This window comes from Pseudomonas sp. KCJK9058, assembly GCF_046230975.1.
In the GTDB taxonomy this organism is placed as follows: Bacteria; Pseudomonadota; Gammaproteobacteria; order Pseudomonadales; family Pseudomonadaceae; genus Aquipseudomonas; species Aquipseudomonas alloputida.
In genome coordinates, this window is sequence record NZ_JBJJLR010000032.1 from 1 (window position 1) to 56,715 (window position 56,715).

49 protein-coding genes and 3 pseudogenes (1 of these 52 only partly in view) are annotated in these 56,715 nt (G+C 63.2%); 20 read left to right on the forward strand and 32 right to left on the reverse strand.

Features of this window, described 5'->3' with window-relative positions; all coding sequences use genetic code 11:
• From ACK59Z_RS17130 to rpsB, 9 genes and pseudogenes are all read right to left on the reverse strand, one after another.
• Positions 1–261 (reverse strand): annotated as a pseudogene (locus ACK59Z_RS17130) (outer membrane assembly protein); the annotation flags it as partial.
• Positions 262–334: 73 nt separating this feature from the next.
• Positions 335–1,687: an RIP metalloprotease RseP gene (gene rseP / locus ACK59Z_RS17135; RefSeq protein ID WP_029380714.1), complete on the reverse strand. Its 1,353-nt coding sequence runs from the start codon at positions 1,685–1,687 to the stop codon at positions 335–337.
• A gap of 72 nt (positions 1,688–1,759) precedes the next feature.
• Positions 1,760–2,950, reverse strand: a complete 1,191-nt coding sequence (gene ispC, locus ACK59Z_RS17140; RefSeq protein WP_108190587.1) for a 1-deoxy-D-xylulose-5-phosphate reductoisomerase — start codon at positions 2,948–2,950, stop codon at positions 1,760–1,762.
• On the reverse strand, positions 2,947–3,762 hold the full coding sequence (locus ACK59Z_RS17145) for a phosphatidate cytidylyltransferase (protein ID WP_003252301.1): 816 nt from the start codon (positions 3,760–3,762) through the stop codon (positions 2,947–2,949). Before ACK59Z_RS17145 ends, ispC begins: the two co-directional genes overlap by 4 nt.
• Complete coding sequence (uppS, locus tag ACK59Z_RS17150; protein ID WP_010952675.1) at positions 3,762–4,517, reverse strand: polyprenyl diphosphate synthase; 756 nt, start codon at positions 4,515–4,517, stop codon at positions 3,762–3,764. Before uppS ends, ACK59Z_RS17145 begins: the two co-directional genes overlap by 1 nt.
• Before the next feature lie 15 nt (positions 4,518–4,532).
• A complete protein-coding gene (frr, locus tag ACK59Z_RS17155) occupies positions 4,533–5,090 on the reverse strand; it encodes a ribosome recycling factor (protein ID WP_003252296.1) in 558 nt (185 codons plus the stop codon).
• A complete protein-coding gene (pyrH, locus tag ACK59Z_RS17160) occupies positions 5,087–5,830 on the reverse strand; it encodes a UMP kinase (RefSeq protein ID WP_003252294.1) in 744 nt (247 codons plus the stop codon). Before pyrH ends, frr begins: the two co-directional genes overlap by 4 nt.
• A gap of 181 nt (positions 5,831–6,011) precedes the next feature.
• Positions 6,012–6,875 carry a translation elongation factor Ts gene (tsf, locus tag ACK59Z_RS17165; protein WP_003252290.1) on the reverse strand — a complete coding sequence of 288 codons (864 nt, stop codon included), beginning with the start codon at positions 6,873–6,875 and terminating at the stop codon, positions 6,012–6,014.
• Between the two features lie 185 nt (positions 6,876–7,060).
• A complete protein-coding gene (gene rpsB / locus ACK59Z_RS17170) occupies positions 7,061–7,798 on the reverse strand; it encodes a 30S ribosomal protein S2 (RefSeq protein ID WP_003252287.1) in 738 nt (245 codons plus the stop codon).
• 345 nt (positions 7,799–8,143) lie between these two features.
• Between rpsB and map the strand changes: the two genes are divergently transcribed.
• Genes map through dapC form a run of 3 tightly spaced genes read left to right on the forward strand, consistent with a single transcriptional unit; the run spans position 8,144 to position 12,897 of the window.
• Complete coding sequence (map, locus tag ACK59Z_RS17175; RefSeq protein WP_003252286.1) at positions 8,144–8,926, forward strand: type I methionyl aminopeptidase; 783 nt, start codon at positions 8,144–8,146, stop codon at positions 8,924–8,926.
• Positions 8,927–8,967: 41 nt separating this feature from the next.
• Complete coding sequence (locus tag ACK59Z_RS17180) at positions 8,968–11,670, forward strand: [protein-PII] uridylyltransferase (protein ID WP_003252283.1); 2,703 nt, start codon at positions 8,968–8,970, stop codon at positions 11,668–11,670.
• A gap of 30 nt (positions 11,671–11,700) precedes the next feature.
• Positions 11,701–12,897 carry a succinyldiaminopimelate transaminase gene (gene dapC / locus ACK59Z_RS17185; protein ID WP_004574730.1) on the forward strand — a complete coding sequence of 399 codons (1,197 nt, stop codon included), beginning with the start codon at positions 11,701–11,703 and terminating at the stop codon, positions 12,895–12,897.
• A 105-nt stretch (positions 12,898–13,002) separates the two neighbouring features.
• On the opposite strand, the gene ACK59Z_RS17190 is transcribed toward dapC, so the two are convergent.
• The gene (locus ACK59Z_RS17190) at positions 13,003–14,649 is read right to left on the reverse strand and encodes a Na+/H+ antiporter (RefSeq protein ID WP_012053546.1); all 1,647 of its coding nucleotides are present in this window, start codon (positions 14,647–14,649) and stop codon (positions 13,003–13,005) included.
• 744 nt (positions 14,650–15,393) lie between these two features.
• On the opposite strand from ACK59Z_RS17190, the gene ACK59Z_RS17195 reads away from it, so the two are divergent.
• The 4 genes from ACK59Z_RS17195 to ACK59Z_RS17210 all read left to right on the forward strand — a co-directional run bounded on the left by ACK59Z_RS17195 (position 15,394) and on the right by ACK59Z_RS17210 (position 18,501).
• Positions 15,394–15,741, forward strand: a complete 348-nt coding sequence (locus ACK59Z_RS17195) for an ArsC family reductase (RefSeq protein WP_003252272.1) — start codon at positions 15,394–15,396, stop codon at positions 15,739–15,741.
• 31 nt (positions 15,742–15,772) lie between these two features.
• The gene (gene dapD / locus ACK59Z_RS17200) at positions 15,773–16,807 is read left to right on the forward strand and encodes a 2,3,4,5-tetrahydropyridine-2,6-dicarboxylate N-succinyltransferase (protein WP_004574732.1); all 1,035 of its coding nucleotides are present in this window, start codon (positions 15,773–15,775) and stop codon (positions 16,805–16,807) included.
• 81 nt (positions 16,808–16,888) lie between these two features.
• On the forward strand, positions 16,889–18,094 hold the full coding sequence (locus tag ACK59Z_RS17205) for a cysteine desulfurase (protein WP_409293508.1): 1,206 nt from the start codon (positions 16,889–16,891) through the stop codon (positions 18,092–18,094).
• Positions 18,091–18,501, forward strand: coding sequence for a SufE family protein (locus tag ACK59Z_RS17210; RefSeq protein WP_003252266.1), 411 nt, complete (start codon positions 18,091–18,093; stop codon positions 18,499–18,501). The genes ACK59Z_RS17205 and ACK59Z_RS17210 overlap by 4 nt, the downstream gene beginning before the upstream one ends.
• A 108-nt stretch (positions 18,502–18,609) precedes the next feature.
• Here the strand turns inward: ACK59Z_RS17210 and tcdA are convergent, their stop codons facing one another.
• Positions 18,610–19,419 carry a tRNA cyclic N6-threonylcarbamoyladenosine(37) synthase TcdA gene (gene tcdA / locus ACK59Z_RS17215; RefSeq protein ID WP_003252264.1) on the reverse strand — a complete coding sequence of 270 codons (810 nt, stop codon included), beginning with the start codon at positions 19,417–19,419 and terminating at the stop codon, positions 18,610–18,612.
• A 119-nt stretch (positions 19,420–19,538) separates the two neighbouring features.
• Here tcdA and ACK59Z_RS17220 point away from each other — a divergent pair, with 119 nt between their 5' ends.
• From ACK59Z_RS17220 to ACK59Z_RS17235, 4 genes are all read left to right on the forward strand, one after another.
• Positions 19,539–22,130, forward strand: a complete 2,592-nt coding sequence (locus tag ACK59Z_RS17220; protein WP_409293509.1) for a glycosyltransferase — start codon at positions 19,539–19,541, stop codon at positions 22,128–22,130.
• A gap of 190 nt (positions 22,131–22,320) precedes the next feature.
• Complete coding sequence (gene dapE / locus ACK59Z_RS17225) at positions 22,321–23,472, forward strand: succinyl-diaminopimelate desuccinylase (protein WP_004574734.1); 1,152 nt, start codon at positions 22,321–22,323, stop codon at positions 23,470–23,472.
• On the forward strand, positions 23,472–24,284 hold the full coding sequence (locus tag ACK59Z_RS17230; RefSeq protein ID WP_014754288.1) for a putative RNA methyltransferase: 813 nt from the start codon (positions 23,472–23,474) through the stop codon (positions 24,282–24,284). Before dapE ends, ACK59Z_RS17230 begins: the two co-directional genes overlap by 1 nt.
• Positions 24,285–24,301: 17 nt before the next feature.
• Positions 24,302–24,679 (forward strand): hypothetical protein, encoded by a 378-nt coding sequence (locus ACK59Z_RS17235; RefSeq protein ID WP_010952612.1) that lies wholly within the window; start codon positions 24,302–24,304, stop codon positions 24,677–24,679.
• A 122-nt stretch (positions 24,680–24,801) separates the two neighbouring features.
• On the opposite strand, the gene ACK59Z_RS17240 is transcribed toward ACK59Z_RS17235, so the two are convergent.
• Complete coding sequence (locus ACK59Z_RS17240) at positions 24,802–25,011, reverse strand: cold-shock protein (protein ID WP_003252255.1); 210 nt, start codon at positions 25,009–25,011, stop codon at positions 24,802–24,804.
• A 233-nt stretch (positions 25,012–25,244) separates the two neighbouring features.
• Between ACK59Z_RS17240 and plsB the strand changes: the two genes are divergently transcribed.
• The 3 genes from plsB to ACK59Z_RS17255 all read left to right on the forward strand — a co-directional run bounded on the left by plsB (position 25,245) and on the right by ACK59Z_RS17255 (position 28,926).
• A complete protein-coding gene (gene plsB / locus ACK59Z_RS17245) occupies positions 25,245–27,731 on the forward strand; it encodes a glycerol-3-phosphate 1-O-acyltransferase PlsB (protein WP_108190583.1) in 2,487 nt (828 codons plus the stop codon).
• A gap of 76 nt (positions 27,732–27,807) precedes the next feature.
• The gene (locus ACK59Z_RS17250) at positions 27,808–28,206 is read left to right on the forward strand and encodes a YbaY family lipoprotein (RefSeq protein ID WP_108190582.1); all 399 of its coding nucleotides are present in this window, start codon (positions 27,808–27,810) and stop codon (positions 28,204–28,206) included.
• 33 nt (positions 28,207–28,239) lie between these two features.
• Entirely contained in the window at positions 28,240–28,926 is a 687-nt protein-coding gene (locus tag ACK59Z_RS17255) for a DUF4197 domain-containing protein (protein ID WP_003252248.1), read from the forward strand.
• A gap of 312 nt (positions 28,927–29,238) precedes the next feature.
• Here the strand turns inward: ACK59Z_RS17255 and ACK59Z_RS17260 are convergent, their stop codons facing one another.
• The gene (locus ACK59Z_RS17260) at positions 29,239–32,304 is read right to left on the reverse strand and encodes an efflux RND transporter permease subunit (RefSeq protein WP_047604490.1); all 3,066 of its coding nucleotides are present in this window, start codon (positions 32,302–32,304) and stop codon (positions 29,239–29,241) included.
• 6 nt (positions 32,305–32,310) lie between these two features.
• A complete protein-coding gene (locus ACK59Z_RS17265) occupies positions 32,311–33,411 on the reverse strand; it encodes an efflux RND transporter periplasmic adaptor subunit (RefSeq protein WP_003252243.1) in 1,101 nt (366 codons plus the stop codon).
• 277 nt (positions 33,412–33,688) lie between these two features.
• Between ACK59Z_RS17265 and ACK59Z_RS17270 the strand changes: the two genes are divergently transcribed.
• On the forward strand, positions 33,689–34,330 hold the full coding sequence (locus tag ACK59Z_RS17270; protein ID WP_102885964.1) for a TetR/AcrR family transcriptional regulator: 642 nt from the start codon (positions 33,689–33,691) through the stop codon (positions 34,328–34,330).
• A gap of 66 nt (positions 34,331–34,396) precedes the next feature.
• On the opposite strand, the gene ACK59Z_RS17275 is transcribed toward ACK59Z_RS17270, so the two are convergent.
• On the reverse strand, positions 34,397–35,173 hold the full coding sequence (locus tag ACK59Z_RS17275) for a class I SAM-dependent methyltransferase (protein WP_014592156.1): 777 nt from the start codon (positions 35,171–35,173) through the stop codon (positions 34,397–34,399).
• A gap of 104 nt (positions 35,174–35,277) precedes the next feature.
• Between ACK59Z_RS17275 and ACK59Z_RS17280 the strand changes: the two genes are divergently transcribed.
• Positions 35,278–35,898, forward strand: a complete 621-nt coding sequence (locus tag ACK59Z_RS17280; protein WP_033725782.1) for a hypothetical protein — start codon at positions 35,278–35,280, stop codon at positions 35,896–35,898.
• A 2-nt stretch (positions 35,899–35,900) separates the two neighbouring features.
• On the opposite strand, the gene ACK59Z_RS17285 is transcribed toward ACK59Z_RS17280, so the two are convergent.
• The 7 genes from ACK59Z_RS17285 to ppc all read right to left on the reverse strand — a co-directional run bounded on the left by ACK59Z_RS17285 (position 35,901) and on the right by ppc (position 43,225).
• Positions 35,901–36,590 (reverse strand): extensin family protein, encoded by a 690-nt coding sequence (locus ACK59Z_RS17285; protein ID WP_185280025.1) that lies wholly within the window; start codon positions 36,588–36,590, stop codon positions 35,901–35,903.
• A complete protein-coding gene (locus tag ACK59Z_RS17290) occupies positions 36,590–37,420 on the reverse strand; it encodes an oxaloacetate decarboxylase (protein ID WP_019752424.1) in 831 nt (276 codons plus the stop codon). The genes ACK59Z_RS17285 and ACK59Z_RS17290 overlap by 1 nt, the downstream gene beginning before the upstream one ends.
• Positions 37,421–37,448: 28 nt before the next feature.
• Positions 37,449–38,318, reverse strand: a complete 870-nt coding sequence (locus tag ACK59Z_RS17295) for a DUF72 domain-containing protein (RefSeq protein WP_003252235.1) — start codon at positions 38,316–38,318, stop codon at positions 37,449–37,451.
• Between the two features lie 3 nt (positions 38,319–38,321).
• Positions 38,322–38,612 (reverse strand): hypothetical protein, encoded by a 291-nt coding sequence (locus ACK59Z_RS17300; RefSeq protein WP_003252232.1) that lies wholly within the window; start codon positions 38,610–38,612, stop codon positions 38,322–38,324.
• A gap of 131 nt (positions 38,613–38,743) precedes the next feature.
• Positions 38,744–39,418, reverse strand: a complete 675-nt coding sequence (gene tsaB / locus ACK59Z_RS17305; RefSeq protein ID WP_003252230.1) for a tRNA (adenosine(37)-N6)-threonylcarbamoyltransferase complex dimerization subunit type 1 TsaB — start codon at positions 39,416–39,418, stop codon at positions 38,744–38,746.
• Positions 39,419–39,689: 271 nt separating this feature from the next.
• A complete protein-coding gene (gene adk, locus ACK59Z_RS17310; protein ID WP_004575467.1) occupies positions 39,690–40,340 on the reverse strand; it encodes an adenylate kinase in 651 nt (216 codons plus the stop codon).
• Positions 40,341–40,597: 257 nt separating this feature from the next.
• Positions 40,598–43,225: a phosphoenolpyruvate carboxylase gene (gene ppc / locus ACK59Z_RS17315; RefSeq protein WP_108190577.1), complete on the reverse strand. Its 2,628-nt coding sequence runs from the start codon at positions 43,223–43,225 to the stop codon at positions 40,598–40,600.
• Between the two features lie 260 nt (positions 43,226–43,485).
• On the opposite strand from ppc, the gene ACK59Z_RS17320 reads away from it, so the two are divergent.
• The 3 genes from ACK59Z_RS17320 to ACK59Z_RS17330 all read left to right on the forward strand — a co-directional run bounded on the left by ACK59Z_RS17320 (position 43,486) and on the right by ACK59Z_RS17330 (position 45,362).
• Positions 43,486–43,830 (forward strand): hypothetical protein, encoded by a 345-nt coding sequence (locus ACK59Z_RS17320; RefSeq protein ID WP_003252225.1) that lies wholly within the window; start codon positions 43,486–43,488, stop codon positions 43,828–43,830.
• A 276-nt stretch (positions 43,831–44,106) separates the two neighbouring features.
• Positions 44,107–44,520, forward strand: a complete 414-nt coding sequence (locus tag ACK59Z_RS17325; RefSeq protein WP_003252223.1) for a DUF4398 domain-containing protein — start codon at positions 44,107–44,109, stop codon at positions 44,518–44,520.
• A gap of 50 nt (positions 44,521–44,570) precedes the next feature.
• Positions 44,571–45,362, forward strand: a complete 792-nt coding sequence (locus ACK59Z_RS17330; RefSeq protein WP_003252221.1) for an OmpA family protein — start codon at positions 44,571–44,573, stop codon at positions 45,360–45,362.
• Between the two features lie 63 nt (positions 45,363–45,425).
• On the opposite strand, the pseudogene ACK59Z_RS17335 reads toward ACK59Z_RS17330, so the two are convergent.
• From ACK59Z_RS17335 to prfB, 7 genes and pseudogenes are all read right to left on the reverse strand, one after another.
• A pseudogene (locus tag ACK59Z_RS17335) lies at positions 45,426–45,731 on the reverse strand (hypothetical protein); the annotation flags it as partial.
• The gene (locus ACK59Z_RS17340; protein WP_409293510.1) at positions 45,728–46,651 is read right to left on the reverse strand and encodes an alpha/beta hydrolase; all 924 of its coding nucleotides are present in this window, start codon (positions 46,649–46,651) and stop codon (positions 45,728–45,730) included. The gene ACK59Z_RS17340 and the pseudogene ACK59Z_RS17335, both read right to left, overlap by 4 nt.
• Positions 46,623–47,900, reverse strand: coding sequence for a flavohemoglobin expression-modulating QEGLA motif protein (locus tag ACK59Z_RS17345; protein ID WP_003252215.1), 1,278 nt, complete (start codon positions 47,898–47,900; stop codon positions 46,623–46,625). The genes ACK59Z_RS17340 and ACK59Z_RS17345 overlap by 29 nt, the downstream gene beginning before the upstream one ends.
• A gap of 139 nt (positions 47,901–48,039) precedes the next feature.
• Positions 48,040–48,588, reverse strand: a complete 549-nt coding sequence (locus ACK59Z_RS17350; protein ID WP_014754305.1) for a hypothetical protein — start codon at positions 48,586–48,588, stop codon at positions 48,040–48,042.
• Positions 48,589–48,618: 30 nt separating this feature from the next.
• Positions 48,619–49,323, reverse strand: coding sequence for a TetR/AcrR family transcriptional regulator (locus ACK59Z_RS17355; protein WP_003252210.1), 705 nt, complete (start codon positions 49,321–49,323; stop codon positions 48,619–48,621).
• Positions 49,324–49,502: 179 nt separating this feature from the next.
• Positions 49,503–51,005 (reverse strand): lysine--tRNA ligase, encoded by a 1,503-nt coding sequence (lysS, locus tag ACK59Z_RS17360; RefSeq protein ID WP_003252208.1) that lies wholly within the window; start codon positions 51,003–51,005, stop codon positions 49,503–49,505.
• Between the two features lie 93 nt (positions 51,006–51,098).
• Positions 51,099–52,194, reverse strand: a protein-coding gene (gene prfB, locus ACK59Z_RS17365) for a peptide chain release factor 2 (protein ID WP_061405587.1) whose coding sequence is annotated in 2 segments (ribosomal slippage) — positions 51,099–52,121 and positions 52,123–52,194 — 1,095 coding nt in all. Because the reading frame shifts where the segments join, the coding sequence is not laid out codon by codon here.
• A 305-nt stretch (positions 52,195–52,499) separates the two neighbouring features.
• Here prfB and ACK59Z_RS17370 point away from each other — a divergent pair.
• Positions 52,500–52,931: a hypothetical protein gene (locus ACK59Z_RS17370; RefSeq protein WP_014860543.1), complete on the forward strand. Its 432-nt coding sequence runs from the start codon at positions 52,500–52,502 to the stop codon at positions 52,929–52,931.
• Between the two features lie 62 nt (positions 52,932–52,993).
• On the opposite strand, the pseudogene ACK59Z_RS17375 reads toward ACK59Z_RS17370, so the two are convergent.
• The 3 genes and pseudogenes from ACK59Z_RS17375 to ACK59Z_RS17385 form a co-directional block, all read right to left on the reverse strand.
• Positions 52,994–54,020, reverse strand: a pseudogene (locus tag ACK59Z_RS17375) (diguanylate cyclase); the annotation flags it as partial.
• 48 nt (positions 54,021–54,068) lie between these two features.
• Positions 54,069–55,082 (reverse strand): Wsp signal transduction system protein-glutamate methylesterase WspF, encoded by a 1,014-nt coding sequence (wspF, locus tag ACK59Z_RS17380; protein WP_012053572.1) that lies wholly within the window; start codon positions 55,080–55,082, stop codon positions 54,069–54,071.
• Positions 55,079–56,715: the 3' portion of a hybrid sensor histidine kinase/response regulator gene (locus ACK59Z_RS17385; protein ID WP_014860540.1), read on the reverse strand. The gene runs 661 nt beyond the window's last position; only the last 1,637 of its 2,298 coding nucleotides appear in the window; its start codon lies beyond the right edge, outside the window; its stop codon occupies positions 55,079–55,081. The genes wspF and ACK59Z_RS17385 overlap by 4 nt, the downstream gene beginning before the upstream one ends.

Here is a 56,715-nt window from a genome sequence, read left to right on the forward strand (position 1 = left end):
TACGTTGATGATGAGCACATTGCCATCGCGGCTCAACTGGATGTCCTGGAAGAACCCGGTCTTGAACAAGGAACGAGTCGAGTCCACCAGGCGGCGGTCGTCGGCCTGGTCGCCAACGTTCAGCGGCAAGGCACCGAACACACTGCCAGCGGAAACCCGCTGCAGGCCGTTGACGCGAATATCGGAGATGGTGAAGGACTCGGCGTGAACTTCAGCGATCATCAGTGCGGACATGACCGCAGTTAGCAGCAGACGTTTCATGAAGTCCTTTTATTCCAACTGGCAATAAACAACCTGCCGTCACAAAACGGCAGGTTCGCAATTGAGCGAAGCTTTATAGTCGACCCAGATCGTTGATCAGGGCGAGCAACATCACCCCTATGACCAAACTGATACCGATCTGAACCCCCCAACCTTGCACCCGATCCGACAGCGGACGACCGCGCGCCCACTCGACCAGGTAAAACAGCAAATGCCCCCCGTCCAGTACTGGAATGGGCAGCAGGTTAAGAACCCCCAGGCTTATGCTCAGGTAGGCCAGGAAATTCAGGAAATCCCCCACGCCGGACTGGGCTGAAGCGCCCGCCACTTTAGCAATGGTTATCGGTCCACTCAAGTTTTTTACCGAGAGCTCCCCGAACAGCATTTTCTTCAGCGATTCAAGGGTCAGGACGCTCATGTTCCAGGTACGCGACAAGCTCTCACCCACCGCATCCAGCGGGCCGTAGCTGATTTCGCGGAGCATGTTGGCAGGCCATTCGCCACCTTTGACGCCAGCGCCAAGATAGCCACCGACGGCCTTGCCCTCCCCCTTGCGGGCCAAGGTCACCGGCAACTCCAGGGCAGCGCCATCGCGCTCCACTCGCACCACGACCTTGGCATCCGGGCGGGCGCGCACGCGGTCGACAACCTGCTGCCATTCAGTCACTGCCACATCGTCCAGAGCCAGCAGCTTGTCACCGGTTTTCAGGCCCGCAGCGGCAGCCGGCCCCTTCGGATCGATCTCGGCCAGCACAGGTGTGATCGCCGGTCGCCAAGGGCGCAGCCCCAGGGATTGAATCGGGTCCGGCTCGTCGGCGCCCTTGAGCCAATTGTCCAGCTTGACCTGCAGCTGACGCTCGGCGCTGGCGCCCTCATCGCGCACACCAATCTGCAAGGTACCGCTCTCGCCCAGACGACGAACCAGCTGCAAATTGACCGCCGACCAACCGTTGGTCGGCTTGCCATCTACAGAAACGATTTCCTGACCTGCGGTCAGCCCTGCAGATGCTGCCAGGCTGCCACTGTCGACCGCGCCGATAACCGGGCGGACTTGCTGGGTACCCAGCATCGCCAGCACCCAGAAAAACAGGATAGCCAGCAGAAAATTGGCGATCGGGCCTGCCGCGACAATCGCAATACGCTGGCGCACCGACTTGCGGTTGAACGACTGCCCGGCCAGCGCCGGCGGCACATCGCCTTCGCGCTCGTCGAGCATCTTGACGTAGCCACCCAGAGGAATGGCCGCAACAACGAACTCGGTGCCGTGGCGGTCATGCCACCGCAGCAGCGGCGTGCCGAAACCCACTGAGAAACGCAGCACCTTGACGCCGCAGCGGCGCGCCACCCAGAAGTGCCCGAATTCGTGGAAAGTGACCAGCACACCCAACGCCACGAGGGTGCCGATAATCATGTAGAGCGCTGTCATGTCCATCTCCGAATGATGTTCAGCGGGCGGGCATTCCTGCCCAGCCCCCTCACGAACCTTGGCGGGGCTGCATCAGCGGCCGTGACGCCTCAGCCACTCACGGGAAAGCTCCCGGGCACGCTGATCGGCGGCAAATACCGCATCCAGCGACGGCAGCGGCACGACCGGTTCCTGGTCGAGTACCTGTTCGATCATACCCGCGATCTCCGGGAAGCGGATGCGCCGTTCAAGAAATGCCTCGACCGCAACCTCGTTGGCCGCATTGAGCACGGCAGGCGCGCTGTTGCCGGCCTCGGCAGCCTGCCGCGCAAGGCGCAGGCAAGGGAAGCGTTGTTCGTCGGGCGCCTGGAAATCCAGACGGGCGATGGCGAACAGGTCCAGAGGGGCAACCCCGGAATCGATCCGTTCCGGCCAGGCCAACGCGCTGGCGATCGGCGTACGCATGTCCGGGTTGCCCAACTGCGCGAGTACCGAACCGTCCACGTAGTCGACCAGCGAGTGGATTACGCTCTGCGGGTGCACCACCACCTCAACCTTGGATGGCACGGCATCGAACAACCAGCAGGCTTCGATCAACTCGAGGCCTTTGTTCATCATGCTGGCCGAATCCACGGAAATCTTGCGCCCCATGGTCCAGTTAGGGTGCGCACAGGCTTGCTCCGGGGTCACGTCCAGCAGCGCCTCGACCGGCGTTTCGCGGAACGGCCCGCCGGACGCGGTAAGCAGGATCCGGCGCACACCGACGGCATTCAGACCACGGGCGTAGTCGCCTGGCATGCACTGGAAGATAGCGTTGTGTTCGCTGTCGATCGGCAGCAGCACGGCCCCTTTTTGCCGCACCGCCTCCATGAACAGTGCGCCCGACATCACCAGTGCTTCCTTGTTGGCCAGCAACACCTTCTTGCCGGCCTCGACCGCTGCCAGCGTGGGCCGCAGGCCGGCAGCACCGACAATGGCTGCCATCACTGCATCCACTTCAGCGGCCGACGCCACCTGGCAAAGCCCGGCCTCACCTTCCAGCACCTCGGTGGTGCAGCCGGCCGCAGCCAGACCCGCACGCAACCTCACCGCCGCCTCAGTGCTCGGCACCACAGCGAATGCCGGGCGATGACGCACACATAAGGCCAACAACTCGTCGATGCGCGAATAGCCAGTGAGGGCAAACGCTTGATAACGGTCAGGATGACGCGCAATCACATCCAGCGTGCTCAGGCCAATGGAGCCGGTGGCCCCGAGTACGGTAATACGCTGCGGGCGACTCACATCACACCCCATTCGGCAGCCCACAACAGGACGGCGAAGATCGGGATTGCCGCCGTCAGGCTGTCAATGCGATCGAGCACACCCCCATGCCCGGGCAACAGATTGCTGCTGTCCTTGATACCGGAGCGACGCTTGAACATGCTCTCGGTCAGGTCACCGACCACCGAGGACATCACCAGCAACGCAGCGCCCAACAGGCCCAGCAGGATTTGACCAAAGCCCCAGTCGCGGCTGATGCCGACACCCAGGGTAATCAACAGGCTGACCGCCAGGCCACCGTACACGCCTTCCCAGCTCTTGCCCGGACTGACCTGCGGAGCCAGCTTGCGCTTGCCGAATGCCCGGCCAGAGAAGTACGCACCGATGTCGGCGGCCCACACCAGCACCATGACGGACAGGATCAGCCAGTTGCCCAGGGGCCAGTGCTTGAGCAGCACCAACCCTTGCCAGGCCGGCAGCAACACCAGCAGGCCGATCAGCAACCGACAGGCAGCACTGGCCCACAGGTCGCTGCTGCGCGGGTAGGTAAGCACCAGCCAGGTGGCCAGCCCCCACCAGATCACCGCAGCGCCCAGTACCCAGGGCGCCAGTTCCGGAAGGATGTACAGCAGCATCAGCGCCCCCGCGACCACCGCTGCATAGGCAATGCGCAGCGGCTGGGCCATCAGCCCGGCCAGGCGCGCCCACTCCCAGGCACCGAGGGTCACTACGAAGCCGATGAACAGGGCGAAATCCCCGCCATTGAGCAGGAAGAAACCGCCCAGCGCGACCGGCAGCAGGATCAGCGCAGTAATGATGCGTTGTTTAAGCATTAAGCACGAGCTCCAGCCTCGACCTGCTCGCTGGTCTTACCGAAGCGGCGCTGGCGCGAAGCGAAATCGGCCAGGGCATTGCGCATGGCCTCGTGTTTGAAGTCCGGCCAGTAGAGGTCGGAGAAATACAACTCGGCATAGGCCAGCTGCCACAACAGGAAATTGCTGATGCGGTGCTCGCCACCGGTGCGAATGCACAGGTCCGGTAACGGCAGGTCGCCGGTTGCCAGACAGGTCTGCAGCAGGCCCGGCGTGATGTCTTCCGGACGCAGGTGCCCGGCTTGCACTTCCCGCGCCAGCCGCTGGGCAGCCTGGGCGATGTCCCACTGACCACCGTAGTTGGCTGCTATCTGCAGAATGAAGCGGTTGTTGCCAGCGGTCACTGCCTCGGCCTCGCGCATGGCGGCCTGCAGCTCAGGATGGAAACGCGAACGGTCGCCGATGATGCGCAGGCTGATATTGTTCTCGTCAAGGCGCTTGGCCTCACGGCGCAGCGCCGAGAAGAACAGCTCCATCAGCGCACCGACCTCTTCGGCAGGGCGCTGCCAGTTCTCGCTGGAGAAGGCGAACAGGGTCAGTACCTCGACCCCGGACTTGGCACAGACTTCGATGACCGCGCGAACGGCGTCCACACCCGCCTTGTGCCCGGCCACGCCGGGCAGCAGGCGCTTTTTCGCCCAGCGGTTGTTGCCATCCATGATGATCGCGACATGACGCGGCACCGAGGACGGCGCCGCTGGCTTGGTCTTTTCCATTAAAAAACCCCGGCCTTAGACGGCCATCAGGTCCTTTTCCTTGGCTTTGAAGGCAGCATCGACTTCGGCGACGAACTTGTCAGTCAGCTTCTGGATCTCGTCCGCGGCGCGACGCTCTTCGTCTTCGCTGATTTCCTTGTCCTTGGTCAGCTTTTTCAGGTCAGCCAGGGCGTCGCGGCGCACGTTGCGCACGGCTACCTTGGCATCCTCGGCAACACCGCTGGCCTGCTTGGTGTAGCCCTTGCGGGTTTCCTCGGTCAGGGCTGGCATCGGGACACGGATGGTGGTACCGGCGCTGGACGGGTTAAGGCCCAGATCGGAGGTGAGGATGGCCTTTTCGATGGCAGCGCTGAGGTTCTTGTCGTGGGCGACGATCTTCAGGGTGCGGGCATCTTCGACGGTGATCGCGGCGACCTGGTTCAACGGCATTTCGCTGCCCCAGGCGGTAACCTTGACGCTGTCCAGGATGCTTGGGTGAGCGCGACCGGTGCGGATTGCAGCCAGGTTGCGGGACAGGGCTTCGATGGACTTGCCCATGCGCTCCTGCGCGTCTTTCTTGATGTCGTTGATCATGCTTGGCCTTCCTCGATCAGTGTGCCTTCAGCGCCACCCACCACGATGTTCAGCAGGGCGCCAGGCTTGTTCATGTTGAATACCCGCAATGGCATCTTGTGGTCACGGCACAGGCAGATTGCGGTCAGGTCCATCACACCCAGCTTGCGATCCAGAACCTCATCGTAGGTCAGGTGATCGAATTTCTCGGCATGCGGGTCCTTGAATGGATCGGCAGTGTACACGCCATCGACCTTGGTCGCCTTCAGCACCACGTCAGCATCGATTTCGATGGCGCGCAGGCAGGCCGCGGAGTCGGTGGTGAAGAACGGGTTGCCGGTACCGGCGGAGAAAATTACCACATCCCCGGAGTTGAGGTGACGAATAGCTTTGCGGCGATCGTAATGATCGGTGACACCCACCATGGAAATGGCCGACATGACCAGGGCCGGGATGTTCGAGCGCTCCAGCGCATCGCGCATGGCCAGGCCGTTCATCACGGTAGCCAGCATCCCCATGTGGTCACCCGTGACGCGGTCCATGCCGGCTGCGCTGAGCGCGGCGCCGCGGAACAGGTTGCCACCACCGATCACCAGGCCGACCTGGACGCCGATCCCTACCAACTGGCCAACTTCAAGCGCCATGCGATCCAGCACTTTCGGGTCGATCCCGAAGTCTTCCGAGCCCATCAGGGCCTCGCCGCTAAGTTTGAGCAAAATGCGTTTATAGCGAGGTTGGCGACCACTCACCTGCTGAGCCATTGCGAGTCTCTCCTGCGGCGTACTTTTAGAAAATTCGTGCGGGCTGTTTGCAGCCTGCTAACTGTAGCGTGGCACCGCTTCGGTGCCAGCGAAGAGGGAGTCGTATAAACCCCTCTCCGTTTTGACAAAGAGGCTGCGCGCGTGAGCGGGCAGCCTCTTTGGGGCGACAGACGGGGCTGTCTTACTGCTTGGCAGCAGCTACCTGAGCGGCAACTTCAGCAGCGAAGTCGTCGACTGGCTTCTCGATGCCTTCGCCTACTTTGAAGTAGGTGAAGGAAACGATTTCAGCACCGGCTTTCTTGGCCAGCTCGCCAACCTTGACTTCCGGGTTCATGACGAAGGCTTGCTCTTTCAGCGAGGCTTCGGCTTTGAACTTGGTGATACGACCGTTGATCATGTTCTCAACGATGTTTTCCGGCTTGCCGGCGATCTTGTCGGCGTTCAGCTGCAGGAAGACATTCTTCTCGCGCTCGATGGCCTCGGCGGAGATTTCCGACGAATCCAGGAACTCAGGGTTCGAAGCCGCAACGTGCATGGCGATGTTCTTCGCCAGCTCCACGTCACCGCCTTTCAGAACGACGACAGCGCCGATCTTGTTGCCGTGCAGGTAGGCACCGACAACGTCACCCTCAACGCGCACCAGGCGACGGATGTTGACGTTCTCGCCGCACTTGGCAACCAGGGCTTCACGAGCAGCTTCACGCGAGGCGATCAGCGGAGCGGCGTCGGTCAGCTTCTGGGCGAAGGCTTCTTCGAGGCTTTCGGCCACGAAGTTCTTGAAGTCGTCTTGCAGGGCCAGGAAGTCGGTCTGCGAGTTCACTTCCAGCAGGACGGCGGATGTACCGTCGGTCTTGACGGCGATAGCGCCTTCAGCAGCGACGTTGCCAGCCTTTTTGGCGGCCTTGATGGCGCCCGAGGCACGCATGTCGTCAATGGCTTTCTCGATGTCGCCGCCGGCCTTTTCCAGGGCCTTTTTGCAATCCATCATGCCTTCGCCGGTACGCTCGCGCAGTTCTTTTACCAGCGCTGCAGTAATTGCTGCCATTTCAAAATCCTCTTGGAAAGTTTTTCAACCATTCCACCCGTCAATCACGGGCGTTCAATTCTGCAAATCCGCTGTTTTCATTTCAGCAGGCCCATGATGCGGGGCCGATGCTGACAGCAGGATTTCAAGGTGGCAAAAAGGGGGCAAAGCCCCCTTTTTGCGTGCCAAGTAGACGCTAGCGCCTATTACTCAGCAGCAGGTGCAGCCGCTTCTTCAGCGTAAACTTCGGTGCCGCCGGCAACGTTGTTGCGGCCGCGGATGACTGCGTCAGCCATCGAAGTCATGTACAGCTCGATAGCGCGAATGGCGTCATCGTTACCTGGGATGATGTAGTCAACACCTTCCGGGCTGCTGTTGGTATCGACAACGCCGATGACCGGGATACCCAGTTTGTTGGCTTCGGTGATCGCGATGCGCTCGTGATCAACGTCGATAACGAACAGAGCGTCTGGCAGACCGCCCATGTCCTTGATGCCACCCAGGCTGCGATCCAGTTTTTCCAGGTCGCGGGAGCGCATCAGGGCTTCTTTCTTGGTCAGCTTGGCGAAAGTGCCGTCTTCGGCCTGGGTTTCCAGGTCGCGCAGACGCTTGATCGAAGCGCGGATGGTCTTGTAGTTGGTCAGCATGCCGCCCAACCAACGGTGGTCAACGTACGGCGAACCGCAACGAGCTGCTTGCTCGGCGACGATCTTGCCGGCGGAACGCTTGGTGCCGACGAACAGGATCTTGTTCTTGCCCTGGGCCAGGCGTTCTACGAACGACAGAGCGTCGTTGAACATTGGCAGGGTTTTTTCCAGGTTGACGATGTGGATCTTGTTACGCGCGCCGAAAATGTACTTGCCCATTTTCGGGTTCCAGTAACGGGTCTGGTGGCCGAAGTGCACACCGGCCTTCAGCATATCGCGCATGTTGACTTGGGACATGATAGTTCCTTGATAAGTCGGGTTGGGCCTCCACGTATCCCAATGACCAACCCGCGAATTCTGCAACTCGGGGCACCCAGGTCATCGTGTCGACACGTGTGTGGGTTAAGGCTGACGGGGTCGTCCCCGAAAGCGGCGCATTTTATACCACAGACCGCGAGCGAACGGAACCCGGATACTGTTGCGTCTGTCAGCACTTTTTGCAGCACCTCGGCTTTCGCGCCAGAATGCCAGCTATAGACAACAGCATGGCCGCCTTTATCCCGACCGATCGGCGCCCTGCTCTGCTAGAATCCGGCCTTTCCCGTTTGTTCGCGCCGTGCACGGCGCCGTAGAGAGCCTGTAATGACCGTCACCATCAAGACCGCAGAAGACATCGAGAAGATGCGCATCGCTGGCCGCCTGGCCGCCGAAGTGCTGGAAATGATCGAAGAACACGTCAAGCCCGGTGTCACCACCGAAGAGCTCGACCGCCTGTGCCACGATTATATCGTCAACGTTCAGCAGGCCATCCCGGCACCGCTCAACTACAAGGGCTACCCGAAGTCGATCTGCACCTCGATCAACCATGTGGTCTGCCACGGCATCCCCAACGACAAGCCGCTCAAGGACGGTGACACGCTCAATATCGACGTCACCGTGATCAAGGACGGCTACCACGGCGACACCAGCCGCATGTTCCACGTCGGTAACGTGCCGGTCTGGGCCGAGCGCCTGTCCAAGGTCACCCAGGAATGCATGTACAAGGCCATCGAGCTGGTCAAGCCGGGCTGCCGCCTGGGCGACATCGGTGAAGTGATCCAGAAGCACGCGGAAAAGAACGGTTTCTCGGTGGTACGCGAGTTCTGCGGTCATGGCATCGGCAAGGTGTTCCACGAAGAGCCGCAGATCCTCCACTATGGCCGCGCTGGCACGGGCATGGAGCTGAAGGAAGGCATGACCTTCACCATCGAGCCGATGATCAACCAGGGCAAGGCCGACACCAAGGTGCTGGGCGACGGCTGGACCGCCATCACCAAGGACCGCAAGCTCTCGGCCCAGTGGGAACACACTTTGGTGGTGACCGCGACTGGCTACGAGATTTTCACCCTGCGCAAGGACGACACCATCCCGCGCACTTCGGCCTGACCGCACCCCGACAGGCCACCCCACGACAGGAACGTGACGCGATGCCCCAGGTGGACCCCGAGCTGTTCGACCGTGGCCAGTTCCAGGCGGAACTGGCCCTCAAGGCGAGCCCCATCGCCGCCTTCAAGAAAGCCATCCGCCTGGCCGGCGAGGTGCTCGACAAACGTTTTAGCGCCGGCAGCGACATCCGCCCGCTGATCGAGGCCCGCGCCTGGCTCGTCGACAATATCCTGCAACAGGCGTGGAACCAGTTCGACTGGGGCGACCAGAGCGGCATCGCCCTGGTTGCGGTGGGCGGCTACGGGCGCGGTGAACTGCACCCGCACTCGGACATCGACCTGCTGATTCTGCTGGGCGCTGCCGAGCACGAGCAGTACCGCGACGCCATCGAGCGCTTTCTGACCTTGTTGTGGGACATTGGCCTGGAAGTCGGCCAGAGCGTGCGCACCGTCGACGAGTGCGCCGAACAGGCCCGTGCCGACCTGACGGTAATCACCAACCTGATGGAAAGCCGCACCATCGCCGGCCCCGAGGCCTTGCGTCAGCGCATGCTGGAAGTCACCAGCACCGCGCACATGTGGCCGAGCAAGGAGTTCTTCCTGGCCAAGCGCGCCGAACTCAAGGCCCGCCACCACAAGTACAACGACACGGAGTACAACCTCGAACCCAACGTCAAGGGTTCGCCAGGTGGCCTGCGTGACATCCAGACGGTCCTTTGGGTGGCCCGCCGCCAGTACGGGACGCTCAACCTGCATGCACTGGCCGGCGAAGGCTTCTTGCTGGAAAGCGAGAATGAACTGCTGGCTTCGTCCCAGGACTTCCTCTGGAAAGTCCGTTATGCCCTGCACATGCTGGCCGGACGCGCCGAAGACCGCCTGCTGTTCGACCACCAGCGCAGCATCGCCACGCTGCTGGGCTACAGCGATGAAAACCCCAAGCGGGCGATCGAACAGTTCATGCAGCAGTACTACCGGGTGGTGATGAGCATCAGCCAGCTGTGCGACCTGATCATCCAGCACTTCGAAGAGGTTATCCTTGCCGACGAGGAAAGTGGCAGCACCCAGCCGCTGAATGCGCGGTTCCGCCTGCATGACGGCTATATCGAGGCCGCCCATCCGAACGTGTTCAAGCGCACGCCATTCGCCATGCTGGAAATCTTCGTGCTGATGGCCCAACACCCCGAGATCAAGGGCGTGCGTGCCGATACCGTGCGCCTGCTGCGCGAACACCGCCACCTGATCGACGACACGTTCCGCACCGACATCCGCAATACCAGCCTGTTCATCGAGCTGTTCAAGTGCGAAATCGGCATCCACCGCAACCTGCGCCGGATGAACCGCTACGGCATTCTTGGCCGTTACCTGCCAGAGTTCGGCCTGATCGTCGGGCAGATGCAGCATGACCTGTTCCACATCTATACGGTCGACGCGCATACCCTCAACCTCATCAAGCACCTGCGCAAGCTGCAATACACGCCGGTGTCCGAAAAATTCCCGCTGGCCAGCAAGCTCATGGGGCGCCTGCCCAAACCCGAGCTGATCTACCTGGCCGGCCTGTACCACGACATCGGCAAGGGTCGCCAGGGCGACCACTCGGAAATCGGTGCAGTGGACGCGCAGAAGTTCTGCGAACGGCACCAGTTGCCGGCCTGGGACAGCCGCCTGATCGTCTGGCTGGTGCAGAACCACCTGGTGATGTCGACCACCGCTCAGCGCAAGGACTTGTCCGACCCGCAGGTGATCAACGACTTTGCCCTGCACGTGGGCGACGAGACGCGCCTTGACTACCTGTACGTACTGACCGTGGCCGACATCAACGCCACCAACCCCAGCCTGTGGAACTCGTGGCGGGCCAGCCTGCTGCGCCAGCTGTACACCGAAACCAAGCGCGCCCTGCGCCGCGGCCTGGAAAACCCGCTGGACCGTGAAGAGCAGATTCGCCAGACCCAGTCTTCAGCGCTGGATATCCTGGTGCGCGAGGGCACCGACCCGGATGACGTCGAGCAGCTATGGGCGCAACTGGGCGATGACTATTTCCTCAAGCACACGGCCGCCGACGTGGCTTGGCACACGGATGCGATCCTGCAGCAACCGGCCGATGGCGGGCCGCTGGTGCTGATCAAGGAAACCACCCAGCGCGAGTTCGAAGGCGGCACGCAGATCTTCATCTATGCCCCCGACCAGCACGATTTCTTCGCCGTGACGGTGGCGGCCATGTCGCAGTTGAACCTGAACATCCACGACGCACGAATCATCACGTCGAGCAGCCAGTTCACCCTCGACACCTATATTGTGCTGGACAACGACGGCGGCTCGATCGGCGACAACCCGCAGCGGGTCAAGCAGATTCGCGACGGCCTGACAGAAGCGCTGCGCAACCCCGAGGACTACCCGACCATCATCCAGCGCCGGGTGCCGCGGCAGCTCAAGCACTTCGACTTCCCGCCGCAAGTGACCATCCTCAACGATGCCCAGCGGCCGGTGACCATCCTCGAAATCACCGCGCCAGACCGCCCAGGCCTGCTGGCCCGGCTGGGGCGGATCTTCCTGGAGTTCGACCTTTCACTGCAAAACGCCAAGATCGCCACCCTCGGCGAACGGGTAGAAGACGTGTTCTTCATTACCGATGCCGACAACCAGCCGCTGTCAGACCCGCAGCTGTGCAGCCGCCTGCAGGAAGCCATCGTGCAGCAACTGCAGGCCGGCCAAGGTAGCGACACCAGCCAGACCCGCGTGACCTTTTAACGATTAGACGATTGACGAGACCTTGCGCCGATGAACCATGCCTTGACCCAGCTTCAGCCCTATCCGTTCGAAAAGCTTCGCGCCCTGCTGGGCAGCGTGAAGCCTGCGGCGGACAAACGCGCCATCGCCCTGTCGATCGGTGAGCCGAAGCACGAATCGCCGGCGTTCGTTGCCCAGGCCATGGCCGACAACCTCGACAAGCTGGCGGTTTACCCCAGCACCCTTGGTTTGCCAGCCCTGCGCCAGGCCATCGGCCAGTGGTGCGAACGACGCTTTGGCGTGCCCGCCGGCTGGCTGGACGCCGACCGCCACATCCTCCCGGTCAACGGCACCCGTGAAGCGCTGTTCGCCTTCACCCAGGCCGTGGTCAACCGCGCCGATGACGGCCTGGTGATCAGCCCCAACCCGTTCTACCAGATCTACGAAGGCGCAGCGCTGCTGGCCGGCGCCACCCCGCACTATCTACCGTGCCTGGAAAACAACGGTTTCAACCCGGACTTCGACGCCGTACCGGCCGAGGTGTGGAAGCGTTGCCAGATCCTGTTCCTGTGCTCGCCGGGCAACCCTACCGGTGCGCTGGTGCCAATGAACACCCTGAAGAAGCTGATTGCCCTGGCTGACGAACACGACTTCGTGATCGCCGCCGACGAGTGCTACAGCGAGCTGTACTTCGACGAGGACGCGCCACCGCCAGGCCTGCTGTCGGCATGCGCCGAGCTTGGCCGCAGCGATTTTGCGCGCTGCGTGGTGTTCCACAGCCTGTCCAAGCGCTCCAACCTGCCTGGGCTGCGCTCGGGCTTCGTCGCGGGCGATGCCCAGATCATCAAGCCGTTTTTGCTGTACCGCACCTACCACGGCTGCGCGATGCCGGTGCAAACCCAGCTGGCCAGCATCGCCGCCTGGCAGGACGAGGCGCATGTGCGCGCGAACCGCGACCAATACCGAGCCAAGTACGATGCCGTGCTGGATATTCTGCAGCCGGTACTGGACGTGCAACGCCCGGACGGCAGTTTCTACCTGTGGGCCAAGGTACCGGGCGACGATGCCGAGTTCACCCGTGACCTGTTCGAAGCCCAGCATGTGACCGTGGTACCGGGGTCGTACCTGTCGCGTGAAGTGAATGGCGTGAACCCGGGTGCCGGGCGCGTGCGCATGGCACTGGTTGCACCGCTGGCCGAATGCATCGAGGCCGCCGAGCGGATTCGCACCTTCCTGCAAAACCGCTGATCAACCCCTTCGCGGGCACGCCCGCTCCCACAGGTAATGCGCTGATTTCAAGCGCAGCGCAGTACCTGTGGGAGCGGGCGTGCCCGCGAAGGGCCTTGATAGGGTCTACTTGACCTGCCCCAGGTTCGCCTCACTCATATCCAGCTCACCCAGTACTTGCCGCACCACCTCATCCCCCACCAGGTGCTGACGATGCAGGTTGTACAGCTCCAACCGCTGCGCCCTCAGGGCACGCAAGCGTAAACGCCGCTCCAGCAAGTCCATCTGTGCGGCCAGGGCTTTGGCTTCAGCACTGTCGTCGTAGCTTTCCAGCTCATCCCGGTATTCAGCCATCAAGCGCGCCTTCAACTCGGTCGCCAACGTTGCCTGCGCAGCATCCTGCGGTGCGTTGCTGTCGATCACCTCTTCTGCCTCCAAGGCATGAATCGCCGCCTCGGCCGTGCGCCGCCAGGCTTCCTGCACTTCCTGGTGCAAGCGCTCGTCCGGGCTCTTGGTCACCCCGCGCAGTAATATCGGCAGCGCGATGCAGGCGCTGATCAACGACAGCAGGATTACCCCCGCAGCAATGAAGATAAGCAGATCACGCTCCGGGAAAGCGGTGCCAGCCCCTATCAGCAACGGGATCGACATGACACCCGCCAGGGTGACAGCGCCGCGCACCCCCCCCAAGGTCAGCAACCAGCAGGAACGCGCCGTAGGCATCAGCACCAGTGCCGGCTTGCCGCGCCAGCGACGGACCACGCCGATCGAGCGCCAGATACTCTGGACCCAGATGAACCGCAACACAATCAGTGCGGCAAAGATCGCCACCACGTCCAGGCAGCGGTAGGCCAATGTCGGCCAGAGGGTCGCTTCGTGGCTGACCACAGCCTTGATGATGTCTGGCAACTGCAAGCCCAACAACAGGAAGATCAGGCCATTGAAGGCAAACTCCAGCAACGACCAGACACTGCGGTTGAGCAGGCGGGTACTGGTCTGACGCGGCAGCAGGTCGAGCCAGCTCTGCATCATGCCGGCCGCCACTGCCGAGAGAATACCCGAAACGCCCAGGCGCTCGGCCAGCACGTAGGCTGCGAACGGCAGCAGCAACATGAACACCACATGGGTAGCCGGATCGTCCCAGCCCCGGGTGATCATCCACATGCGCAGGCGACCGATCAACCAGCTCAGTACCACGCCCACCGCAAGGCCGCCCAGTGCGACCAGCACGAAGCTGAAGCTGGCGTCAGCCAACGAAAACACCCCGGTGATCGCCGCCGCCAGGGCGAACTTGAAGGTTACCAGGCCCGACGCGTCGTTCATCAGTGCCTCGCCCTGCAGCATGTGCATCAGGGGAGTGGGCAGGCGGTCCTGGGCAATGGCCGAAACGGCCACGGCGTCGGTCGGCGAAAGCACTGCGGCCAGGGCGAAGGCCACCGGCAACGGGATGCTCGGCAGCAACCAGTGGATGAAGTAACCGGCCCCGACCACGGTGAACAACACCAGCCCCACGGCCAGCGCCACTACCGGGCCACGAATGCGCCATAACTCACGCTTGGGGATGCGCCAGCCGTCGGCGAACAGCAGCGGAGGCAGGAACAGGAACAGGAACAATTCGGGGTCAAGGGCTACATGCAGGCCCAGCGTCGGCCACGCCAGCAAGGCACCGGCGGCAATCTGTACCAGCGGCAATGGCAGCGGGATCACACGGCCGACCAGCTTCGACAGGCTGACCAGGGTCAGCAGGATGAGGACGGTGTAGGCGGACTGCATCCGGTAAGGCTTCCTTTGTGAACCAGAAACGACAACGGGGCGAAACATCGCCATTGAAACAATATGTTAGCGGCGATCGGCGAGCTGGGGCCGCTGCACGATAGTCGCAGGTGGAGGTTGAATATGTAACATGATGATACTTAGGTTTGATGGTAGGGCCTGCCTTGAGTCTTGCTGCGCCTGTGAGATCGAGCGCCGCCAGGTTCCCGGCTTAAGACATACAGCGCCTGCGAGATCGAGCGCCGCCAGGTTCCGGCTTAAGATATTCAGCGCCTGCGAGATCGAGCGCCGCCCGCGCGGCGCTTCGCGGGTAAACCCGCTCCTACGTTTGTTTCGGGCCAGTTATGCCTGTGGCATTTGCGCGCGAACGCCTTGGCGCACGCCTCGATATCGCGTCGTACAAACAAGGCGGTCGCGCGGGTCTGGCACAGGCGATACTGGCCCGAAACAAACGTAGGAGCGGGTTTACCCGCGAAGCGCCGCGCGGGCGGCGCTCGATCTCAAAGGCGCTGAATCTCTTAAGCCGGGAACCTGGCGGCGCTCGATCTCGCACGCGCTGAATGTCTTAAGCCGGGACGGCGCTCGATCTCAAAGGCGCTACAAGACTCAAGGCAGACCTAACCACGCCCCACCAAACCCCAAGACTTGCACACCCGTGGCGCTCCCAGTCTCGTTCCCGCATAATCCCGCGACTGACATCGAAAAACGGAGAGATTGGGGCAACCTGTATCCCCAATGTACACAATGACCTACACGCTCTACGGCATCAAAGCCTGTGACACCATGAAAAAGGCGCGTACCTGGCTCGAAGACAAAGCCATCGCCTACGAATTCCATGATTACAAAACCCAAGGCATCGACCGCGACAGCCTGAACCGCTGGTGCGACGAACACGGCTGGGAAGTCATCCTCAACCGTGCCGGCACCACCTTCCGCAAGCTGGACGACGCCAGCAAGGCAGACCTCGACCAGGCCAAGGCCGTCGAGCTGATGCTGGCCCAGCCGTCGATGATCAAACGCCCGGTGCTCGACCTTGGCGCGCGTACCCTGGTTGGCTTCAAGCCCGACCTGTACGCCGCTGCCCTGGCCTGAGCCCCTACCCTATTTCGCACGAGGTAATCACATGTCCAATACCCTGTTCAGCCTGGCCTTCGGTGTCGGCTCCCAGAACCGCCAGGGCGCCTGGCTGGAAGTGTTCTACGCACAACCGCTGCTCAACCCGAGCGCCGAACTGGTTGCTGCAGTAGCCCCTGTTCTCGGTTACGAAGGTGGCAACCAGGCCATCGCCTTCAGCAACGCCCAGGCCGCACAACTGGCCGAAGCCCTGAAGGGCGTGGACGCTGCCCAGGCCGCCCTGCTGACCCGCCTGGCAGAGAGCCACAAGCCGCTGGTCGCCACCCTGCTGGCCGAAGACGCTGCCCTGAGCTCGACCCCAGAGGCCTACCTCAAGCTGCACCTGCTGTCGCACCGCCTGGTCAAGCCGCATGGCGTAAGCCTGGCCGGTATCTTCCCGCTGCTGCCGAACGTGGCCTGGACCAACCAGGGCGCGGTCGACCTGGGCGAACTGGCCGAGCTGCAACTGGAAGCACGCCTGAAGGGCGAGCTGCTGGAAGTGTTCTCGGTGGACAAGTTCCCGAAAATGACCGACTACGTGGTCCCGGCCGGCGTGCGTATCGCCGACACCGCCCGTGTGCGCCTGGGCGCCTACATTGGCGAAGGCACCACCATCATGCACGAAGGCTTCGTCAACTTTAATGCGGGTACCGAAGGCCCGGGCATGATCGAAGGCCGCGTTTCCGCTGGCGTATTCGTCGGCAAGGGCTCGGACCTGGGCGGCGGCTGCTCGACCATGGGCACCCTGTCCGGTGGCGGCAACATCGTCATCAAAGTCGGCGAGGGCTGCCTGATCGGCGCCAACGCCGGTATCGGTATTCCGTTGGGCGACCGCAACACCGTCGAAGCCGGCCTGTACATCACCGCGGGCACCAAGGTGAACCTGCTGGACGAGAACAACGAACTGGTCAAAGTGGTCAAGGCCCGCGACCTGGCCGGCCAGACCGACCTGCTGTTCCGCCGCAACTCGCTGAACGGCGCGGTAGAGTGCAAGACCCACAAGTCGGCCATCGAGCTGAACGAAGCGCTGCACGCTCACAACTGAGAACCCTGCCGGGTTTGAGGTGTTAAGATCGGGTCTGGCGCCAATGCACCAGACCCGATTTTCATTCCAGGCCTCGCAAACATGTTCCAGCCCTCTCCCTGGCGTGCCGATTTCCCCGCCATCGCCGCCCTGCAACGGCAGCACCAGACCTATCTGGACAGCGCCGCCACCACCCAAAAGCCGCAAGCCTTGCTCGATGCCCTGAGCCATTACTACGGCCATGGCGCGGCCAACGTGCACCGTGCCCAGCATTTGCCAGGTGCGCTGGCGACCCAGGCCTTCGAAACCAGCCGCGACAAGGTCGCCACCTGGCTCAATGCCGCAGACTCGCGACAGATCGTGTTCACCCACGGCGCCACCTCGGCACTGAACCTGCTGGCCTATGGCCTGGAGCACCGCCTCGAAGCCGGTGACGAAATTGCCGTCAGTGCCCTGGAGCACCATGCCAACCTGCTGCCCTGGCAACAGCTGGCACACCGGCGCAACCTGCGCCTGGTGGTGCTGCCACTGGACGCCCAGGGTCGTATCGACCAGGACCAGGCACTGCAACTGATCGGCCCGCGCACCCGAGTGCTCGCCGTCAGCCAGCTATCCAACGTGCTGGGTACCTGGCAACCGCTGCCAGCGCTGCTGGCCCATGCCCGCGCCCAGGGCGCGCTGACGGTGGTCGATGGTGCCCAGGGCGTGGTGCATGGTCGCCAGGACATGCAGCAACTGGGCTGCGACTTCTATGTATTTTCCAGCCACAAGCTGTACGGTCCGGACGGCGTCGGCGTGCTCTATGGCCGCGCCCAGGCCCTGGAGCTGTTGCGCCACTGGCAGTTCGGTGGCGAGATGGTGCAGCTGGCCGAGTACCACAGCGCCAGCTTCCGTCCCGCGCCTCTGGGCTTCGAAGCGGGTACGCCGCCGATTGCCGGGGTGATCGGCCTGGGTGCAACGCTGGACTACCTGGCCAGCCTCGATGCCCATGCGGTCGCAGCGCATGAAGCCAGCCTGCACCAGCACCTGCTGCGTGGCTTGGGCGACCGCGAGGGCGTGCGGGTGTTGGGCACACCGCAGACGGCCCTGGCCAGTTTCGTCATCGAGGGCGTGCACAACGCCGATATCGCTCACCTGCTGACTGAACAGGGCATTGCCGTGCGTGCCGGTCACCACTGTGCCATGCCACTGCTGAAGGGGCTGGGGCTGGAGGGCGCGATACGGGTGTCGCTGGGTTTGTACAACGACAGCGATGACGTGCAGCGTTTCTTCGACGCGCTGGACCAAGGCCTGGAGCTGTTGCGATGAGCCTGCCGGAACAGGCGCACCAAGCGCTGGAAGCGTTTCAACAGGGCAAAGGCTGGGAACAGCGTGCGCGGCTGTTGATGCAGTGGGGTGACCGCCTGGAGCCGCTGGCAGACGCCGAAAAGACCGAGGCCAACCGGGTGCATGGCTGCGAGAGCCTGGTGTGGCTGGTGGCCGAGCAGATCGAGGGCGTGTGGCGGTTCAAGGCCAGCAGCGATGCCCGCTTGTTGCGTGGGCTGCTGGCGCTGTTGCTGGTGCGGGTGCAGGGACTGGCCAGTGAGGAGCTGGCCGGGATTGATCTGCGCGAGTGGTTTACCCAGCTCGGGCTGGAGCGCCAATTGTCGCCGTCGCGCAGCAATGGGCTGCATGCGGTGTTGCAGCGGATGGCGGAGTTGGCGTCCAACCGCTGAATCGGCGCTGGTTGCTTCGCGGGCCTGCCCGCTCCCACAGGTACGGCATCATGCTTGGAAGAGATGCAATACCTGTAGCGGGCGGGCCCGCGAAGACGCCCACGCGGTCTATTCAGGCTTGACCCGTTCCGACGGCCGGCGCGCTCCAGCCACCAGTTTTTCTATCGCCTTGCTCGCCGCTACCATGCCAAAGGTCGCAGTCACCATCATCACCGCGCCAAAGCCACCCGAGCAGTCCAGCCGCACGCCTTCACCGACAAAGCTTTTCTGCAGGCAAACACTGCCATCACCCTTGGGGTAACGCAGCTGTTCACTGGAGAACACGCACGGCACGCCATAGTTACGGCTGACATTACGCGAGAAGTTGTAGTCGCGGCGCAGGGTGGAACGCACCCGCGAAGCCAATGGGTCATTGAAGGTCTTGTTCAGGTCGGCGATCTGGATCTGCGTCGGGTCGATCTGCCCACCCGCGCCACCGGTAGTGACAATGGCAATCTTGCGCCGCCGACACCAGGCGATCAGCGCCGCCTTGGCCATGACGCTGTCGATGCAGTCGATCACGCAGTCGAGGTGCTCGGTGATGTACTCGGCCATGGTCTCGCGGGTGACGAAGTCGGCCACCGCATGCACCGTACACCCTGGGTTGATCGCCCGCAGGCGCTCGGCCATGACCTCGACCTTGGGCCGCCCCACCTGCCCTTCCAGCGCATGGGCCTGGCGGTTGGTGTTGCTGACGCAGACATCGTCCAGGTCGAACAGGGTAATCTCGCCCACGCCGCTGCGTGCCAGGGCTTCGGCCACCCACGAGCCCACCCCGCCAATACCGACCACAGCCACATGGGCCTGGCCCAGACGTTGCAGCCCCTGGTCGCCATACAGCCGGGCAACGCCGGCAAAGCGTGGATCTTCTGTGCTCATGTTCATACCCCAAAAAACCGGCGCGCATTATATGCCAGTGAACCCTTGGCCTGCATCGTTAGGAAAGAGTCTGCCAACCCTGCTTTAATGTCCTATCACTTCCACATGAATGGACGACGATGTCATCACGTAAATTCGGCCTGAACCTGGTAGTGGTGCTGGCCATCGCCGCACTGTTCACCGGGTTCTGGGCACTGATCAACCGCCCGGTCTCCGCCCCCGCCTGGCCAGAACAGATCTCTGGCTTTTCGTATTCGCCGTTCCGCCTGGGCGAAAGCCCACAGAAGGGTCAGTACCCCACCGACGACGAAATGCGTCAGGACCTGGAGCAACTGAGCAAACTGACCGACAGCATCCGTATCTATACCGTGGAAGGCACCCAGGCTGACATACCGCGCCTGGCCGAGGAGTTCGGCCTGCGGGTGACGCTGGGGATATGGATCAGCCCGGACCTGGAGCGCAACGAGCGCGAAATCGCCACGGCCATCCAGCTGGCCAACACGTCGCGCAGCGTGGTGCGGGTGGTGGTCGGCAACGAGGCGCTGTTCCGTGAAGAAGTCACACCGGAAAACCTGATCAAATACCTGGACCGGGTACGCGCAGCCGTGAAGGTGCCCGTGACCACCAGTGAACAATGGCACATCTGGAAGGAACATCCTGAGCTGGCCAGGCACGTCGACCTGATTGCCGCGCACATCCTGCCCTACTGGGAGTTCGTGCCGATGAAGGATTCGGTCGAGTTCGTCCTCGACCGTGCCCGTGAACTGAAGCACCAGTTCCCGCGCAAACCCCTGCTGCTGTCGGAAGTCGGCTGGCCGAGCAACGGCCGCATGCGCGGTGGTGCCGATGCCACACAGGCCGACCAGGCCATCTACTTGCGCACCCTGGTCAATACCCTCAACCGCCGTGGCTACAACTACTTTGTCATTGAAGCCTATGACCAACCCTGGAAGGCCAGCGACGAAGGGTCGGTAGGCGCCTACTGGGGCGTCTACAACGCCGAGCGCCAGCAGAAGTTCAACTTCGACGGCCCTGTGGTGGCGATCCCGCAGTGGCGGGCCCTGGCAGTGGCGTCGGTGGTGCTGGCAATGATCGCCTTGATGGTGCTGTTCATCGATGGCTCGGCCCTGCGCCAGCGTGGCCGTACCTTCCTGACGTTCATCACCTTCCTGTGCGGGTCGGTACTGGTGTGGATCGCCTACGACTACAGCCAGCAATACAGCACCTGGTTCAGCCTGACCGTGGGCGTGCTGCTGGCCCTCGGCGCGCTGGGCGTGTTCATCGTGCTGCTCACCGAGGCCCACGAACTGGCCGAGGCGGTCTGGATACACAAGCGCCGCCGCGAGTTCCTGCCCGTGCAGGCCGACAGTGCCTACCGGCCCAAGGTGTCGGTGCATGTGCCGTGCTACAACGAGCCACCTGAGATGGTGAAACAGACCCTGGACGCCCTGGCCGCCCTGGACTACCCCGACTACGAAGTGCTGGTGATCGACAACAACACCAAGGACCCGGCCGTGTGGGAGCCGCTCAAGGCCCACTGCGAAAAGCTTGGCGAGCGCTTCAAGTTCTTCCACGTCGCGCCGCTGGCCGGCTTCAAGGGTGGCGCGCTGAATTACCTGATCCCGCACACGGCAAAGGACGCCGAAGTGATCGCGGTGATCGACTCGGACTACTGCGTCGACCGCAACTGGCTCAAGCACATGGTGCCGCACTTCGCCGACCCGAAAATTGCCGTGGTGCAGTCACCGCAGGATTACCGTGACCAGCACGAAAGCGCCTTCAAGAAGCTGTGCTACAGCGAATACAAGGGCTTCTTCCACATCGGTATGGTTACCCGCAACGACCGTGACGCAATCATCCAGCACGGCACCATGACCATGACCCGGCGCAGTGTGCTGGAAGAACTGGGCTGGGCCGAGTGGTGCATCTGCGAGGACGCCGAACTGGGCCTGCGTGTGTTCGAGAAAGGCCTGTCCGCCGCCTACGCCCACAAAAGCTACGGCAAGGGCCTGATGCCCGACACCTTCATCGACTTCAAGAAGCAACGCTTCCGTTGGGCCTACGGCGCCATCCAGATCATCAAGCACCACGCCGGCGCGCTGCTGCGCGGCAAAGGCAGCCAGCTGACCCGTGGCCAGCGCTACCACTTCCTTGCCGGCTGGCTACCGTGGATCGCCGATGGCATGAACATCTTCTTCACCATCGGCGCGCTGCTGTGGTCGGCGGCGATGATCATCGTGCCGCATCGGGTCGATCCGCCACTGATGATCTTTGCCATCCCGCCGCTGGCGCTGTTCTTCTTCAAGGTCGGCAAGATCATCTTCCTGTACCGCCGAGCGGTGGGGGTGAACCTCAAGGATGCCTTCGCAGCTGCGCTGGCCGGGCTGGCGCTGTCGCACACCATCGCCAAGGCGGTACTGTATGGTTTCTTCACCAGCAGCATGCCGTTCTTCCGCACGCCGAAGAACGCTGACAGCCATGGGTTGCTGGTGGCGATTTCCGAAGCGCGGGAAGAACTGTTCATCATGTTGCTGCTGTGGGGCGCGGCGCTGGGCATCTATCTGGTTCAGGGGCTGCCGAGCTCGGACATGCGCTTCTGGGTGGCGATGTTGCTGGTGCAGTCGTTGCCTTATGTGGCAGCGCTGGTGATGGCGTTCCTGTCGTCGCTGCCCAAGCCCGCAGAAAAGGCTGCCCAAGCGCAGCAGGCTTGAGATTGCCGGGGCTGACCTGTGCAGCCCATTCGCGGGCACGCCCGCTCCCACAGGCCTGGCACAGACATTCAGAGCTGTGCGGTACCTGATGGAGCGGGCGTGCCCGCGAATGGGCCGTGCTGCCCGAAACCATTTGATATAAGATAACGCCCCTCAGATTTCCCCGCCTTGCCTTGCCCCGGAGTCCCCCATGACGGCCCCTGCCGAGCTCTCGCCTACCCTTCAACTGGCCTGCGACCTGATCCGTCGCCCCTCGGTCACCCCCGTCGACGCCGATTGCCAGGCGCAGATGATGAACCGTCTGGGCGCCGTCGGTTTCCAGCTGGAGCCGATGCGCATTGAAGACGTCGACAACTTCTGGGCCACCCACGGCAGCCAGGACGGCCCGGTATTGTGTTTTGCCGGCCACACCGACGTAGTGCCTACCGGCCCGGTCCAGCAATGGCAGCATGAACCCTTCGAGGCACTGATCGACGCCGACGGCATGCTCTGTGGCCGTGGCGCCGCCGACATGAAGGGCAGCCTGGCGTCCATGGTCATCGCCAGCGAGCGCTTCGTGCAGGACTACCCGAACCACCGCGGCAAGGTCGCGTTTCTGATCACCAGCGACGAGGAAGGCCCGGCTCACCACGGCACCAAGGCGGTGGTCGAGCGCCTGAAAGCGCGCAACGAGCGCCTGGACTGGTGCATCGTCGGCGAACCGTCCAGCACCACCTTGCTGGGTGACGTGGTCAAGAACGGTCGCCGTGGTTCGCTGGGCGCCAAGCTGACCATACGCGGCAAACAGGGCCATGTGGCCTACCCGCATCTGGCGCGCAACCCGATCCACCTGGCCGCCCCGGCCCTGGCGGAGCTGGCTGCCGAGCATTGGGACGAAGGCAATGCGTTCTTCCCACCCACCAGCTTCCAGATCTCCAACCTCAATTCCGGCACCGGCGCCACCAACGTGGTCCCGGGCGAGCTGACCGCGCTGTTCAACTTCCGCTTCTCTACCGAGTCCACCGTCGAAGGCCTGCAGGCCCGAGTGTCGGCGATTCTCGACAAGCATGAACTGGACTGGTCGGTCGACTGGGCATTGTCTGGCCTGCCGTTCCTGACCGAACCAGGCGAGCTGCTCGACGCCGTGGCGGCCAGCATCAAGGGCGTCACCGGTCGCGATACCCAGCCCTCCACCAGCGGCGGCACCTCCGATGGTCGCTTCATCGCAACCATGGGTACCCAGGTGGTCGAACTCGGCCCGGTCAACGCCACCATCCACCAGGTTGACGAGCGGATCCTGGCCAGCGACCTCGATCTGCTGACCGAAATCTACTACCAGACCCTGGTTCGGTTGCTCGCCTGATGCTTGCCTGCCCGCTTTGCCAGGCGCCGCTGAGCCGGCTCGACAATGGTGTGGTGTGCCCGGCTGGCCACCGCTTCGACCGGGCCCGCCAGGGTTACCTGAACCTGCTGCCGGTGCAGCACAAGAACAGCCGCGACCCCGGTGACAACCAGGCCATGGTCGAGGCACGCCGCGACTTTCTCGACGCTGGCCATTACGCGCCAGTCGCCCGCCGCCTGGCCGAGCTGGCCGCCGAGCGCCAGCCTGGCACCTGGCTGGACATCGGCTGCGGCGAGGGTTACTACACCGCACAGATCGCCCAGGCCTTGCCGGCCGCCGACGGCTATGCGCTGGACATCTCCCGCGAAGCGGTCAAGCGCGCCTGCCGCCGAGCACCGGCGGTCACCTGGATGGTCGCCAGCATGGCCCGCGTGCCGCTGACCGACGCCAGTTGCCAGTTCATCGCCAGCGTTTTCAGCCCGCTGGACTGGGCCGAGGCCAAGCGTTTGCTCAGCCCCGGCGGCGGCCTGATGCGGGTCGGCCCGACCAGCGGCCACCTGATGGAACTGCGTGAAGTGCTCTACGATGAAGTACGCCCTTACGCCGACGACAAGCACCTGGCCCTGGTCCCTGAAGGCATGGCCCATGCACACAGCGAAACCCTCGAGTTCCGCCTGAGCCTGGCCGCGCCCAAGGCCCGCGCCGATCTGCTGGCCATGACCCCACACGGCTGGCGTGCCAGCGCGGAAAAACGTGCCCGGGTGATCGACCAGCCCGAGCCGTTCGAGGTCACGGTTTCCATGCGTTATGACTATTTCGTGCGCCAAGACTGAGCACACCCGGAGCCCTTATGCGTCAACCTGATATCGAGATCTACCTGAAGGACGCCGACGTCGACCACAAGCAGATTGCCGAGTGGCTCGCCCAGGCAATCGGCCCGTGCACCGAGTGGAAGCAGAAAGGCCATACCTTCAAATGCCAGGCCGGTAACATTCCGGTCACTTGGTTACCCAAGGCTGTAGGGAAATGGAACAGCCTGTACCTGGAAAGCGACCAGACGCCGTGGGCCGACGACGTTGCCTGCGCCCGCGCCGCATTTGCCGCGCTGGGTGTGGAAGTGCGCTGCGCGCCGGGTGGCTGGGTCGAGGAAGACGGGGAAGAAGATGCCGACCGCTGGGTCCGCATCAGCGCCGACGGTGAAGAGGAGATCACCTGGCGTACATCATGAAACGGCAGGCTTGCTCGTTTCTGTAGGAGCGAGTTTACCCGCGAACACGGGCTATGCCCGTGGCAGCCACCGTGGTGGCTGCTTCGCGGGCAAGCCCGCTCCTACGGCTTGAAACCAGAGGCTCAGAGGCCCACTACGTCTTCGGCTTGCAGGCCTTTCTGGCCCTGCACGCAGGCGTACTCCACCCGCTGCCCTTCGACCAGGGTACGATGCCCCTCACCGCGGATCGCCCGATAGTGGACGAACACATCCGCACCACCTTCGCGCTGAATGAAGCCATAACCCTTGGCATCGTTGAACCACTTTACATTCCCAGTCTCACGAGACGACATCTGAACTACTCCGGATTTTTATTGTGAAGATCGCCTTGCAGGCATGAGGTCACCTGCCCCGTGCCAACGCCGCTTGCCGAAATATCCTGCAAGTGGCAGGCCGAGTATATGACACAGAACAAAAAAAATTGATGACGGCGCCGCCGTTGGCCGAATTTTGCTGAACTTACGCCGATACGGCAGACTAAATAGCAGAATACCCACCTGAACATCACACCCAGGGCACACACCCCATGACCCGTTCCCCCCTGCACCGCCTGATCTTCGGCGGCCTGCGTCGCCTGTTGTACCTGTGGGTGCGCTCCGAGACCATCAACCAGTCTTCCATGACCCTCAACCTCGACCGCAGCCGGCCGGTGTTCTATGCGCTGCCCTCGCCCGCGCTCACTGACCTGGCCGTGCTCGACCACGAGTGCACCAAGGCGGGGCTACCGCGCCCGGTGCTGCCGGTAGCTGTCGGCCCACTGCAGGAACCCGCCGCGTTCTTCTACCTGACCCCCGACCCGGACTGGCTCGGCCGCCAGGACAAAAGCGGCGCCCCGCCCACCCTCGAACGCTTGGTGGCTGCCGTCAGCCAGCATGCCGAAGAAGATGCGCAGATCATTCCTGTCAGCGTGTTCTGGGGCCAGACCCCGGCCAGCGAGTCCAGCCCCTGGAAGCTGCTGTTCGCCGACAGCTGGGCGGTAACCGGGCGCCTGCGCCGGCTGCTGACCGTACTGATCCTGGGGCGCAAGACCCGGGTACAGTTCTCCGCGCCAATCCACCTGCGCGAGCTGGTGCAGCACAACAAAGGCCACGAGCGCACCGTGCGCATGGCCCAGCGCCTGATGCGCGTGCACTTTCGCAACCTCAAGACTGCCGTCATCGGCCCGGACATCTCGCACCGACGCACCCTGGTCAAAGGCCTGGTCCATGCCCCGCAAGTGCGCCAGGCGATTGCCGACGAAGCGCAGCGCGAGAACCTTCCGCTGGCCAAAGCCGAGGCCCAGGCACTGCGCTATGGCAACGAGATAGCCTCGGACTACACCTATACCGCCATCCGCTTCCTCGAAGTGGTGCTCAGCTGGTTCTGGAACAAGATCTACGACGGCATCAAGGTCAACCACATCGAACAGGTGCAGGGTATCGCCCCTGGCCATGAAGTGATCTACGTGCCGTGCCACCGCAGCCACATCGACTACCTGCTGCTGTCGTACCTGCTGTTCCGCAACGGCCTCACTCCGCCGCACGTGGCTGCAGGCATCAACCTCAACATGCCGGTGGTGGGTAACCTGTTACGCCGTGGTGGCGCCTTCTTCATGCGCCGCACGTTCAAGGGCAACCCGCTTTACACGGCGGTGTTCAATGAGTACCTGCATACCCTGTACACCAAGGGCTTCCCGGTCGAGTACTTCGTCGAAGGCGGCCGCTCGCGCACCGGGCGCATGTTGCAGCCGCGCACCGGGATGCTGGCCATTACCCTGCGCAGCTTCCTGCGTTCGTCGCGTACGCCAATCGTGTTCGTGCCGGTGTACATCGGCTACGAGCGCGTGCTCGAAGGCCGTACCTACCTGGGCGAACTGCGCGGCGCCAGCAAGAAGAAGGAGTCGGTGCTGGACATCTTCAAGGTGTTCGGCGCACTCAAGCAGCGCTTTGGCCAGGTCTACGTCAACTTCGGCGAACCCATCCGCCTGGCTGGCTTCCTCGACCAGCAGCAGCCCGGCTGGCGTGAACAGGATCACGGTCCGCAGTACCGGCCGGACTGGCTCAACGCCACCACCGCCCGCCTGGGAGAAACCGTGGCCCGCCACCTCAACGAGGCGGCCGCCATCAACCCGGTCAACCTGGTGGCCCTGGCACTGCTGTCCACCAGCCGCCTTGCCCTGGACGAGCGCGCCCTGACCCGCGTTCTCGACCTGTACCTGGCGCTGCTGCGCCAAGTGCCCTACTCGCCGCACACCACCCTGCCCGAGGGCGACGGCCAGGCACTGATCGAACATGTGCGCAGCATGAACCTGGTGGCCGAGCAGAAGGACGCCCTGGGCCGCATCCTCTACCTGGATGAAGGCAACGCGGTGCTGATGACCTACTACCGCAACAACGTGCTGCACATCTTCGCCCTGCCGGCGCTGCTGGCCAGCTTCTTCCTCAGCAGTTCACGCATGAGCCGTGAACTGTTGGGCCAGTATGTGCACGCGCTTTACCCCTACCTACAGGCCGAACTGTTCCTGCGCTGGACGCCAGAACAGCTGGACGAGGTCATCGACCAATGGCTGGTCGCGCTGGTGGAACAGGGCCTGCTGCGCCAGGACAACGACCTGTACGTGCGCCCGGCGCCCAGCTCGCGGCAGTTCGTGTTGCTGACCCTGCTCGCCCGCACCATCACCCAGACCCTGCAGCGCTTCTACATGGCCACCTCGCTGCTGATCAACAGCGGGCAGAACAGCCTGAGCGCCGAAGCGCTGGAAGACCTGTGCGTGATGATGGCCCAACGCCTGTCGATCCTGCATGGCCTGAACGCACCGGAGTTCTTCGACAAGACGCTGTTCCGCCACTTCATCCAGACCCTGCTCCAGCAAGGGGTGCTGCACGCCGATGCGCAAGGCAAGCTGGGTTATCACGACAAACTCGGCGAGCTGGCCGAGGGCGTGGCCAAGCGAGTGCTGTCGGCCGAGCTGCGCCTGTCGATCCGCCAAGTGGCCCTGCACCGTGACGACGGGTTGGAAACTTCGACCCTCTAACGGTTCATCGGTCGGCAAAATCCGCTAAAGTCCGTGGGGTTGGCCACAAGCCAGCTCCAAGGACACCGGAGATTCCATGAAAAAGCTCTTTATGCTGTGTTGCGCATCCCTGCTTGCAGCCTGCTCCAGCCAAACCCCATCCAACCAGGCCAGCCTGGACGGTGAAGTCTTTTACCTGCAGCGCATTGCCCTGCCGCCTGCCGCCACCCTGAGCGTGGAACTGCAGGATGTGTCGCTGATGGACGCCCCTGCCGTGACCCTGGCGCGCCAGGCCGGCCCGGTCAAAGGCAACGTGCCGCTGCCGTTCCATCTCAACTATGACCCCGCGCAGGTCAAACCTGGCCACCGCTATGCGGTGAGCGCGCGCATCGAGCTGAATGGCAAGTTGCTGTTCATCAATACCGAACACCATGGTGTCGCGCTCGATGGCAGTGACCCGCAATCGGTACGCATCAAGGTAGATCAGGTTCGCTGATACCCGCACTCATCCGTTTACAAGGAAAGCTTCATGATCCGCACTTCCCTGCGCTTCACCACCCTGTGCGCCGGCCTGCTGCTGTCGGCCAGTGCCCTGGCCCTGTCGCTGGGCGACCTCAGCCAGAAGGACGCCACCGGCGGCCTGAAAGATGCCCTGACCCAAGGTGCGCAGCTGGCCGTCAAGCAACTGAGCACCCCAGGCGGCTTCAGCAACAACCCGGACGTGCGCATCGAGCTGCCAGGCAACCTGGGCAAAGCCGCCAAGGCGATGAAAATGTTCGGCAAGGGTGAACAGGTCGAAGCCCTGGAAACCAGCATGAACAAGGCCGCCGAGGCCGCCGTGCCGCAGGCACAGGCGATTCTGGTGGATGCCGTGAAGAACATGAGCGTGACCGACGCCAAAGGCATCCTCAGCGGCGGTGACGACTCGGCCACCCAGTACCTGAACAAAAGCAGCCGCGAGCAGATCCGCGCCAAGTTCCTGCCAATCGTCAAGCAGGCCACCGACAAGGTTGGCGTGGCCCAGCAGTACAATGCCTTCGCCGCCCAGGCCAAAGGCCTGGGGCTGGTTAAGGATGACGCCAATATCGAGAACTACGTGACCGAGAAGGCGTTGGATGGCTTGTTCGAGATGATCGGCAAACAGGAGCAGAGCATTCGTCAGAACCCGGCAGCTGCGGCTACCAGCCTGGCCAAGAAGGTCTTCGGCGCGCTGTAGGAGCGGGTTCACCCGCGAAAGGGCCGGGCCTGCAGGCCAATTTTCACCAGCCGCTCACCGTTGCTGCCGCTACCGTATTCGCGGGTAAACCCGCTCCTACACTGATCGAAAAGCCTGCGCGGTCCTCTGTAGGAGCGGGTTCACCCGCGAAAGGGCCGGGCCTGCTGGCCAATTTTCACCAGCCGCTCACCGTTGCTGCCGCCACCGTATTCGCGGGTAAACCCGCTCCTACACAGCGGCGGGGTTGGACACAGGCCGTCGTAGGAGCGGGTTTACCCGCGAAGGGAGGGCTAAGCCCTCCCCCTGCGGTCTTCAGCCCTTCTTCACCCTGAACCACGCCGCATACAACGCCGGCAGGAACAGCAGTGTTAGCACCGTGGCCACGATCAACCCGCCCATGATCGCCACCGCCATCGGTCCATAGAACACACTACGTGACAACGGGATCATGGCCAGCACCGCCGCCAGCGCGGTCAGCACGATCGGTCGGAAGCGCCGCACCGTAGCCTCGATGATCGCCTGCCAGCGCTCCATCCCCGCTGCGATATCCTGCTCGATCTGGTCCACCAGGATCACCGAGTTGCGCATGATCATCCCCGCCAACGCAATGGTGCCGAGCATGGCGACAAAGCCGAACGGCTGGCGGAACACCAGCAGGAACAGGGTCACCCCGATCAGCCCCAGCGGCGCGGTGAGGAACACCATCACCGTGCGCGAGAAACTGCGCAGCTGGATCATCAGCAAGCTCAGGACTACCACGATGAACAGTGGCATGCCGGCATTCACCGACTTCTGCCCCCGTTCGGAATCCTCCACCGTGCCGCCCACCTCCAGCAGGTAGCCATCGGGCAGCTTGGCGCGGATGTCCTGCAGGGTCGGCAGAATTTGCTTCACCAGCGTCGCCGGCTGCTCCTGGTCGTAGATATCGGCACGCACGGTCACCGTCGGCAAGCGGTTGCGGTGCCAGATAATGCCTTCTTCAAAGCCGTACTCCAGGGTCGCCACCTGCGACAGCGCCACGCTCTGGCCATTGTCGGTGGGCAACGCCAGGCTACCCAGGTTGCCCAGCTCGCTGCGTTCCTGCCGGGTGCCGCGCAGCAGGATCTCGATCAGTTCGTTGTCCTCGCGGTACTGGCTGACCGTGGTACCGATCAGCGAGCTTTGCAGGAAGCTCGCCAGGTGCGAAGTGCTCACGCCCAGCGCACGGGCGCGGTCCTGGTCGATTTCGAGGAACACCGCCTTGCTGGGTTCCTCCCAGTCCAGGTGCACGTTCACCACATGCGGGTTCTCGCGCACCTTGTCCGCCACTTCACGGGCCAGTGCACGGGCCTTCTCGATATGCTCGCCAGTGACCCGGAACTGCACCGGGTAACCCACGGGTGGGCCATTTTCCAGACGCGTGACCCGGGCGCGCAGGTCGGGGAACTGCTGGTCCACCGTGCTGATCAGCCAACTGCGCAGGCGTTCGCGGTCTTCCATCGACTTGGCCAGCACCACGAACTGGGCAAAGCTGGCTGCCGGCAGTTGCTGGTCCAGCGGCAGGTAGAAGCGCGGCGAGCCGGTGCCCACATAGGCCACGTAGTTGTCGATACCGTCCTGCTGCTTGAGCAGCGCCTCCAGCTGCTTGACCCGCTCGGCGGTATTGGCCAGCGAGGCGCCTTCGGCCAGCTTCAGGTCAACCATCAGCTCCGGGCGCCCGGAGGCCGGGAAGAACTGCTGGGGTACAAAGCGGAACAGCAGGAGGCTGCCGACAAAAGCGGCAACGGTCAGCAGGATTACCGTCTTGCGCCGCCGTACGCACCACTCCACCAGCCGTCGCACGCGCTGGTAGAACGGGGTGGCGTAGGGGTCGGGCGCATGGCCGTCCTTGCCATGGCGCGCGGCATGCAGCTTGGCCAGGTCGGGTAGCAGGCGCTCGCCCAGGTAAGGCACGAACACCACGGCCGCCACCCAAGAGGTCAGCAAAGCGATGGTGACCACCTGGAAGATCGACCGAGTGTATTCGCCCGTACTGGAGGCCGCGGTGGCAATCGGCAGAAAGCCTGCTGCCGTGATCAGCGTACCGGTGAGCATCGGGAAGGCCGTACTCGTCCAGGCATAGCTGGCTGCCTTGAGGCGGTCATAGCCCTGCTCCATCTTGATCGCCATCATCTCCACGGCAATGATCGCGTCGTCCACCAGCAAGCCCAGGGCCAGCACCAGCGCGCCAAGGGAAATCTTGTGCAGGCCGATGCCGAAGTAGTGCATGGCGGCAAAGGTCATGGCCAACACCAGCGGAATGGCCAGCGCCACCACCAGGCCAGTGCGCAGGCCCAGCGAGAAGAAGCTCACCAGCAGCACAATGACCAACGCCTCGACCAGCACCTGCACGAACTCGCCCACGCCGGCCTTGACCGCCGCCGGTTGATCCGAAACCTTGCGCAGCGCCATGCCGGCAGGCAGGTTATGCGCCAGGCGCTCGAACTCGCCTTCCAAGGCCTTGCCCAGTACCAGGATGTCGCCACCGTCTTTCATCGACACCGCCAGGCCAATGGCATCCTCGCCCATGAAGCGCATGCGCGGTGCAGGTGGGTCGTTGAAGCCACGGTGCACCTCGGCGACATCACCAATCCGGAAGGTGCGATCACCCACGCGAATGGGGAACTGGCGGATCTGCTCGACACTGTCGAAACGCCCGCTCACGCGCAGTTGCAAGCGCTCGCTGGGCGTCTCGAAGAAACCGGCGGTGCTCACCGCGTTCTGTTCTTGCAACGCCTTCTGCACGGCTTCCAGGGGCACGCCGAGGGTGGCCAGCTTGAGGTTGGACAGCTCGATCCAGACTTTCTCGTCCTGCAGGCCGATCAGCTCGACCTTGCCCACATCCTTGACCCGCTGCAGCTGGATCTGGATACGGTCGGCGTAGTCCTTGAGCACCGCATAGTCAAAGCCTTCGCCAGTCAGCGCATAGATATTGCCGAAGGTGGTGCCGAATTCGTCGTTGAAGAACGGGCCCTGGATCTCCGGCGGCAAGGTGTGGCGAATGTCCGCAACCTTCTTGCGGATCTGGTACCACAACGCGGGGATGTCCTTGGAGTGCAGCGAGTCGCGGGCCATGAAAGTAACCTGCGATTCGCCGGGGCGAGAGAACGAGACGATTCTCTCGTACTCACCGGTTTCCATCAGCTTCTTTTCGATGCGCTCGGTCACCTGTCGCGACACTTCTTCAGCGCTGGCGCCTGGCCACAGGGTGCGGATGACCATGGCCTTGAAGGTGAATGGCGGATCCTCGCTCTGGCCAAGCTTGGTGTACGACATGGCGCCAATGACGGCCAGCAGGATCATCAGGAACAGGACGATCTGGCGGTTGCGCAGCGCCCAGGCAGAAAGGTTGAAACCCATCGGGACTTACTCCTTGGCCGTCAGGTTCACTACACGGTTGCTGCGGTCCACGGGGCGTACCTCCTGGCCCTCGCGCAGTACATGGCCACCAGCGGCAACCACCCAGTCACCCGGGTCCAGGCCTTCGAGCACCGGCACGCTGTCGCTGCCATAAGCCCCCAGGCGCACGGTCGCCCGCTCCAGGCGGCTTTCCTTGTTCACCCGCCAGACATAGGCCTGACCGTTTTCCGCAGTCACGGCCGACAGCGGTACCGCCAGCGGGATCAGTCCATCCTTGGCGATGAACACCCGGGCGCTCTGGCCCAGCTCGGCCGGTACGGCGGCCGTGGTAAAGGCGATGCGCGCCGCGAACGTGCGCGAGCGCGGGTCGGCGGCCGGTGACAGCTCGCGAATGCGCCCCTGAAAACGCGCCTGCGGGTTAGACCACAGCTCCACGCTCACCGGTTGGCCCACAGCGAAGCGGGCGAACTGCTGCTCCGGCAGGCCGATGGCCACTTCTCGCTCGCCATCGGCGGCAAGGGTGAACACGGTCTGCCCGGCGGCGACCACCTGGCCCACTTCAACCTGGCGCTTGGCAATCACCCCGGCCTGCGGCGCACGCAATACGGCATATTCGGCCTGGTTGCCCGCCACCTCGAACTCGGCCTTGGCCTGCTTCAGACGGGCTAGGCCGGCGCGGTAGAGGTTTTCGGCGTTGTCGAACTGGGAGTGGCTGACCATCTGCCGTTCCAGCAGCTTCTGGTAGCGGTCGCGCTCGGCGCGCACCAATGCCAGGTTGGCCTCGGCAGCCGCCAGCTGGGCGCGATTGGCTTCAAGTTGCAGGCGCACGTCCTGCGGGTCCAGCTCGGCCAGCGGCTGGTCGGCCTTGACCCGCTGCCCCTCCTCCACCAGTCGCTTGCTGACCTTGCCGCCAATGCGGAAGGCCAGCTCCGGCTCGAAGCGCGCGCGCACTTCGCCAGGGTAACTGTCGGCAGCGGCTTCGGCCGGCTGTGGCTGCACCACCAGCGCGGGGCGCGGCGCGGCGGGTGGGGCGGCTTCCTGACCACACGCCGCCAGAAGCAGGGCAGCGGCGGCGGGCAGAGCGATGGACAAGGCATGGCGCAACATGATGAATCCTTTCGCGGAGTGCACATTTAATATTTGTACTGGCTGGTATATTAAATCAGCGCAACGATGCCGGGAAGGGTATGCGCGGGTTTTTCGAGGGTGCGGTTTGAGCCCATTACCTCCCCCGCGTTTCGCGCCTGGGTGCGCAGTCGGTGGTCAACGGCACCTTCGCAATGACATTCTTGTCAATCAACTGTCCACTGGCAGACAGCAGATAATGCAGCCTGGCTTTAGCCGGATGGCGCGTGACCCGTTAAGATGGTGAACCTTCAACCAGATGCAGACCACAATGTCCAACGACGCACCCATCGGCCCGGGCCGGCCCAAGGACCTGGCCAAGCGCGAGGCGATTCTCGAAGCAGCCAAGGCGCTGTTCCTCAGCCTTGGCTACGCCAACACCAGCATGGATGCGGTCGCTGCGGCGGCAGGTGTTTCAAAGCTCACCGTCTACAGCCACTTCACCGACAAGCAGACCCTGTTCTGCTCGGCGGTCATGGCCACCTGCCAGATCCAGTTGCCTGACCTGCTGTTCGAGTATCCCGAGGGGGTGCCAGTGGAAGACGTGCTGCTGACCATTGCCCGCAACTTCCAGGCGCTTATCAGCAGTGACGAAGCGGTCAAGCTCAGCCGCCTGATCATGGCCCAGGGCAGCCTGGACCCGAGTTTTGGCGAGTACTTCTACGAAGCCGGGCCCAAGCGCGTGCTCGCAGGCATGGAGGCGCTACTGCGCGGGGCACATGAGCGCGGACTGCTGCGCATCGACAACCCGCTGCGCGCTGCGGAGCACTTCTTCTGCCTGGTCAAAGGGGCACCGGATTACCGGTTGCTGCTGGGTTGCGCGGGGCCGCTGGAAGGCAATGAAGCCGAGGCGCATGTGCGCGAGGTGGTGGGGGTGTTCTTGAGGGCATTCAAACCCTGATATCTGGATGTCTTTGCAGGCCTCTTCGCGGGCTTACCCGCGAAGAGGCCTGGGCAGATACAGACGTCAGGCTTTCAACGCCTTCTTCGGATAGATGTCATACCGGCTCGACTTGCCTTCCAGGCTATGACTGGGCTTCGGCCCATCGATGATCGGTGCCTTGCGCGGGCGCTTCACCACCACACGGTGGCTGGCCAGCGCCAGGGCGGCTTCGAGCAGGGCCGGGGCATCCAGGTCATCGCCCACCAAGGGCCGGAACACGCGCATTTCCTTTTTCACCAGGGCGCTCTTGTCCCGGTGCGGGAACATCGGGTCGAGGTAGATCACCTGCGGCGCCTCCCCTTCCCAGGCGCGCATGCGCTCGATGGCGTTGCCGGTCAGCAGGCGCATGCGCCCGACAATCGGGCCCACCTCTTCATCCGCCCGCGCCCGCGCCAGGCCGTCCTCCAGCAGCGCGGCAATCAGCGGCTGGCGCTCGATCAGGGTCATCTGGCAGCCAAGGCTGGCCAGCACGAACGCGTCCTTGCCCAGCCCCGCCGTGGCATCCAGCACCTGCGGCCGGATACCTTGGGCAATGCCCACAGCCTTGGCGATCATCTGCCCGTTGCCACCGCCAAACTGGCGGCGATGCGCAGCCTGGCCTTCGACGAAGTCCACACGCACCGGCCCAGGCGCCTGCGGGCCCAGTTGCTGAATCTGCAAGCCGTCGGCGCCCACCTGCACCGCGAAGGCGGCGGTATCGTCCTGCAGCGGCAGGCCCAGGCGTTCAGCCCACGCCCTGGCCTGTTGCGCATACTCAGCTGCCATTGCCTCGACCCTGATACCCGTGCCTTGCTCTTCCATCGTTCACACCCGAAAAATCAAACCAAGCCCTTAATGAATCGGCAGCCACGGCCGATACAGGCAATATCCCGCTATTCTGCCAGAGCACAGCGCGCACGACTGCCATGTCAGATACTCTTCCCATCGGCTTGACCTATTTGTCGCCTGTCGGCAACTACAGTCAGCACAACACCCAGGCACTCGGGGGCGTCAGCCACCTGTGGCAGGATTTCTTTGCCCGGGCGATGGCCGAGCAGCAGGAAGAGCCCGTAGACGGCGTCAGCCAGTCGTTCGTGCAGTACGACCAGGACAGCGGTGAACCCATCGGCGGCGCCCGTGCACTGGCCTTGATCGACGCCCAACGCGCCTGCCCGGTGCACGACACCATCGTGGCGCCGCCCGAACCGTTGTTTCTGCCCAAGGCCGAACTTGAAGCCAAGCTGCTGCCGCCCGCCCCCGAGCCGTTCAGCGCCATGGAACTGATCGAGCAACAGCGCCAGCTCGACATCAACAACAGCTGGCTGCGCCCGGTGGTGATGAGCCAGGGTCAGCCGATCGCCGAACCCGGCCCTGGCCCAACGCCGCGGTCGCTGTTCCTGCCCATCGCCGAGCTGGAACGCAACCTGCTGGACCCGGCCCCGGAACCGTTCGACGACCCCACACTGGCCAAGCAGCAGAATGACCTGGCGTTCGACATCCACTGGGCGCGCCCTGTGGTGCTGAACAACGTGCGCGCTCACGCCTGAGGCTAGCGGCACACCTGCCAGCGCCCCATGTCCAGGTGAAAGTGATTGTGGTGAGCCGCGTTGTAGTCCGGCCCCAACACCGTGCTGAAGCTCTCGCAAGCCGCCCGCTGCACCCGACGCAGGAATTCGGCCTTCTGCCCACCCGCCTGCCAGTCACGCGCCAGCACGATCCGCTGGCCGTCCTGAAGGCGGAAACCGCTGATGTCCAGGGCATTGGCCGTAGCGTGCTGGCTCAAACGGCCCTGCTTGCGGTGGTAGACGTTGCGGCAGGCAAAGCTACCCAGGTGATCGACCTGCGTCACCGGTTGCCCAAACACTTCCTGCGCCGCCGGCTGCAAGCCATGGTTTTCGAACAGTGCATAGGCCACCGCCATTGGGCAACTGGCTAGAAAGCTGCTGCTCAGCCGCGCCTGGCCCCCCTCGATGCGCCATACGTTCTGCAGCGGGCAGTTGGCCGACGCCGGGCTGTCGGCTTGTGCCCGGTAACGCAGGTGGCTGGTTTCCAGCGCCTGCTGGCACAGCGCTGGGTCATCGCGCAGGCGCGACAGTTTGTAGGGGGTCAGCAGGTTGGGCGGCTGGCGTACGTCCAGCGGCGCCCAGGGGTTCCATGTGAGAGGCAGGCGCCAGCCGAAGTGCCAGGCCAGGCCGGCCACCGTCAGCAGGCTGGCCAGTAGCGCCAGCAATGCCCTCATCAGCGGCGGAACAGGTCGTTCAGTTGGGCAAACGGCATGGCCTGCTCACCGTAGCCGAACGTGCCCTCATCGCGAATTTCCTGCGCGGCCCGGTAGAAGGCCCCGAGCGCAGCACGGGCCAGCGACGAGCCAACGCTGACGCGGCGCACGCCCAGGTCCTGCAACTGGTTGACGCTCAGCGGCACGCCCGCCATGCCCATCAGCACATTCACAGGGCGCGGTGCGACTGCCTGCACCACGGCACGGACTTCCTCCACGGTGCGCAGCCCGGGCGCGTAGAGCACGTCGGCACCGGCTTCGGCATAGGCTTGCAGGCGCAGGATGGTGTCGTCGAGGTCCATGCGCCCGTGCAGCAGGTTTTCTGCACGGGCGCACAAGGTGAACGGGAATGGCAGGCTTCGCGCAGCCTGCACGGCAGCACGCACGCGCTCCACAGCCAGCCCTAAGTCATAGATGGGCGCATCACTGCGGCCACTGGCATCTTCGATGGAGCCGCCCACCAGGCCAATTTCGGCGGCACGCAGAATGGTCTGGGCACAGTCTTCGGGCAAGTCGCCAAAACCGTTTTCCAGATCCGCGGCCACCGGCAGCGCGGTGGCATCGACGATCTCGCCGGCATTGTCCAGCGTATCGTCAAGGCTCAAGGCGCCTTCGGCGTCTGGCCGGCCCAGGCTGAAGGCCAAGCCTGCACTGGTGGTAGCCAGCGCCTCGAAACCCAGGCTGGCGAGCAACTTGGCGGAGCCGGCATCCCACGGGTTGGGGATGACGAACGCGCCGTCGCGCGCGTGTAACGCCTTGAAGGCCTCAGCTCGCAGGGTTTGCACATCCATGGTTCAACCTCCGGCAGTCAGGGAAAGGTCAGAGTAGCCCCAATTGTTCGACCTCAGGGGCGCGCGGCAATTCCGGCAAAGGTGCCAGGCCCGGCAGGCGTGCCATCAGGCGCTGATGGAAACGCTGGGCCAGCGCCGCAGCCAGGCGATTGTCCGAGGTGTGCAGGAAGATATAGGGATTGCGGCCTTCTTCGATCCAGGCGGCGACTTTTTCTACCCAAGGGCTGAGGAAGGTGTGGTTGGCCTCCAGTTCCGGATGGCCGATGAAGCGAACCTGAGGGTGCTGGCTGAAGGCTGCCGGACGCGGTGGCACCCTGGGCTTCTTCGACTGCGCATGCAGCACGGCAGGGTCGCGCGAGGTACAACTGAACAGCGCACGCGGGTCGAGGCAGATGCGCTCCACACCGCGTTCGTGCAGCAGGCGGTTGAGCAGGCGTTCTTCCTCACCCTTGGCAAAAAAGGCCTGGTTGCGCACTTCCACAGCCACGGGCACGGCAATCTGATCGAGGAAGTGACAAAGCTCACCCAGCCGCGCCGGGCCGAACTGGGCCGGCAACTGCAGCCAGTAGGGTGATACGCGCTGGCCCAGCGGGGCCATCAGCCGGGTGAAATCGAAGGCAGGCTCAAGCTGGTCACGCAGGTCGCCCTCATGGCTGACATCCCGCGGAAACTTGGCAGTGAAGCGAAAGTGCTCTGGCATGACCTGCGCCCAGCGGGCAATGGTGCCGGGAGCGGGACGTGCGTAGAACGTGGTGTTGCCTTCGACGGCGTTGAATACCTGGCTGTAGAAGCCAAGCATTTGATTACTGTTGGCGTCAGCGGGGTACAGGTAGTCGCGCCAGGCGTTTTCGCTCCACGACGGGCAACCGAGAAAGTAAGGCAGTGGTAGGGGATTCATCCATCAAATGTACAGGTCGAGCCCCAGTACTTCCATGTCCCAGTCAGTAAAGCCTGCAGTGCTCAGGTAGCTGGCCAGTGCGGTGGCGGTGCGGCGGTCACGGGCGCGAGGGAAAACCATGTCCTGCTGGCGGGCTGGCAGGCCACCACCAGGGCGGCGGGCGGTGGCTTCCTGCGGGGCGGCTTCTGCCTCCTCGATCACCTCGGCATCGTCGATGGCCTCGTCACGCACCGCTGCTTTGCGCGAGAGGCGCTTGAGCGGGTAGGACTGCGATGAGAAACCGTCGATACGCATGGCATGAGCACTCAGGACCAATGATGGCAATTTAGCAGCATCAGAGTTCCGTCGCTAATGCTTGAGTGATAACTGGACCACAGATCGCGCAAAAGGTTTTAGCGTGTTCGGCGATAATCGACGAACAGCACTCAGTGCTTCTTGGGCGTGGCTACATTATCGCGCAGATAAACCGGTTGCGCCTGCTCGGCGACGATTGCCTCGCCACGGGCCCAGGCAAAGGTGGCCAGGCTGAGGACGTCCAGGGCGTTGGGCAAGGCACCCGGGTTGCTAGCCGCCACCTGTACCGCCAGGCGCTCGGCATAGCCCCATCCGGTACCGGCACCGAACCACTCGCCATTGCTGCCTGCCGGTAGCGCCACCTGCTCGGGCGGCAACACGGCTTCACGGCCGACCAGGCGCATTTCGCCCGCCGTGGCCTGGTAGCAGCCCCAGTACACTTCATCCATGCGCGCATCGATGGCAGCTGCCACCTGCTGCACGCCATGCTCGCGCAATGCACCCTGGGCCAAAGCGGCCAGGTTGGACACCGGCAGCACTGGGCGTTCGAGGGCGAAGGCCAGGCCTTGCACAACCCCGATGGCAATACGCACGCCGGTGAACGCGCCCGGGCCACGGCCAAAGGCAATGGCATCCAGCGCATTCAGTGCCACGCCAGCGTCGGCCAGCAGTTGCTTGATCATCGGCAGCAGCTTCTGGGCATGCATGCGCGGGATCACCTCGTAATGGCTGGTTACCTTGCCGTCATGCAGCAGCGCGACGGAACAGGCTTCGGTGGCGGTATCCAGGGCCAGCAGGGTGGTCATCGAACGGGTATCCAGATGCGAATGAAAAAGAGCGGCAGTATAGAGCAGCAGCGGCGTTGTGTCCCGAGGGGGCCGCTGTGCGGCCCATCACGCTGATTTCAAAGCCTGCACTGGCCCTGGAGGAGCGACCTTGCGTCGCGAAAAGGGCCGCAAAGCGGCCCCAGGGTTTCAGCGGTATCACACCATTATCTGGGGCTGCTCTGCAGCCCTTTCGCGACACAAGGCCGCTCCCACAGAAGCGGGCCGTTGTCGAGGTGCGTCAGGCGCCGGATCAGCTCAGGGCTGCCAGGACCTTGGCGGTGATGGCTTCAACCGAGCCGACACCTTCGATGTGGCTGTACTTCGGCTTGCCACCATTGGCAGCCGACAGCTTCTGGTAGAAATCCACCAGCGGCTTGGTCTGGCTGTGGTAGACCGACAGGCGATGGCGAACGGTTTCTTCCTTGTCGTCGTCACGCTGGATCAGGTCTTCACCGGTCTCGTCGTCCTTGCCTTCCACTTTCGGCGGGTTGTACTGAATGTGGTAGGTACGGCCCGAGGCCAGGTGCACGCGGCGGCCAGCCATGCGGCCGACGATTTCTTCGTCGTCCACGGCAATTTCGACCACGGCATCGATGTCGACACCGGCAGCGACCATGGCTTCGGCCTGTGGGATGGTGCGTGGGAAGCCGTCGAACAGGCAGCCGTTGGCGCAATCAGGCTGAGCGATGCGCTCCTTCACCAGGCTGATGATCAACTCGTCGGAGACCAGCTGACCGGCATCCATGACTTTCTTCAGCTCCAGGCCCAGCGGGGTGCCGGCCTTGACGGCGGCACGCAGCATGTCACCGGTGGAGATCTGTGGAATACCGAACTTTTCGGTGATGAACTTTGCCTGAGTACCTTTACCGGCCCCGGGAGCTCCCAGCAGAATTACGCGCATCTTGTGCTCCTCAAATTTTTTTATGAAATTCAATGGATTCGGCAACCAGGGCCAAGTCCGGAAAATCGGGTATGACCATAAATCGGTCAGAAGGCTGCTCAAGATACACAGCGCCCGGCAGCCAGACAAGCGTCCCAAAGTTGCAGGAATGCGCCACTTGCGGCTGACCGGGCAGGCGGTTGCGCCCGGCGCAACCACCCTTCCCGACATTGTGCCGGGCCTGTATGACACTCGCCAGGCATGACCCGGGCTTGCCCTTAGCCGGTGTTGCGCAGCCCGGCAGCAATACCCGCCACGGTCACCAGCAAGGCCTGCTCCAACGGGCTGTCCAGAGCGGCTTCGCGGCTGCGCGAGCGGGCCAGCAACTCTGCCTGCAGGCGGTGCAACGGGTCCAGATAGGTATTGCGCAGGCTAATGAATTCCAGTGTCTCGGGGCTGTGCGCCAGTAGCACCGGCTGCCTGGTCAGGCCCAGCACCACCTGGCACGACTGCGACAATAGGTCGCGCAGGTGCGCACCTAAAGGGAGCAAGTGCGGTTGCACCAGACGTTCGTCGTAGGCCTCGGCAATTTGCGCATCCGCTTTGGCCAGTACCATTTCCAGCATGTCGATTCGGGTGCGGAAGAACGGCCATTGCTCGCGCATTTGCGCCAGCAACTCCCCCTGACCACGGGCCAAGGCATTGGTCAGCGCCGTTTCCCAGCCCAGCCAGGCCGGCAGCATCAGCCGTGTCTGGGTCCAGCCGAAGATCCACGGGATGGCCCGCAGGCTTTCGATGCCCCCGGCACGACGCTTGGCCGGGCGGCTGCCCAACGGCAGGCGCCCCAGCTCCTGTTCTGGCGTCGACTGGCGGAAGTACTCGACGAAATCGGGATTCTCCCGTACCACGCTGCGGTAGGCCTGGACACCATCGGCGGCCAACTGGTCCATCACCTCACGCCAGGCCGGCTGCGGGGGCGGTGGTGGCAACAGCGTGGCTTCAAGCACGGCAGCCAGGTACAGGTTGAGGTTTTGCTCGGCGATGCCCGGCAAACCGAACTTGAAGCGAATCATTTCACCCTGCTCGGTGGTGCGGAAACGCCCCGCCACCGAACCCGGCGGCTGCGACAGGATCGCGGCATGGGCCGGGCCGCCGCCTCGCCCGACCGTACCGCCACGGCCGTGGAACAGCAGCAGCTCGACCTGATGCTCGGCACAGATGCGCACCAGGTTTTCCTGAGCCCGGTACTGCGCCCAGGCAGCAGCCGTGGTGCCGGCGTCCTTGGCCGAATCGGAGTAGCCGATCATCACTTCCTGCGGGCCGCGCAGGCCCGCGCGGTAGCCCGGCAGGCCAAGCAGGCGCTGCATGACCGGGCCGGCATTGTCGAGGTCGGCCAAGGTCTCGAACAGTGGCACCACACGCATGGGGCGGGTCAGGCCGGCTTCCTTGAGCAACAGTTGCACCGCCAATACATCCGAGGCGGCACCGGCCATGGAGATGACGTAAGACCCCAGCGAGGCGGCCGGCGCAGCGGCCACTTCCCGGCAGGTCGCCAGCACTTCGGCGGTGTCCGCTTGCGGCTTGAAATGCGCAGGTAACAGGGGCCGGCGGTTTTTCAGCTCGGCCTGGAGGAACGCGATGCGCTGCTCCTCATCCCAGTCGGCGTAACGCCCCAGGCCCAGGTAATCGGTAATCTCGGTCAGCGCATCACGGTGGCGGGCAGCGTCCTGGCGTACGTCCAGGCGGCCCAGGAACAGGCCGAAGGTCACCGCACGACGCAGGCAGTCAAGCAGCGGCCCCTCGGCGATCACGCCCATGCCGCATTCGTGCAGTGACTGGTAGCACAGCTCCAGCGGCGCGATCAGCTCGCGGTTGTCCACCAGCACGTCGGCACCGGCCGGTTGGTTGCTGGTCAAGGCCGAATGCGCCCATGCGCGTGTCGCACGCAGGCGGTCGCGCAGTTGCTTGAGCACAGCGCGGTAGGGTTCGGCACTGTCGCCAACCTGTTTGCGCAGGGCGTCGTTGGCCTGCTGCATGGACAACTCGGCGGCCAGTGCATCGATGTCGCGCAGGAACAGGTCGGCGGCCATCCAGCGCGCCAGCAGGAGTACTTCGCGGGTGACGGCAGCCGTTACATTGGGGTTGCCATCCCGGTCCCCACCCATCCACGAGGCAAAGCGAATCGGCGCGGCCTCCAGCGGCAGGCGCAGGCCAGTGGCCTCCAGCAGGGCCTTGTCGACCTTGCGCAGGTGGCTGGGGATAGCATGCCACAGTGAATGCTCGATCACTGCGAAACCCCACTTGGCCTCGTCTACCGGCGTAGGCCGAGTACGGCGGATTTCCTCGGTGTGCCAGGCCTCGGCGATCAGCCGGCGCAGGCGTTCACGCACTTGCTGGCGTTCTGCCGAGGTCAGGTCACGATGGTCCTGCGCGGCCAGTTGGCCGGCGATCGCGTCGTACTTCTGGATCAGCGTGCGACGGGCCACTTCGGTGGGATGTGCGGTGAGCACCAACTGGATATCGAGCTTGGCCAGTTGCCGGGCCAGGGCATCGTTGCTGTGGCCGGCCTGCTTCAAGCGCCCCAGCAGCTCGGGCAGTACCTGCGCTTCGAACGGCTCGGGCTGGTCAGCGTCGCGGCGGCGGATCAACTGGTACTGCTCGGCCATGTTGGCCAGGTTGAGGAACTGGTTGAAGGCCCTCGCTACAGGCAGCAGGTCTTCTTCGGCCAGGTCCGCCAAGGTTGAGCTCAGCTGCTCACCCGGGCCACGGCGGTCGGCCTTGGCACTGTGGCGGATGTCCTCGATTTTCTGCAGGAACGCATCGCCGTGCTGTTGGCGAATGGTTTCGCCAAGCAGCTCCCCCAACACATGGACATCTTCACGCAAACGCACATCGATATCGGTCACTGGCGCTCTCTCCGTTGCATCCCTCTCAGCCTTGGCGCGCCCTGTGCCAGAGCGGGGTAACCCGTGAAGAGCCCAATGTGGTGCCTGGCACCGGCGTTGCCGGTGTTCGCGGGTAAACCCGCTCCTACAGGGGGGCGGTATCCCCCAAGAGTGCCCACAGCCGGGCGACGATGGCAAGCCGTGATCGGCCAAACCAAACTAAAGTGAAAGCACAGCACTCCCATGCAGTGCAGCCTTTCCAGGCGTCAACAGAGGTCATCATGAAAATCCGTGAACTCGCCCAGCACTGGGAACAGAATGCCGCCGGTACCCTCAGCCGTACCGGCCATGTCCTGCATCTGGACCTGGAGTCCGAAGCGCGCCTGGCCGCGCTGATCGACATGTACCCCAAGCGCACCGCCGAAGAACTGCTCGGCGAACTGGTCGCCGCCGCCCTTGAAGAACTGGAAGCCAGTTTCCCCTATGTGCAGGGCCGCCAGGTCATCGCCACCGACGAAGAAGGCGACCCGCTGTACGAAGACGTTGGTCCTACGCCGCGCTTTCTCTCCCTGTCCCGCCAGCACCTGCACAACTTGAGCAACGCGACAGTCGACACCGACAAATAATCCTGCGCCCCAGCATTCCGGGCCTGCTCAAGGCCCGGAATACCGCTCCAGCCTGGGAAAGTTCCAGGCAAATCGCACTGACCGATCAGTCAGAAATAGTTATTCGATTACAGCGCTTTTTTCTGAACTATTCGAAAAACGTTCGAGTCGGAGCCAATAGCCATCACGCTAAAACCCTGCACACTGCCCTCGTGCACCGTTAAGCTGAAGCGCGCGGTTTTGTCAGGGATTGAGCGATGGACTGCTACGGACATCGTCGTTATCAGGAGTGATCCAATGGAGCTGACCACCATGAAGACCCGCACTAGCCAACTGTCATCCACTCATGTGCGCGGGTTCAAGCTGGCCGCGCTGGCGCTGGGCAGTAGCCTGGTCCTGGCCGGCTGTGCGGGCAATCCGCCCACCGAGCAGTATGCCGTTACCCAGTCCGCCGTGAACTCCGCCGTCAGCGCTGGCGGTACCGAGTTCGCCGCCGTGGAAATGAAAGCGGCTCAGGACAAGTTCAAGCAAGCCGAAATCGCCATGCACGACAAGAAGTACGACGAGGCCAAGCGCCTGGCCCAACAGGCCGAGTGGGATGCCCGCCTCGCCGAACGCAAGGCCCAGGCAGCTAAAGCCCAGAAGGCCGTGCAGGATGCCCGCCAGGGCGTTCAGGACGTACGTGAGGAAGGCCTGCGCAGCGCTCAATAAGCCCTGCCCCGCCAACCTTAGCCTTCGCACACGATCAAAGGATGAACACTATGCGCAAACACGTCATGATTCCCGCCCTGCTGGCCCTGAGCGTCGGTCTTGCTGCCTGCTCGCACGATCCGAATGCCAACCTGGAATCGGCCCGCACCAACTTCTCCTCGCTGCAGAGCGACCCGCAAGCGAGCAAAGTCGCGGCACTGGAGACCAAGGACGCCCAGGACTGGCTGAACAAGGCCGACAAGGCCTACATGGACCGTGAAGACGAGAAGAAAGTCGACCAATTGGCCTACCTGACCAACCAGCGCGTCGAAGTGGCCAAACAGACCATTGCCCTGCGCACCGCCGAAGCTGAACTGAAGAATGCCTCGGCCCAGCGCGCCCAAGCCAAGCTGGATGCCCGCGACGCGCAGATCGCCAAGCTGCAGGACAGCCTCAACGCCAAGCAGACCGACCGCGGAACGCTGGTGACCTTCGGCGACGTGCTGTTCGACTTCAACAAGGCCGAACTCAAGAGCAGCGCTTACCCGAACATCACCAAGCTGGCCCAGTTCCTTCAGGAAAACCCGGAACGCAAGGTGATCGTCGAGGGCTACACCGACAGCGTCGGCTCGGCCAACTACAACCAGACCCTGTCCGAGCGCCGTGCCAACAGCGTGCGCATGGCACTGGTGCGTGCCGGGGTAGATCCGGCGCGTATCGTTTCCCAGGGCTATGGCAAGGAGTACCCGGTAGCGGACAACTCGAGCAACTCGGGACGTGCGCAGAACCGTCGGGTGGAGGTGACCATCTCCAACGACAACCAGCCGGTGGCACCACGCTCGGTGAGCCAGGTTCAGCGCTAAGGCTGGGTAGCTGAAAGGACAAGCCCCGCGATCGACGCGGGGCTTTCTTTTGCCTGAACTCGCCTCTTCGCCCATGCAGCGCACCGCGCGCTTGCGGTTGTCCACCAGCACGCCGGTCAGGCCTTTCTGCTGGGTGTCGAACAGCACCAGCACGCCGTCGACGCACTGGGCCACTTGCGGCGCCGGGTCCAGCGATACCTTGTAGTCCTCGCCGGGGATGGTCTTGAGCATGGTGAAATCCTGCAGCAGCAGGGCATCTTCGGGCTTGGCGAAATGCAGGTAACCGTAATACCACAAGGCCCCCACCGTCACGATGATGCTACCGACGCCGGTCAGGATCAGCGGGATGGCGTTGCGTTCTTCACTCATTGCTTGTTCTTCTCGTCAGGGAAATTGGGCACTTCGGCAAGCCGCCGCAGGCCGTTGAAATGGCTGGGGTCATCGAGGAACCGCAGCATCACCTGGCGCCAGGTAGGGTCGGCGAAGGTCTGCACGTGCCCCCCCCGGGTCAGTTGCAGCACCCGCGGTGGTGGCGCGTGCTGATACAGGCGGATGCCGTTGTCCATCGGCACCAGGTTGTCGTCGATGCTGTGGAAAAACAACTTGGGCGGGCTGCTCAATCGCTCGATCGAGCGGATCGCGCTGTCGCCGTCCGGCACTAGCCACGACAGCGGAACCTGCAATGGCCAGGTCATCCAGGAGGTGCTGAGCGCAAAGCGCCCCACCGCGCGGTAACTGGCCGGCACGCCATCGAACACCAGGGCGCTGAAGCGCTGACGCTGCTCGGGGTGGGCCGCCAGGTAATGAATGGCCATGGCACCGCCCAGGCTCTGCCCCAGCAGTATCAGCGGCTTGCCCTTGACCTCGGGCGCCTGCTCCAGCCAGGCCATGGCTGCAGCAATGTCCTGGTACACCTCCGGCAGGCTCGGCTGGCCCTGAGACAAGCCATAGCCGCGGTAATCGATCATGAACACCTGGTAGCCCTGCTCCGGCAACCAGTAGCTCCCCCCCAGGTGCCCTGGCAGGTTACCGCCGTTGCCGTGCAGGTGCAGCACCGTGCCCTTGACCTCGACCCCGGCCTTGGCTGGCAGCCACCAACCGTGAAGGCGGATGCCATCAGCAGTGGTCAGCGTGACATCGCGGTATTCCAGCTTGGCGCGCTCCGGGGTGAAGGCCTGACCACGCTCGGGGTAGAACAACAGGCTGCTGCAGCCGCCAAGGCTCACCAGGACCAGGCCGAGGACGAGCAGGCGGCAGTGCTCAGAGAATGTTCGCGTAGTCGGCTTCAATGCGATCCAGGCTCAGGTGGTTGAGGAAGTTGGAGAAGCACATCCAGGCCGACAACGCACTCAGGTCGCGGAACTGTTCAGGCAGGTACTTGGGCGGCTCGACCAACCCTTCCTCGACCAGTTGGCGCAGGGTACGCATGTCTTCCAGGGTGGTCTTGCCACAGAACAGCAACGGGATCTGTTCAAGTTTGCCCTTCTTCACGGCCAACTGAATGTAGTTGTAAACCATGATGAAGCCCTTGAGATAGGACAAGTCCTTGGTGAATGGCAGGCCGTTGGGTACCGACCCGCGGAACACCCGGCTGGCGTTGCTGTAGCTCTGCGCCATCTCAAAGCCCTGCTCGCGGAAGAAACCGTAGACCTGCATGAAGTCTGCACCCTCCTCGACCATGTGGATGGCACGGGTGCGGTTGGTGAGCTTGCGCAGGCGGCTGGGGTAGGAGGCAAAGGCGATCACCTCCATGAGAATGGCCAGGCCCTCCTGGGTTACCGTCGATGAGGGCGGGCCCTTGGCCAGGAAGGTGCAGATCGGCTGGTTCAGGCCATTGAGCGTGGTGCCGACATGCACCAACCCTTCATGCACCTCCAGGGCGCGCACATCGCGGGCGTTGAACATGGCATCGGCACGCACCTTGATGTAGTCGGCACCGGCTGCGGCATCGGCGACGATACCGTCGGACTCGAACACGCGAATGGTCCCTTCAGCCTCGCCGAACACGTTGTTCAGCCGGTGCTGGAGGATCTCCACCGCCTCCTTGGCGGTGAGATTCTTTGGCTCATCCTTGAGGTCACCACGGCCATCGATGTTGTTCAGGTAGTCCGACAGCATCAGGCCAAGGTCGGCCAGGGTCGGGTCACCGGCGTGGAAAGCATCCGAGGCGGCGCCGTACAGCTCCTGGGAGATCAGGCCGAAGTCCTCGGTACCGCGCGCTTCAAGCATGCGCACCACCATGCGGTATTCGCGGCACATGCGCTTCATGATCTGCCCGACCGGGTTGAACTGGCCCAACTGGCGAATGATGTCGCGCTCGATGCCCTGGAACTCGGCCTTGACCGCGCTGGAGTCGAACGACAGCGGACGCGATTGGTAGTAGGCACGATCAACCGCCGGCGGCTCCTTGCCCTTGGCCTTGAGAAAGCCCTGGCGGATGTTGTCGTCCCACTTCACCGCGTCCAGGACCCGGATAGGCGTCTGTGCCGCGACGATGCGGTCGGACAGGGCGCGGATGGTTTGCTGGTATTCGTCCACCGGGGACTCCTTTCTAGTACACGAAACCTGTACCGGCCTCTTCGCGGGCAAGCCCGCTCCTACAGGGATATCAAGAAGCCCAGGCCTGGCAAGGCCCCTGTAGGAACGGGATTGCCCGCGAAGAGGCCGGTACAGGCCACTACTTGCCGGAACGCTGGAACCGCGCCACTTCAACGAACAGGTCGGAGTTGGCCGGGTCGTCCAGGTAGGCCAGCACCCGCGCCGCCGGGCTATCGATCAGCACGCCATCGCCGTTGTCGTCCGGCACTTCGGTACTGCGACCGGTCAGTTCCTTGTTGTCCACCGCCTGCTGTACCTGCTCGACATCCAGGTTGTAGACCACCAGCTCCTTGCCATCGACGATATCGAAGCCGCCAATCAGGAAATTGCCACCCAGGCGCTTGGGCACGCCAGCCGACAAGTACCAGCGGTTGCCATGGCGTGACACGGTGAACACGTACTCTTCAGGCGCCTTGCCCTTGGCCGTAGCCACTGCCTTGTAGGCGTCGCCACCGCTACGGCTGATCACCAGTTTCAACGGCTCCCCCCAGGCGTCCTTGCTGCTCCACTTGCCAAGCAAGGCCTTGGGCGCTGCCTGGTTGCTGGGCAAAGGCTCATGGAAGGTCACCAGACAACCGCCCAGCAGCAGGAATGACAAAGTCAACAACACCACACGCCAGGCTTTCATCAGGTTCTCCTTGAAAAGGTCGTTCTCGGCTCAGGCCGATGCCAGCACCAGCTGCAGGTATCGGGTAAGCATAGCGAGCATCTGCCCATCGGCTTGCGCATTCGCTTGCTTGAGCAGGCCTTGATATTCCAACTGCTCGATAATCGCCGTCAACATCTGTGCATCCTGCTCCGGCTGCCGCGAGCCCACGACCTGCAGCAATTGCCGGGTGCCGTGCAGCAGGATCTGCTCATGAGCGCACACCAGCTCAGCCAGTCGCGGGCACAGCAATGCTTCCTGGCGGAAAGCCTGCTCGGCCATCAGGAAGTCACGGCGGTTCAGCAGTTGCCGCTGAACGTAGTCGGCGGTCATGCGCGCCACCTCGTCAGCCAGCCGCGCCCGGGCCTGCGGGCTGCCATCGCCCTGTGCCAGCAACTGGCGCAACACCACCTCGGTGTTGGCCCACAGCTTGGCCATGTAAGCCGCACTGCGCTCGACGTACTGGGCAAAGGTATCGGTGAGCAGGTCCTCGATGTCCTTGAAGTAGTAGGTGGTGGCCGACAATGGCACGCCGGCCTCGGCGGCCACTGCCCGGTGGCGCACACCGCGCACGCCATCGCGCACGACAATGCGCATGGCGGCATCGAGAATCAACTGGCGACGCTGTTCGCTGCCTTGGCGGGCAGTCTTGCGGCCTTGGTATTGCACGCTTTCGGCGACGGCGGTGGCGATGCCGGCGGCGCCTTGGTCAGGCATGGCGGGTGTCACGGGGGATACCTCATGGGCGGTGTTTCGTCAGTGCTGGCCCCTTCGCGGGTAAACCCGCTCCTACAAGGCCTTTGTAGGAGCGGGTTTACCCGCGAAGAGGCCGGTACTGACAACATAAAGCTTCAGGCAAGAAAAAGCCGCCTCGAAAGGCGGCTCGTTCAGCTCACTCAGGCCTGCGGACGCATGTGCGGGAACAGGATGACGTCGCGGATCGACGGCGAGTTGGTCAGCAGCATCACCAGGCGGTCGATGCCGATGCCTTCACCGGCGGTCGGCGGCATGCCGTACTCCAGCGCACGAACGAAGTCGGCGTCATAGTGCATGGCTTCATCGTCACCCGCGTCCTTCTCGGCCACCTGGGCCAGGAAGCGCTCGGCCTGATCTTCGGCATCGTTGAGCTCGGAGTAGGCGTTGGCGATTTCGCGGCCACCGATGAACAGCTCGAAACGGTCGGTAACGGCCGGGTTGTCGTCGTTGCGACGGGCCAGCGGCGACACTTCGAACGGGTACTCGGTAATGAAGTGCGGCTGTTCCAGCTTGTGCTCGACCAGCTCTTCGAAAATCATCACCTGCAGCTTGCCCAGGCCTTCATGGCCCAGCACCTTGGCGCCGGCCTTCTTGGCAATCTCACGGGCGCGGTCGACGTCCTGCAGGTCGGCAGCGGTCAGCTCCGGGTTGTACTTCAGGATCGAGTCGAACACCGAGAGGCGTACGAACGGCTCGCCGAAGTGGAAGACCTTGTCGCCGTACGGTACGTCGGTAGAGCCCAGTACCAGTTGCGCCAGCTCGCGGAACAGTTCCTCGGTGAGGTCCATGTTGTCGCGGTAGTCGGCGTAGGCCTGGTAGAACTCGAGCATGGTGAATTCAGGGTTGTGACGAGTCGAAACGCCTTCGTTGCGGAAGTTACGGTTGATCTCGAACACTTTCTCGAAGCCACCGACCACCAGACGCTTGAGGTACAGCTCCGGCGCGATACGCAGGAACATGGCCATGTCCAGGGCGTTGTGGTGGGTTTCGAACGGCTTGGCTGCCGCACCGCCCGGGATGGTCTGCAGCATCGGCGTTTCGACTTCAAGGAAGTCACGCTCGATGAGGAACTTGCGGATGTGCGAGATCACCTGCGAACGCACACGGAAGGTGTGGCGGGTTTCTTCGTTGACCATCAGGTCGACGTAGCGCTGGCGGTAGCGCTGCTCGGTGTCGGTCAGGCCGTGGTGCTTATCGGGCAGCGGGCGCAGCGACTTGGTCAGCAGGCGCACGTTGGTCATTTCGACGTACAGGTCGCCCTTGCCGGAACGGGCCAGGGTGCCTTCGGCGCTGATGATGTCGCCCAGGTCCCAGGTCTTGACCGCGGCCAGGGTTTCTTCCGGCAGGGTCTTGCGGTTGACGTAGACCTGAATACGGCCAGTCATGTCCTGGATAACCATGAACGAGCCACGGTTGAGCATGATGCGGCCGGCTACCTTGACCGGGATCGCGGCTGCTTCCAGCTCTTCCTTGGTCTTGTCCGCGTATTGCTTCTGCAGGTCGTTGCAGTAGCTGTCGCGACGGAAGTCGTTGGGGAAGGCATTGCCCTTGGCACGCTCGGCGGCAAGTTTTTCCTTGCGCAGGGCGATCAGGGCGTTTTCTTCCTGTTGCAGGTCTTGCGATTCGGTCTTCAGGTCGCTCATGTCGTCATTCTTTCCATCAGGTATTCGTTGCCCGTTCCGGGCAGGGCACGCGCTACCGGCGGCTGGCCAGATAGCGCGGCATGGGTGTGCGGCTTACAGGCCCTGCTTGAGGCTCGCTTCCAGGTACTGGTCAAGGTCGCCATCGAGGACCTTCTGGCAGTCGCTGCGTTCGACGCCGGTACGCAGGTCCTTGATGCGCGAGTCATCCAGCACGTAGGAGCGAATCTGGTGGCCCCAGCCGATGTCCGACTTGCTGTCTTCCAGCGCCTGCGAAGCGGCGTTGCGCTTCTGCATTTCCAGCTCGTACAACTTGGCCCGCAGCATTTTCATGGCGGTGTCCTTGTTGGCGTGCTGGGAACGTTCGTTCTGGCAAGCCACCACGGTGTTGGTCGGTACGTGAGTGATACGTACTGCCGAGTCGGTGGTGTTCACGTGCTGGCCACCGGCACCGGAGGAACGGTAGGTGTCGATGCGCAGGTCGGACGGGTTGATCTCGATTTCGACCTTGTCGTCGATCTCGGGCGATACGAACACCGCCGAGAACGACGTGTGGCGACGGGCACCGGAATCGAACGGGCTCTTGCGCACCAGGCGGTGCACGCCGATTTCGGTGCGCAGCCAGCCGAAGGCGTATTCGCCCTTGATGTGCACGGTTGCACCTTTGATACCGGCCACTTCACCTTCGGAAAGCTCGATGATGGTGGCATCGAAACCACGCTTGTCGGCCCAGCGCAGGTACATGCGCAGCAGGATGTTGGCCCAGTCCTGCGCTTCGGTACCACCGGAACCGGCCTGGATGTCCAGGTAGGCGTTGTTCATGTCCATCTCGCCGCTGAACATGCGACGGAACTCAAGCTGGGCCAGGTTTTCTTCCAGGCTTTCCAGCTCGGTCACGACGTCGCCGACGGCGCCCTCGTCATTTTCTTCGACGGCCATGTCGAGCAGGTCCTGGCAGTCACCCAGGCCGTTGGACAGCTTGTCCAGGGTCTCGACGACCTGGGCCAGCATGGCACGCTCGCGGCCCAGTGCCTGGGCGTACTCAGGCTTGTTCCAGACGTTGGGGTCTTCCAGCTCGCGGTTGACTTCGATCAGGCGGTCATGCTTGTGATCGTAGTCAAAGATACCCCCGAATTGACTGGGAACGCTCGGTGAGGTCCTTGATGGTGTTCAGGATCGGTTGGATTTCCATGGGCTGGCTACTCGCGCGAATTCGGTGAAAAGCCCGCGAGTATAACGCAGTCGGAGGCGCGGCGGCAGACCCGCCCGGCAGGGAAACCCCACAGGTTTGGAGCATGCCGATCACGGCGAAAACCACAAACGCAGACAAGCGCCAGAAATGTGCTGACTGGGAATAATTGGAACGAGGAATTTCAGAGGTTTTGCATGCGCGCTCCCTGTCGGAACTGGCATTTCTGCCAGTTGCACGCATCAGCGGCAGCTATTCAACTCTTACCTCGTAATACCGACCTGCAATCCCATCCAGGCGAGGCCAAAATGAATGCCACCAAAATCATCGAAATTTACCCTAAATCAGCCACAGGCAGCGAATGGAGACTTAAAGGTGAGTTCGGCACCCTGACCATACCGAAAGAAAGAAACGGCTCGCTCAGCCTTAAAGCCATAACCAACCCAAGCGGCACCCCTACAAAATACAGATTCGAGATGAATATTCTCTTCCCTGGCGTCGAGGGTGGGTCCCAGGAAAGCCTGGAGCAAGTCAGGACGGAGTTCATCTTCGCGAGCTCAATCAACCGCATAGAACATAGCGTCGACCAGAAATTGGTCACCTATGATTACTACGGCGATGACAATACGCTCAAGGTCAAGTCCATTTATCCGTGCAAGGTCGCCTACCAGCTTGTCTACAAGAATGGCGACATGGTTATCTTTCACGGCCCTACAAGGTACATAGAAATCGTGGAGTGAGCGTTATAAAAACAGGGGTATCGATACCGCCAGCCATCTTCGTCAACATGCTGAACAGTGCGCGCTGGCGGTATTCGCCCCTCAAGCAACGCCCACTTGGTTCCGGCCGCTGTTCTTGGCCAGATACAGCCCCTTGTCCGCCGCCGAAATCAGCTGCCGGCAATGGCTGCCGATGGTCGGGGTCTGGGTCGCCAGGCCGATGCTCACCGCCAGGCACGAGTCGGCCACCGGAGCGGAATGCGGAATGCCCAGGCCCAGTACGGTCTGGCGCAGCTTCTCGGCCACCAGCCGTGCCCCGCCTGGCGAGGTGTTGGGCAGCACCAGGGCGAACTCTTCGCCACCATAGCGCGCCGGCAGGTCGGTGGGCCGCGAGCAGGAGCCACGAATGGCCTCGGCGACCTTGCGCAAGGCCTCGTCACCGGCCAGGTGGCCAAAGCTGTCGTTGTAGGCCTTGAAATAATCGACATCGATCATCAGCAACGACAACTGCTGCTGTTCACGCATGGCCCGGCGCCACTCCAGCTCCAGGTATTCGTCGAAGTGCCGGCGGTTGGACAGCCCGGTCAGGCCATCGGAGTTCATCAGCCGCTGCAGCATCAGGTTGGAATCAAGCAACTGCTGCTGGCTGACGCGCAGGGCACGGTAGGCCTCGTCGCGCTGCAGCAGGGTCAGGTAGGAACGCGAGTGGTAACGGATGCGTGCCACCAGTTCGATGGTGTCAGGCAGCTTGACCAGGTAGTCGTTGGCCCCGGCGGCAAATGCCGCACTCTTTACCAGCGGGTCTTCCTTGGTCGACAGGACGATGATCGGGATGTCCTGGGTCACCGGGTTGTTGCGGTACTCGCGCACCAGGGTCAAGCCGTCCAGGCCAGGCATGATCAGGTCTTGAAGAATGACCGTGGGCTTGATGCGCATGGCCTGGGCCACCGCCTGGTGCGGGTCGGCACAGAAGTGGAAGTCGATGTTGTCTTCATCGGCCAAGCCACGCCGCACCGCTTCGCCGATCATTGCCTGGTCATCGACCAGCAGCACCATCGCCGAGTTCTCGTTGGTGGTCGCGAAACCTTCGATCGGTAAATCATTCATCATTGTTCACCCGATCACTACCGGCCTGGCGGCGTGATTCAATACATTTCGTCATTTTGCGAAAAATTCAGTCAAGCGCCCGGCTATGCGTTCCAGCGGGCGAATTTCCACCGCGGCATCAATAGCCGCAGCAGCCTTGGGCATGCCGTACACCGCGCTGCTGGCCTGGTCCTGGGCAATGGTCAGAAAGCCCTGCTGACGCATCAGCTTCAGGCCCTGGGCACCGTCGCGGCCCATGCCGGTGAGCAGCACGCCCACCGCATCACCATTCCAGTAACGTGCCACGCTCTCAAAGAACACATCGATCGAGGGCCGGTAGATTTCATTCACAGGTTCGGCAGTGTAGGCCAGTTGGCCGCTCTGTAGCAGGCGAATGTGGTGGTTGGTACCGGCCAGGAGTACCTGCCCTGGCTGCGGCGGTTCGCCTTCACGGGCCAGGCGCACCGGCAGGCCTGCTGCGCTGCTGAGCCATTCGGCCATGCCTGCGGCAAACACCTGGTCCACATGCTGGACCAGCACGATGGCCGCCGGAAACGCGGCCGGCAAACCCTTGAGCAGCACTTCGAGTGCTGCCGGCCCCCCCGCCGAAGACCCGATTGCCACCAACCCGCGGCGCTGGGAAGCCTCGCGCAGCGGCGCAGCCACCGACCTTGCGGCAGGTGCCCGCTGCTGGCCGACCAGCCAGCCAATATTGAGGATCTTGCGCAGCAATGGCGCCGCTGCTTCGCGGGCATCGCCAGCGCCGAGCGCAGGCGTGTCGACCACATCGAGAGCGCCATGGCCCATGGCCTCGAATACCCGGTGTACGTTCTGTTTACGGTCGACCGTCACGATGACGATGGCGCACGGGGTTTCGGCCATGATCCGCCGGGTCGCCTCGACACCGTCCATCACCGGCATGATCAGGTCCATGAGGATCAGGTCCGGTAACTGCTCGGTGCAGCGCTGCACCGCCTCGGCACCGTTGCTGGCCACCCACACAACCTGGTGGGCGGGCTCCAGGGCGACCGCCCGGCGCAACGCTTCGACGGCCAGGGGCATGTCATTGACGATGGCGATCTTCATCCCTGAGCACCTCCGATCAGCTCCACCACAGCATCCAGCAACGCATCGTCGTGGAAACTGGCCTTTGCCAAATAGTAGTCGGCGCCAGCGTCCAGCCCGCGCCGTCGGTCTTCCTCACGGTCTTTATAGGACACCACCATCACCGGCAACGACTGCAGGCGCTGGTCGCGACGCACCAGGGTAACCAGCTCGATACCGTCCATGCGCGGCATGTCGATGTCGGTGATCAGCAGGTCGAAGTCCTCACTGCGCAGGGCGTTCCAGCCGTCCATGCCATCCACCGCCACCGCCACGTCGTAGCCACGGTTGCCCAGCAGCTTGCGCTGCAGTTCGCGCACGGTCAGCGAGTCGTCGACCACCAGGATACGTTTGCGGACAGCGCCACGGGCTCCGCTGCTGCCGCGCTCGATGCGCTCCAGGCTGCCGGTGCTGAGCAGTTTTTCCACCGAGCGTAGCAAGTCTTCGACATCGACAATCAGGACCACCGAGCCATCATCGAGCAAGGCGCCGGAGGAAATGTCCTGCACCTTCCCCAGGCGTGGGTCGAGCGGCATCACGACCAGCACCCGCTCCCCCACCAACCGCTCCACGGCCACCCCGTACAGCTGCTCGCGCTCACGAATCACCACTACCCGCAAGCTGGCTTCGTCGCTTTGCCCCGCCGGGCGATTGAGCAACTGGCTGGCCGCCACCAGGCCAATATGCCGGCCTTCGTGCCAGAAGTGCTGGCGCCCTTCGATCTGCACGATCTGTTCGGCGGTCACTTCCAGCGTGCGTTCGATATGCGCCAGCGGGAAGGCGTAAGCCTCCCCGCCCACCTCGACCACCAGGCTGCGAACGACCGACAGGGTCAGCGGTACCTGAAGATGGAAGCGACAGCCCTGCCCTGCCACCTGGGTCAATTCGATCGAGCCGCGCAGCTCGCGGATCAAGTGCTGCACCGCATCCAGCCCCACACCGCGCCCGGACACTTCGGTAACCTTGTCACGCAGGCTGAAACCGGGCAGGAACAGGAACGTCAGCAGCTCCGCCTCACTCATCCGTGTCACCGTGTCAGCGGGCGACAGGGCGCGCTCGACGATGCTGCTGCGCAGGCGCTCCAGGTCGATACCGGCGCCATCGTCGACCAGCTCCAGGCTGAGCATGCCCGCCTGGTGCGAAGCCCGCAGGCGGATCACCCCCTCGTCCGGCTTGCCCGCCAGCAGGCGCCGCTCGGGCAACTCGATGCCGTGGTCGACGGCATTGCGCAACAGGTGGGTCAGCGGTGCTTCGAGCTTTTCCAGCACATCGCGGTCGACCTGGGTCTTCTCCCCTTCCACCACCAGCCGCACCGGCTTGCCCAGCGAACGGCCCAGGTCGCGGACCATCCGGCTTTGCCCGGTCAGTACGTCGGCAAACGGCCGCATCCGACAGGCCAGGGCGGTGTCATACAACAACTGCGCACGCTGACTGGCCTGCCAGCCGAACTCATCCAGGTCGGCAGCCTGCTGCTGCAGAATCTGCTGGGTCTCTGCCAGCAGGCGCTGGGTCTGTGCCAAGGCTTCGAGCACCTCACTGCCCTGCCCCGTGCCTTCCAGTTGCATGCGCAAGCCGTCAAGCGCCTGCATACCTTGGCCGTGCATGCGCTTGAGGC

What these genes read in the sequence shown, in the direction of transcription:
- rseP (WP_029380714.1), bottom strand. Translation starts at nt 1,687, where the DNA reads ATGACAGCGCTCTACATGATTATCGGCACCCTCGTGGCGTTGGGTGTG.
- ACK59Z_RS17145 (WP_003252301.1), bottom strand. Translation starts at nt 3,762, where the DNA reads ATGCTTAAACAACGCATCATTACTGCGCTGATCCTGCTGCCGGTCGCG.
- uppS (WP_010952675.1), bottom strand. Translation starts at nt 4,517, where the DNA reads ATGGAAAAGACCAAGCCAGCGGCGCCGTCCTCGGTGCCGCGTCATGTC.
- frr (WP_003252296.1), bottom strand. Translation starts at nt 5,090, where the DNA reads ATGATCAACGACATCAAGAAAGACGCGCAGGAGCGCATGGGCAAGTCC.
- pyrH (WP_003252294.1), bottom strand. Translation starts at nt 5,830, where the DNA reads ATGGCTCAGCAGGTGAGTGGTCGCCAACCTCGCTATAAACGCATTTTG.
- tsf (WP_003252290.1), bottom strand. Translation starts at nt 6,875, where the DNA reads ATGGCAGCAATTACTGCAGCGCTGGTAAAAGAACTGCGCGAGCGTACC.
- rpsB (WP_003252287.1), bottom strand. Translation starts at nt 7,798, where the DNA reads ATGTCCCAAGTCAACATGCGCGATATGCTGAAGGCCGGTGTGCACTTC.
- map (WP_003252286.1), top strand. Translation starts at nt 8,144, where the DNA reads ATGACCGTCACCATCAAGACCGCAGAAGACATCGAGAAGATGCGCATC.
- ACK59Z_RS17180 (WP_003252283.1), top strand. Translation starts at nt 8,968, where the DNA reads ATGCCCCAGGTGGACCCCGAGCTGTTCGACCGTGGCCAGTTCCAGGCG.
- dapC (WP_004574730.1), top strand. Translation starts at nt 11,701, where the DNA reads ATGAACCATGCCTTGACCCAGCTTCAGCCCTATCCGTTCGAAAAGCTT.
- ACK59Z_RS17190 (WP_012053546.1), bottom strand. Translation starts at nt 14,649, where the DNA reads ATGCAGTCCGCCTACACCGTCCTCATCCTGCTGACCCTGGTCAGCCTG.
- ACK59Z_RS17195 (WP_003252272.1), top strand. Translation starts at nt 15,394, where the DNA reads ATGACCTACACGCTCTACGGCATCAAAGCCTGTGACACCATGAAAAAG.
- dapD (WP_004574732.1), top strand. Translation starts at nt 15,773, where the DNA reads ATGTCCAATACCCTGTTCAGCCTGGCCTTCGGTGTCGGCTCCCAGAAC.
- ACK59Z_RS17205 (WP_409293508.1), top strand. Translation starts at nt 16,889, where the DNA reads ATGTTCCAGCCCTCTCCCTGGCGTGCCGATTTCCCCGCCATCGCCGCC.
- ACK59Z_RS17210 (WP_003252266.1), top strand. Translation starts at nt 18,091, where the DNA reads ATGAGCCTGCCGGAACAGGCGCACCAAGCGCTGGAAGCGTTTCAACAG.
- tcdA (WP_003252264.1), bottom strand. Translation starts at nt 19,419, where the DNA reads ATGAGCACAGAAGATCCACGCTTTGCCGGCGTTGCCCGGCTGTATGGC.
- ACK59Z_RS17220 (WP_409293509.1), top strand. Translation starts at nt 19,539, where the DNA reads ATGTCATCACGTAAATTCGGCCTGAACCTGGTAGTGGTGCTGGCCATC.
- dapE (WP_004574734.1), top strand. Translation starts at nt 22,321, where the DNA reads ATGACGGCCCCTGCCGAGCTCTCGCCTACCCTTCAACTGGCCTGCGAC.
- ACK59Z_RS17230 (WP_014754288.1), top strand. Translation starts at nt 23,472, where the DNA reads ATGCTTGCCTGCCCGCTTTGCCAGGCGCCGCTGAGCCGGCTCGACAAT.
- ACK59Z_RS17235 (WP_010952612.1), top strand. Translation starts at nt 24,302, where the DNA reads ATGCGTCAACCTGATATCGAGATCTACCTGAAGGACGCCGACGTCGAC.
- ACK59Z_RS17240 (WP_003252255.1), bottom strand. Translation starts at nt 25,011, where the DNA reads ATGTCGTCTCGTGAGACTGGGAATGTAAAGTGGTTCAACGATGCCAAG.
- plsB (WP_108190583.1), top strand. Translation starts at nt 25,245, where the DNA reads ATGACCCGTTCCCCCCTGCACCGCCTGATCTTCGGCGGCCTGCGTCGC.
- ACK59Z_RS17250 (WP_108190582.1), top strand. Translation starts at nt 27,808, where the DNA reads ATGAAAAAGCTCTTTATGCTGTGTTGCGCATCCCTGCTTGCAGCCTGC.
- ACK59Z_RS17255 (WP_003252248.1), top strand. Translation starts at nt 28,240, where the DNA reads ATGATCCGCACTTCCCTGCGCTTCACCACCCTGTGCGCCGGCCTGCTG.
- ACK59Z_RS17260 (WP_047604490.1), bottom strand. Translation starts at nt 32,304, where the DNA reads ATGGGTTTCAACCTTTCTGCCTGGGCGCTGCGCAACCGCCAGATCGTC.
- ACK59Z_RS17265 (WP_003252243.1), bottom strand. Translation starts at nt 33,411, where the DNA reads ATGTTGCGCCATGCCTTGTCCATCGCTCTGCCCGCCGCCGCTGCCCTG.
- ACK59Z_RS17270 (WP_102885964.1), top strand. Translation starts at nt 33,689, where the DNA reads ATGCAGACCACAATGTCCAACGACGCACCCATCGGCCCGGGCCGGCCC.
- ACK59Z_RS17275 (WP_014592156.1), bottom strand. Translation starts at nt 35,173, where the DNA reads ATGGAAGAGCAAGGCACGGGTATCAGGGTCGAGGCAATGGCAGCTGAG.
- ACK59Z_RS17280 (WP_033725782.1), top strand. Translation starts at nt 35,278, where the DNA reads ATGTCAGATACTCTTCCCATCGGCTTGACCTATTTGTCGCCTGTCGGC.
- ACK59Z_RS17285 (WP_185280025.1), bottom strand. Translation starts at nt 36,590, where the DNA reads ATGAGGGCATTGCTGGCGCTACTGGCCAGCCTGCTGACGGTGGCCGGC.
- ACK59Z_RS17290 (WP_019752424.1), bottom strand. Translation starts at nt 37,420, where the DNA reads ATGGATGTGCAAACCCTGCGAGCTGAGGCCTTCAAGGCGTTACACGCG.
- ACK59Z_RS17295 (WP_003252235.1), bottom strand. Translation starts at nt 38,318, where the DNA reads ATGAATCCCCTACCACTGCCTTACTTTCTCGGTTGCCCGTCGTGGAGC.
- ACK59Z_RS17300 (WP_003252232.1), bottom strand. Translation starts at nt 38,612, where the DNA reads ATGCGTATCGACGGTTTCTCATCGCAGTCCTACCCGCTCAAGCGCCTC.
- tsaB (WP_003252230.1), bottom strand. Translation starts at nt 39,418, where the DNA reads ATGACCACCCTGCTGGCCCTGGATACCGCCACCGAAGCCTGTTCCGTC.
- adk (WP_004575467.1), bottom strand. Translation starts at nt 40,340, where the DNA reads ATGCGCGTAATTCTGCTGGGAGCTCCCGGGGCCGGTAAAGGTACTCAG.
- ACK59Z_RS17320 (WP_003252225.1), top strand. Translation starts at nt 43,486, where the DNA reads ATGAAAATCCGTGAACTCGCCCAGCACTGGGAACAGAATGCCGCCGGT.
- ACK59Z_RS17325 (WP_003252223.1), top strand. Translation starts at nt 44,107, where the DNA reads ATGGAGCTGACCACCATGAAGACCCGCACTAGCCAACTGTCATCCACT.
- ACK59Z_RS17330 (WP_003252221.1), top strand. Translation starts at nt 44,571, where the DNA reads ATGCGCAAACACGTCATGATTCCCGCCCTGCTGGCCCTGAGCGTCGGT.
- ACK59Z_RS17350 (WP_014754305.1), bottom strand. Translation starts at nt 48,588, where the DNA reads ATGAAAGCCTGGCGTGTGGTGTTGTTGACTTTGTCATTCCTGCTGCTG.
- ACK59Z_RS17355 (WP_003252210.1), bottom strand. Translation starts at nt 49,323, where the DNA reads ATGCCTGACCAAGGCGCCGCCGGCATCGCCACCGCCGTCGCCGAAAGC.
- lysS (WP_003252208.1), bottom strand. Translation starts at nt 51,005, where the DNA reads ATGAGCGACCTGAAGACCGAATCGCAAGACCTGCAACAGGAAGAAAAC.
- ACK59Z_RS17370 (WP_014860543.1), top strand. Translation starts at nt 52,500, where the DNA reads ATGAATGCCACCAAAATCATCGAAATTTACCCTAAATCAGCCACAGGC.
- wspF (WP_012053572.1), bottom strand. Translation starts at nt 55,082, where the DNA reads ATGAAGATCGCCATCGTCAATGACATGCCCCTGGCCGTCGAAGCGTTG.